Source organism: Paenibacillus sp. Y859 (assembly GCF_056786405.1).
Genome location: NZ_JBXCIZ010000020.1, coordinates 1 through 48,309 on the forward strand (window position 1 = coordinate 1; position 48,309 = coordinate 48,309).

Below are 48,309 nucleotides of genomic sequence, written 5' to 3' on the forward strand. Positions count from 1 at the left end.
GACCGTTAAGCCCTCCAGCGCCGATGGTACTTGGACCGCAGGGTCCTGGGAGAGTAGGACGTCGCCAAGCATAAGAACCACTGTTGATTTCGATCAACGGTGGTTTTTCTTTTGTGTTTGAAGCTGTATAAGTATTAAGGAGTTCTATCCACCACTTCACCCAGCGTACTTTAACCACCAACCACCAACTTCCCATTTGTCCCGCGCACCATCCAGTACCACTCACCAACTCCAATCATCAGTACCTCCTGATGCAGTAGTTGCACATAGTACAGTTAAATTCAGCTAAATTGCTTCTGACGCCAATCTAGTTGCAAATCTGCACTTAATTACTTGAAAATCACCACTTACCCGCAAATCGCAACATTTAACTGTACTTTCTGCAACTAAAACTCACTATAGCTACTTTTCCTTCAAACTAACTGCCCTTTCTACAACTAATTATTTATTTACTTTTCTACAGCGGCTCAAGGCTTCATTTTTCTGCGCTTCGACCACTGCTACCCAACAACTGCACCTCAGCTCACAATACATCAACTTGCCCCAACCGCTAGACTTCTTTCTCAACCCATCAACTCGCCCCAACGACTGACCTCAGCCCACAATCCATCAACTCGCTCCAACCACTAGACTTCATTCCCAACACTTCTCCTCACTCACCATGCAATTGCACAAACTACAACTAAATTTGGCTAAATTGCTTTAGGTACTGATCTAGTTGCAAAACTGCACTTAATTACTTGAAAATCACCGTATATCCGCGGATCGCAACATTTAAATGTCCTTACTGCAACTAATCACTTCTCTGGATTACTGGTAAAAGTCGGTTATTGCTGGGATATAGGGGGAAACTGTACTGATCTTCTTGACAGTCCTAACCCCCTTTGCTAAGATGGCAATAATATATTTTCAGAAAATGAGTTTTCAGCTTTAATTATAGTAGTTTATTTAGTGGTTTGAAGAAAAAAGGGAGGCTTACACAAGGTGCGTGAAGATAAGTTTGGTAAAGAGGGATTAACATTTGATGATGTGCTACTAGTACCCCGAAAGTCAGAAGTGTTACCGAAGGAAGTGGATGTGTCCACAAGATTAAGTAAGCATGTGAAATTAAATATTCCATTGATTAGTGCTGGTATGGACACGGTGACAGAAGCTGCCATGGCTATTGCTATTGCTAGAGAAGGTGGAATAGGTATCATCCACAAGAATATGTCGGTAGAACAACAGGCTGAGGAAGTGGATCGTGTTAAACGGTCTGAGAGTGGGGTAATTACAAATCCCTTTTCACTAACACCTGATCATTTAGTATCTGATGCTGAGGAGATTATGGGTAAATTCCGTATTTCTGGTGTACCGATTGTGAATGAGGATAATAAATTAGTGGGGATTTTGACGAATCGCGATTTGCGGTTTATACATGATTACACGATTAAGATTAGTGATGTGATGACCAAAGAGAATTTGGTTACTGCTCCAGTGGGAACGACGCTTCAGCAAGCAGAAGTGCTATTGCAACAACATAAGATTGAGAAGCTACCCTTAGTTGATTCCAATAATATTCTTAAAGGTCTTATTACAATTAAGGACATTGAGAAGGTCATTCAGTTCCCTAACGCTGCTAAGGATGCACAAGGTCGCCTTTTGGTTGGTGCAGCAATTGGTATATCTAAAGATACATTAGAACGTACAGAGGCTTTGGTTAAGGCTGGTGTAGATGTCATTACGATTGATTCTGCTCATGGACACCACATTAATATTATTGATGCTGTTCGCGATTTGCGTGAACGTTATCCAGAGCTCACCATCATTGCCGGTAATGTGGCAACAGGTGATGCAACGCGTGATTTGATTAAAGCTGGTGCATCCGTCGTTAAAGTGGGAATTGGGCCTGGTTCAATCTGTACGACACGAGTGATTGCTGGTATTGGGGTTCCACAAGTTACAGCGATTTATGATTGTGCGCTTGTTGCAGCGGAATATGGTATTCCAATTATCGCAGATGGTGGTATTAAGTATTCTGGCGAAATCGGCAAGGCTATTGCTGCCGGAGCACATGCAGTGATGTTAGGAAGTTTATTTGCGGGAACAGAAGAAAGTCCGGGTGAATCAGAAATTTATCAAGGACGTAAATATAAAGTGTATCGTGGAATGGGATCGATCAGTGCAATGAAACAAGGAAGTAAAGATAGATATTTCCAAGATGATGATAAGAAGCTTGTACCTGAAGGTATTGAAGGGCGCGTGGCATTTAAAGGTCCTATATCAGATACGATTCTGCAACTGATTGGCGGGTTACGCTCTGGAATGGGGTATTGTGGTACTCAAACGTTGGACGAGCTTCGTAATGATACGCAATTCATCAGAATAACGGGTGCTGGACTTCGCGAAAGCCATCCACATGATGTACAAATTACTAAGGAAGCACCCAATTATTCGGTATAATATTTGAATTTTCAACAATAATGACAATCTTCACACATAGACAGGGCGAATTTCGCTCTGTCTGTCTTTTTTTGATCAATACGCTGTGTTAGAATAGAACAAGTAAGCTATTTTTATAGATAGAGAGGAGTTCATATTCATTGAAGCATAAGAAAGTGAAACCAAGTAAACGTCAATGGGTTCAAAAGAGTATAGCTTCCGTTATACTATTAAATATGTTATTTATGTCATCAGTACCTCTTGTAGTGTTGGCTGAAGGGGAGCCAGCAACGACAGAGGCTACAACGACCAAGGTCGCAGCTAAAGAGGGCAAGATACCTGATGTAGCGAATTTAGGGTTACAAGTGGATTCAGCGGTACTGATCGAACCTACAACAGGTGAGGTATTGTTATCTGTGAACAGTGATGTTGCACTTCCGCCTGCAAGCATGACTAAGATGATGACGGAGTATATCGTAGCAGAACAAGTGAAACAGGGAAAGCTCACATGGGATGAAGTCGTTACGGTGGGGAAGAACGCTGCCAATACGATCGGCTCACGAATCTACTTGGCAGCAGGAGATCAGCATACTATTAGGGAATTATACATAGCTATGGCTGTTGGATCTGCGAATGATGCTACAGTGACTTTAGCTGAACGGGTAGCTGGTTCTGAAGCAGCTTTTGTCCAAATGATGAACGAAACAGCAGAGCGAATGGGAATGAAGACCGCATTCTTTATCAACTCTACGGGTCTAAGTCGTGCAGATATGCCAGAGGAATTTAGACCGAGTGCGGATCGGGAGACGGTTATGTCAGCGATGGATGTAGCCATTCTTGCCAAGTACATCATTCAGGATCATCCGGATTTCGCAGAGTTTACAGCGATTCAATCACATAAATTCCGCGCACGGGATAAAGACCCAATTATCAACTTAAATTGGATGTTAGAAGCGAATAAAGATATAACAAACTTTAAGGCTTATGCTTATCCTGGGTTAGATGGATTGAAGACAGGTCACACGAGTGCTGCGGGTTACTGTTTCGCGGGTACTGCAGAAATAGATGGTATGCGATTTATTAGTGTCGTTATGGGTGCAGATTCTAATAAAGCACGCTTCGTGGAGACGAAGAAAGTTCTTGATTACGGGTTTAATAATTTTGAAATCAAGCAAGTGATTGCACCCAAGACGACGGTAGAAGGTACTGAAACAGTATCTATCAAGAAGGGTGTGAAGACCACTGTTGCAGTGGTGACAGATTTAGACGTTAAGTTCATAGTCGCTAAAGGAACGCAAAATCCGACAGTTACTCCTGAAGTAACTCTTATGAGTCCAGATGAGCTTGTTGCTCCACTGGCCAAAGGAACTAAGGTGGGGACCATTACTTATACTTATAAGATAGACGGTATGAGTGATGCTCAAGAGAAGACGGTTAACCTGGTTACAGCTGATGAAGTAGAGAAAGGCGGCTGGTTCCGCTTGTTATTCCGAGGTATTAAAGATTTATTCGCCGATTTGTTTGACGGAATCAAGAATCTTTTTTAATATCAGTATAGAAGTGTACGTATAGTTCATGGAGTTACCATCCATTCATCATGCGAAATAGGTACTATGGATGGATTGAGCATATATATTTCAGGAGGCGTATAAATGGAGACGGGAACATCACGTGTAAAAAGAGGTATGGCGGAAATGCAAAAGGGCGGCGTCATTATGGACGTTATGAATGCTGAGCAAGCAAAAATTGCAGAAGCAGCAGGGGCAACAGCTGTTATGGCTTTGGAACGAGTTCCTTCTGATATTCGTGCAGCAGGTGGAGTCGCTCGGATGTCCGACCCTACCATTGTGGAGGAAATTATAAAGGTCGTATCTATTCCAGTTATGGCTAAAGCTCGTATTGGTCATTTTGTAGAAGCAAAGGTTTTGGAATCGCTTGGTGTGGATTACCTTGACGAGAGTGAAGTATTGACTCCAGCCGATGAAGTATATCATATTGATAAATGGGATTTCACAGTTCCTTTCGTATGTGGAGCCAAAGATCTTGGTGAAGCTTTACGTCGTATTGGCGAAGGTGCTTCCATGATCCGTACCAAAGGTGAGCCTGGAACAGGAAATATTGTCGAAGCTGTACGTCATATGCGTCAAATTAATGGTCAAATTCGTAGAGTTCAGAATATGTCGAAAGATGAGTTATATGCTGAAGCTAAAAATTTAGGTGTTTCCCATGACCTACTGGTTGAGGTTCAAAAATTAGGTAAATTGCCTGTCGTGAACTTTGCCGCAGGTGGTGTTGCAACACCTTCTGATGCGGCTTTGATGATGCATCTAGGTGCGGATGGCGTATTCGTAGGATCTGGTATTTTCAAATCGGAGAACCCAGAGAAATTCGCACGTGCTATCGTAGAAGCTACAACTCATTTCAACGACTATAAATTAATTGCTGAAGTATCTAAAAACTTAGGTGCAGCAATGAAAGGTATCGAAATTTCATCTTTAACGCCGTCACAGCGTATGTCTGATCGTGGCTGGTAAGAAAGAGGGATAGAGACAGATGAAGGTAGGCATATTAGCATTACAGGGTGCTGTCACAGAACATATCCGGAGCATTGAACTTGCAGGTGCACAAGGGGTGGCAGTGAAAAGAATAGAGGAGCTTGACGGCGTTCAGGGACTTATTATTCCTGGTGGGGAAAGTACAACGATCGGTAAACTGATGCGTAAATATGGGTTTATTGAAGCGATTCGGGAATTCTCAGCCGCAGGCAAACCGATATTTGGAACATGTGCTGGCCTGATTGTGCTCGCTGCAAGAATTGAGGGTCAGGATGAAGCTCATTTGGAGTTGATGGACATGACCGTTGCCCGCAATGCATTCGGTCGTCAACGCGAAAGCTTCGAGACAGACTTAGACATTAAAGGAATCGATGAGCGTGTTAGGGCGGTATTCATACGTGCTCCACTCATTCGTGATGTCGGTCCTCAGGTCGAGATTCTGGCTACTCATCAGGATGAGATCGTTACCGCTAGACAAGGGAATCTGTTAGTATCTTCGTTTCATCCAGAATTGACGGATGACTATCGTCTTCATCAGTTCTTTGTGAATATGGTCGAAGATAGCCAAGCATGATGGAGTTAAACTTACAAAGTGAAATAAGAACACCTTGACCTTATAAGGGTTGAGGTTGTTTTTCTTGAGGAGGATATTCCGATGTTAGATGTAAAAATATTGCGTGGCGACTATGCAAGGGTGGAAGAAGCATTGAAGAGCCGAGGTAAAACACTCGATCTCATTGCAGACTTTCCTAGATTAGATGGACGTCGCAGAGAACTGCTACAAGAAAGTGAAAATCTAAAGAGTCGCAGAAATAACGTATCGGGTGAAGTGGCTAAGCGCAAGAAGAATGGTGAAGATGCACAATCATTAATTGAAGAAATGCGCGAAGTGTCAGATCAGATCAAATCTTTGGACGAGGAAGTTCGAGAGCTGGAAGTAAGTATTGCCGACTTGACGATGTCGATTCCTAATATTCCTCATGAATCTGTGCCACTCGGGAAGTCTGAGGCTGATAATGTTGAAGTACGCCGCATTTCTGAACCTAGGGAGTTTCAATTCACTCCTAAAGCACATTGGGATATCGCGCAAGATCTAGGTATTCTTGATTTCGAGGCAGCTGCTAAGGTAACGGGTTCACGCTTTACTTTCTATAAGGGGTTAGGGGCGCGTCTAGAGCGGGCACTGATCAACTTTATGATGGATCTACACAGTGATGCTGGGTATGAAGAGATACTTCCACCGTACATCGTGAATGGGGATAGTCTGCGCGGTACAGGACAGCTTCCGAAATTCGAAGAAGATCTGTTTAAACTTAAAGATACGGATTATTATTTGATTCCAACAGCTGAAGTACCCGTAACGAATTATTACCGTGATGAGATTATGACTGCGGAAGATTTGCCGAAGTATTTCGTGGCATATAGTTCGTGTTTCCGTTCAGAGGCTGGTTCTGCAGGGAGAGATACGCGTGGACTCATTCGTCAACACCAATTCAACAAGGTAGAGCTGGTGAAGGTAGTACATCCAGATTCCTCCTATGAAGAATTAGAGAAGATGACAGCGAGCGCAGAGAAGGTTCTTCAGCTTCTGAAATTACCGTACCGTGTACTTGCGCTGAGTACTGGCGATATGGGTTTCTCAGCTTCGAAGACATATGACCTAGAAGTGTGGCTACCTGAGAGTGGTATGTATCGTGAGATATCCTCATGCTCGAATACGGGGGACTTTCAAGCTCGTCGTGCCAATATTCGATTCCGACCAGAAACCAAGGGGAAACCGGAATTCGTTCATACTTTGAATGGTTCTGCATTGGCAGTTGGACGTACTTTCGCTGCTATTCTAGAGAATTATCAGCAAGAAGATGGCAGTGTTATCGTTCCTGATGTGCTTCAGCCTTATATGGGAAATATAAAAATAATTTCTTTCAAGTAGAAACGGCTATACCGTCTTTTTTAAAGAGGTTATGCTTCCGATGCTAGCGATACTTCGTATCGCTTTAAGGTACCCGTTTCAGCGGAAATATAAGGAATAGAGTATCAAGAATCAATTTCATAATTACGCAACCCGATTTAGCTGCATCGGCAATTATGAGATTGATTCAAGTGAAACTTATACTTTCTTATATTTTTAAAAATAAGCTTGACCTTTGATGTTCAGTTGTGATAAGATAGTTTTTGTTGTTAAAGATTAATTATCTGTCGTTTGAAACAACTGAATATCATTTTGGAGAGGTACCGAAGCGGTCATAACGGGGCGGTCTTGAAAACCGTTAGGGGGCAACTCCACGTGGGTTCGAATCCCACCCTCTCCGCCATTATCTTAAATTACTAACCATTCTCACTTGATGAGAATGGTTTTTTTGTATAAAAATCATTCTGTATTCACACCTTATAGGGAAGAGGAGGTGCTCTTTATGAATCAAGACTTCGAGCTAAATCAAGGTCAACTTGTAGATGCCTGGCAGTCTAAACTGCCTGCGATTCTTAATCCATCGGATCAGAGCCAAGTATTCGCTGATGCGAGCGTTCCGTGGACGAACATACCCATGTTATTCAGGAACTGGCAGGAGATTATACACGGCATATCCATGAATGTGCCCAATCGCTACATGACGTAACGAATCCATCTTGATGATGTGTAAATGATATGAATGGGGTGAACATCATGAGTAAACCAAAAACGATACCTGTTCCTGAAGCGCAGGAGAATCAAGGTCAACACCGACGTAAGGATGACTCTCACGCGATGCAAGAGCCACTCTCTGGATCCAAAAAGGTAAAGAACCGCAATCATGTCAGCCACTTGAACAAAGAGGGCTAGAAAGCGTATCAGAGAAAGGTTAGGATTATTGTGTGAAGCTTTACTTATAGGAGAGACTGTTCTTATTAGGCTTATCTACTAAGAACAGTCTCTTTTTATGTCTAATCATAAATGAAATAGGAAAAAATCATCGTTTTATAGAATAATTATCCAAAAGGGGTTTCGCATTGAGCCAATTTAGTTTATGATTGAAAAAGTGACTATATTGATAGAAAAAGAGGGGGAGAGAGCTGAATGAAGAAAAAGTTGTCTATTATGGTGCTTACATTGCTCTTAACAATGACAGTTGTATTAACGGGTTGTGGAAGTAAGCAAGGTCCGAAAGAAGCGTTACAAAGTGCTGCAGGAAACACCGCAATGATGACATCATACGAAATGAAAAGTAAGCTCATCATTGAAGATCTTAAATTTAATGCTCCAGAGTTAGTGGATGATGCAAGTGTTGGTATGGTTATGACCATGCTCAAAAATGCTGAATTGACGGTTGATGGTTATTATCAAGCGGATCCAATGCAAACAGAGCTAACGGTAGGTTTAAACCTTAAAGGTGATATGGCGATGAGTTTTACAATTCCAATGGTTATGACCAAAGAAAAGATATTTATTAAGATACCGAGTATTCCAATGCTTCCATTGCCAGAGAGTATCGTCAATAAGTATTTAGAATTAGATCTGAAGGAACTTGCTGAACAAAGCGGAACAGAGTTTAATCTAGATACTCTAGATACTGATAAATCTCAAAAGTTTGCGAGCGAGATTTCGGATGTTGTCTTCAAGGAGTATGAAGAGGCAAAGTATTTCAAGGATATCGCAGTGAAGGATGCCAATCTTCCAGAAGGCATCGAAGCTAAACAAGTGGTACAATTCCAAGTTACGAATGATAATGTAGAAGAAGCGATTAAGATTCTCGTTAATAAAGCGCTGCCGAATATGATCAGCGTTATTGATAAAGATGAGTACCGTGAATTGCTGGGGTTGAAGCCAGAAGACGTGAAAGAATTGAAGGATGAATTGGCTACTTTAGATGAAACTGAATTCAATCAAGGTCTTGAAGAAATGAAGAAGTATTTGAAGATCAACACATTTAATCTAAACACAGCAATTAATAAAAAGGACTTTACTAGCTATCAGGATTTCGTGATGGATATTGAAGTGAATGATCCTGAAACAAGTCAAGAAATGAAGATTGCTCTAAAGGGATCTAGTCAATACCTTAATATCAATGAAAAGCAAACGTTCAAGATAGGTATCCCTTCCGGGGATGATGTTATTACTATGGAACAATTTGAGGAAGAGTTCGGCGGCGGTTTCTAAAAATATAAGAATAATATACAAAGTACAAAGAAATGGCAGGCCAAGGAACATCTTGGTCTGCCATTGTGTGTTCTTATCTATTGCGTAATTTGCGGAAGAACTGAGTTAACAATTGGGAACACTCTTCTTGCAATACATTCGGAATGACCTCTGTTCTGTGGTTAAAGCGTGGCTCCTGTAGTAGATTCATTAATGTACCAGCACAGCCAGCCTTAGGGTCTGTAGTTCCGTAGATGACTTGTGGTATGCGGGACTGGACGATCGCTCCTGCGCACATTGGACAAGGCTCGAGCGTTACATATAGTCTGCATTCTAGAAGGCGCCAGGTATCAAGTTGTTGGCTAGCATCACGGATAGCGATCATTTCTGCATGTGCGGTAGGATCCATCGTCTGCTCTCTTAGATTATATCCTCGTCCGAGCACGTCATCGCCCCTGACAATAATAGCTCCAATAGGGACTTCACCGAGTTTCTCAGCTTCCTGGGCTAAAAGAATGGCTTGGCGCATCCAATACTCATGAATAGAGTGATCTATGGAGAATAATGTGGATTCATTTTGTGGACAACTCACTTTTTAATGCCCTCCTTAGATAAATAGTGCTTATTCAACGAACAAATATTCGGTTGTTAACATGTTGTGCACAAACATGTGCATAAGTATTGAAATATCAACAGAGTTATACACATAAAATAATATTGATCTGTTAGTATGTGTATAAGTGTAGTCATTTCCCCTTTATTGAAATATAAGAAAGTATAAGTTTTACCTGAATCAATTTCATAATCGCCGATGCAGCTAAATCGGGTTGCGTAATTATGAAATTGGTTCTTGATACTCTATTCCTTATATTTCCGCTGAAACGGATACCTTAAAGCGATACGAAGTATCGCTAGCATCGGAAGCATAATCTTTTTGAAAAAGACGGCATAGCCGTTTCTACTTGATTGTAGATAATGACGGGAATAATATCAATGTCTTTTCAAAGGTATTGGAAAATGTGGTATCCTTATCGGATAGTGGGTAGAATAATTAAACATAAACATAGAGGTGAGAAAACAGTCATGCGGATTAATAAATTCATCAGTGAGACAGGCTTCTGCTCCCGTAGAGAGGCAGATAAGAGAGTGGAGAATGGCGAAGTAACGATTAATGGCGTATTAGCTGTACTTGGTAGTCAGGCTGAAGAGGGTGATGACGTACGCGTAAATGGTCAACCACTGCTCTCTAAGAAGAATAATATCTATATTGCGCTGAATAAGCCGATAGGTATAACTTGTACAACAGAGCTGCATATTCAGGGAAATATCATCGACTTTGTAGGCCATTCGGAGCGTATATTCCCGATAGGAAGATTGGATAAGGATTCAGAAGGATTAATTCTTTTGACGAATGATGGGGATATCGTGAATAAAGTATTACGTTCAGAAGGTAAACATGAAAAGGAATACTTAGTAAGTGTGGATCGTCCGGTTACAGATTCCTTTGTCAGGGGAATGTCCTCTGGTGTGAGAATATTAGGTGAAATGACGCGACCTTGCGAAGTGACTATATTATCAGAGCGGAGATTCCGTATCGTTTTGACAGAAGGTAAGAATCGACAGATACGACGTATGTGCCAAGCTTTTGGGTATAAGGTGGAGGCGTTACAACGTATACGAATTATGAATATAGAACTAGGGAACCATAAGGTTGGAACTTGGCGGGACCTAACGACTGAAGAGAAACTGGAGCTTGGAAGCCTGCTTCATTATAATTTAGAATAATCGATGGGTACAATAGCTGCATAGAAATAGAAGAGGGTTCTAAAAGTCAATAAAAATGGCAGGCTGGGGATAATCCCTTGCCTGCCATTTTTAGAATATAAGAAAGTGTTAGTCTTGGACATCTGTGACATTCAGGACTTGATTATTATCTTGGTACTTACGAATAAGTGATACTTCCACGCGGCGATTCTTCGCTCGATTCAGGGCCGTATCATTATCGACTATCGGATGGTACTCACCATAACCGACAGGAGTGAACTTCTTAGGATCAAGCTTGCTATTGGTCAACAATATTTTCAAAAACTGTATAGCTCGATCGGAGCTTAGATCCCAGTTGGAATCATATTCACTGTTGGAGATGGGAATAGTGTCCGTATGTCCTGAAACGACAATATCATAATCAGGGAACTCCTGTAGCATACCTGATATAGCTGTGGCCAATTGTTGAGACTCAGGCTTCACTGTAGCCTTACCAGAAGCGAAGAGTGCAGTGTCGCTAATTGAGATCATTAGCTGTGATTGATTAAGCTTGGTTTCGAGCTGATTGGTAAGCCCGTTCTGCTGGATATATTGATCTATTTGCTGCTTCAATTTCTCTAAATCTATCTGCTCTTGTCTGATAAGCGAAGCCTGTTGACTTTTAGTGACCTTCTTGGCTGGAGTGTCTTCAGCTGCTAGGTCTGAAGTAGTGTTATCTTTGGAAATAGAAGATGTATGGTTCAGAACACCAGTTCCAGTAGAAAAGGCGGCACTGAAGGCCTCACTCATCGCTTCGAATTTTTCTGCATCTGCAGCACTCATTGAATATAAAACAATGAATAGAGCTAGAAGAAGAGTCATAAGGTCAGAGTAAGGGAGAAGCCAAGACTCATCCGTATGTTCCTCTTCCTCATGACGTCTAGTCTTTTTGCTCACCTAAACCACCCTCCCTAGCTTTCATTTGTTCACGTTCAGAAGGGGTTAAGAATACGGAAAGCTTTTGATTAATAGCAATCGTAGACACACCTGATTGAATAGATAGAAGACCTTCAAGCATCATAAGTTTAAGCTCAATCTCAGCTTTTGATATACGTTTAAGCTTATTGGCAGTTGGGTGAAAGATAACATAACCGGTAAATATACCGAGTAGAGTTGCGATGAAAGCCGCACCTATCGCCTTTGCTAGTACAGCCATATCCTCCATATCACCTAGTGCAGCAATAAGACCTATAACGGCACCCAACACTCCAAGTGTAGGTGCGTACATACCCGCTTGAGAGAAAATAAGAGCCCCGCCCTTATGACGATCTTCGGTAGCATTAATATCTTCCATTAAGACATCGCGCACGAAGTCCTGATCATTACCATCAATAATCATTCGCATTCCGCTACGCAAGAACGTATCGTCAATTTCTTCTACTTTGGATTCCAGAGCGAGTAATCCTTCACGTCTAGTAATGGAGGCCCACTCCATAAATAAAGTGATCATTTCTTTCTTATCCATTGACTTCTTCTTAATAAAGACAATCTTGATTAACTTTGGGATCTTCTTGAGCTCTGACATAGGGAATCCCATAAAGATGGTTGCCGCAGTACCTCCAAAAATAATTAAATATGCTGCAGGTACCATAAGGGCACCTAATGGAGCACCTTTGAGAAACATCCCTACTACAACTGAAACTAAACCTAAAATTAATCCAATAATCGTTGAAATTTCCATTGTACACCTCATCCATGAGAAATAGAATTGAATCCTTTCATGCCGCCAAATGAAGATAGAAAAGATGGACTGTCGCACAAGAGACGCATTATAGTATATTATCGACATAAAGGGCTTTTTATTTAAGGTCTATTTTCCTGTATAATGAAATCAATTGTAAAAGTTCTGTTACAAACGAAATGGAGGGCTATAAATTGGGTGTAAAACATGGTCGTGATTACGAAGTTATTTTTCAAGAGTTGACGATTGCTGTAGGTCGAATTACAGATAGTTATTTATTTTTTGAGATGGAAGAAGAAGAATGGAACCAGCTATCGGTGGAGGATAAGGAAGAGGTCATGGAAGCTTTGGCAGAAGATTTATTCTATGGACTGGGGACAAATCCATCTATAGCAGTTGGAAGTGGGGTGGTTATCCACGATCAAGAGAACCATCGAATCAATATACTTATAGGTGATACAGAACTGGCCGTTGTGCCTTTAATTTAATAGAGGTAGTTCAATAAGTTCAGTTTTTTGACCATGGACTATAGAGATTGTTGCATGAAAGGTTATTTGAAAGAATACAATGATATAAGTGGCGGGGTTATCGTAGATAACATTGGTCTGGAAAGGTGGCAGCTTAAAGAGTGACGTATACAAAGGAAGAAGTGGACGTGCATTTGAGTCAGCTTAAGGGCTGGGAGTTAGTTGAGGAGCGCTTTATAGAACGTAGATTCATTTTCTCAAGTTTTATGAAGGGAATTTCATTTGTAGATGAAGTAGCAACCATCTCTGAGGCCTTTAACCATCATCCTCTGATCACCATTGATTATCAGAATGTTATTCTCCGTCTCACTTCTTGGGATGAAGGATATCTAACTGCCATAGATATGAAAGAGGCGAAGCAATATAATGAGGCCTTTGACAAGATGTGTGGAAATAGAAAGTGAAGAGTAGTGGAATTTCACGCAGAACGGGTACCTTCCAAATAAGGAAGGTACCCGTTTTTCTATGTTGTGTTATTTCTTTTGGGCTAACCACTGTGCGACATTAGCAATTTCTTCTTCGGCTAATGTATCTTTGAAGCCAGGCATAATTCCTTTACCTTTACTAACCAATGTGTACATTTCTTCAGCTGACATCGTGCTACCGATAGCTTGTAGGTTCGGACCTACTCCCCCTTGTAGCTGATCACCGTGGCAAGAAATACAACTCGCTTTAACTATTGCTTCAGCAGCCGAAGCATCGAATACAACCTCTGGCATACTAGGTTTTGCTACTTTGTCTACTTCCCCTTGACCAGGAAGAGTAAACATAAGTACGATGGCTAGAATACATGCAGTAAAGAAGAAACCACTCATAATATATTTTTGCATCTTGTTCATCCTTTCTTATGTAGGCTGATAATTTTATTATAACGGATAGGAAACGTACATCATAGCTATTGTGTCAAATAAGTGATGAAAAATCCAGTATATATTATATAAAGGATGTAATTGAGTGCTATTTATCATAGAAATCGTAAGATTTTCTTAAAACCATGCAAAAAAAGGGCTTCATACCATCTGGAGTTAGTCGTTCATAAGTATCCGTAATCTCAAACCCTGCTTTGAGGTATACCTGGATGGCACGTTTGTTCCAGGTTAGAACCTCTAGGTCAATTTCATCATGGGGGCTGCGTCGTACTGCCTCACGAGCAATAGATTGTACAACAATCTTTCCTAATCCCTGTCCACATAAGTCAGGTCGCATGCTGATCCCAAGACGGGTTACACCCTCTAACGGAAAGAACTGTGCAAATCCGTAGAGTTCTCCTTGTACATCCGTAACAGAAGCATACTGTTCTCTACGAATAATCGGATCGCCAAATTCAATGCCTAGCGCTTCCATTTGGTCCCAAGACATCCATCCGTAAATATCGTATGGAATGGGATAAGTCCATTCCGATATAGCGCGAGCATGATCAATCTCCATTGGGATAATGATTAAATCTTGGTGATTCATACACAGATTCCCTTCTGTAAGTAATAGTTCAAACCTGACTTTTTTAAACTTGCATTGTATATAGAGGTGAAAAAACCTGCAGTTGAGATTCAATTGAAATCTCCTCCACAGGCCCGTTAATAAGTATTATTTAATTATCGAGTGCAACAGACTCATATGTATTATCACTCATAATTCTTTTAGCGCCAACGTAACCGTTTTTATAATAGGCTTGGCTAAGTGAGTTAATAATGACACCCCTAGAAGAGGAAGCATGTGCAAAATCTCCATCACCTACATATATTCCAACGTGCGATACAAGACCTTTACTAGTAAAGTTAAAGAAGACAAGATCTCCTTCTCTTAAGTCCTTCTGTGCAATCGCTGTACCCATACTAAATTGGGAACCAGACTGATGTGGTAATTCAATACCTAGCTTATCGAAAATATACATTGTAAATCCTGAGCAATCGAATCCATTGGTGTTTACACCACCACCTACATATGCAGTTCCAATCGTAGGCTCAATAGCCTTGTCCATCTTAGAGTCTGCGAAAGCGCTTCCGGTTCCAATGGACAACAATAATGTCATTCCTAGAGCTACTGATATTAATTTCTTCTTCAACAAGATAACTCCTTCCGGTGCCTGCGAGGTTAGCTTAAGGATTCGGTTGAAGGTTCCCTATGATCCCTCTGAAGCAAGATCAATTCACCCAAGACGGTTCCCCCACTTCCCGTTGTATCGGGAATTCGGCAGATATAGTTAACGTAAATGTTACAAAACTTATTACAAAGTTGTTACTATGTACTTACTTGAACTATTGTAGCAAAGGAATACCGGTTTGGCAATTGTTTTTTGTCATATTTGATGTAAATGATTTAATTTTGTTGAAAAAGGAAGACCTACGCAAGGGATGTCGAGTCCTTCATAGGTCTTCTTAAGGTACTATTTATCGTATTGTTAATTGTAGGCAGCAGCTTGATATTTGGCAGTACTCATGACACGTTTAGCACCAATATAGCGCTTGGCATAGTAACTTTCGTTAAGGGAGCTGATGATGACACCACGTGAAGTAGATGCATGTGCAAATTTACCACTACCGACAAATATGCCAACATGAGAGACACCTTTTCCTGAAGTGTTGAAAAAGACTAGATCTCCAGGTCTCATCTCATTACGGGATACAGCTGTACCTGTTTTGAACTGTGCTGAAGACTGTCGTGGCAAGGTGATGCCTAATTTGGAGAAGACATACCGAGAGAAGCCAGAACAATCAAATCCATTGGTGGTTGTTCCACCGGTCTTATAAGTAACTCCAATAGTACGGTCAATGACCGAATCCATCGTTGAGTCTGCAAATACGCTACCTGTTCCAATGGTTAACGCAAGAGCCATACTTAATACGCTAGCAGTTAACTTCTTGTTCAATTACGTTTTCCCCTTCCAATGCCTGCGAGGTTAGCTTAAGGATTCGGTTGAAGGTTCCCCTATGATCCCTATGTTGCAAGATCAATTCACCCATATAATTGGATCCCCCGCCTCCTGGTGCTTAGGAATTCGGCTGTATGATGCACCAATAAGTGACAATCGTCAATAACTAATAATATGAATAGCTATAAAGGTTACAAAGTTGTTATAAGTGTTATCTTAACAGAGGATTTACACTTTGGCAAATTCCAATAACCCAGTAAAGACAAGAAACCCCCGCCCTTTTTGTTGAAAAGGGCGGGGGTTTCTCGTAACAAGCAATTATAGAGAGAAATAAAGGAGAATGATTACGACTTGTAAAATCTGGAGTGCCATACATGATAATGAGAGGTGATATGCCACATTTTGAATAAACAAGTTATGAGTGGATAGGACTGTTGAAGTATGAGAGCAAGAAGCCCTGACCACACAAGTGAAAGACCGGTAAATAGGCAGAAGAAAAGTAAACTGAGTACACCCAAGATGAGGGATATTCCAATAACAGGAAGTGCACTACGCAAACATACTAGGGCAGAGGAGATGATACCTGTTGATCCTGTTTTTCCAAATTGCATAAAAAGGATGACGTGATGTATGACATATCGATATATGATCCAACCCAGAACATAAGGAATAGCCTGAAGCAGAATAGATGGTGTCATATAACCACTAATAGCTAACGTATAGAGCTTAGGGATTAGCCAGTATGCGGGAAGAAGAACTAATAGTGCCTCACTCCAATAGAACAGCATCACTGGTTTGGCGTACAATGCCATACCTTTGAAAAAGAAAAGTCCTGTCTCACCCTTTTGTTCTTGGTGAAGCCCATAGAATATGCCTGAATGAATCAAAGGAGTGAGAAGCATACGAAAGAGTAACATGCCCAGTAGAATCCACATGTAGTTATGAACGGTTTGGCTATGCATGAGATTCAATTGTCCTTCAACGTAGAATAAGATCTGACTTAATTCAGTGGGAGGTGGGTCTGGGTAGCGCTGAAGTAAAGGAACTACGACTGAATTAACCAAACGGTACAGAAAGTAACTGAAGAGAAGTTGGTACAGAAATAGAATGATAACGACGTAGAATTGATTCTTGACACTGATCCAGCCATTGGCGATATTCGTCCTCACCGTTCTTCACCTCACCAGGACAGACTTCCAAGCCATACTTCAAGCAGCTTGGTCATGCTAATGTTCCAGCGGGAGACCTTCTTGGTATCTAGCTCCGCTGTTAAATAGTTATTGATATATTTGTTCTCAAGTACAAGTGTGTAATCTGGATCAATGAGAGCCGAGGAAAGAGGCGATGTATATTGTAGCTTGAACTGGATCGTATCGCCTGTTCCATTCCATACTCTTTGTAAGGTGTGACCATCTGCAAATGTGAACTGTATTGGGATATTGGAGTAAGTACCGCCTAATCGACTTACAGTTACGTTCGATTCGTATTGTGTCTCAGAGGCAACGTCTATCTTCTGTACTGTGATGCTATCAATAGCAAAGTCGGTCATTTGTTTACCGTAGACATATTGATCGAAAAAGGATTGCCATGATTTATGGGTGACCTGCTCCACAATCATTTGGAAATCACGGGTTGATGGGTGGGAAAAGCGGTACTTTTGAGCATAGGTCGCCATGATCTTATTCATCTTTTGCTGACCGACTTGTCTCTCAATACTTTTTAATACTAATTTTCCACGGTAATAGACATTTTGAGCATAATGTTCCTGAGAGCCATATTTCCATGCTTCCTGTGTGAGTGAAGCGGGTGAAGAGATGATCGTGGCTTGGACAGGAAGATTGGGAATCAGTCCGAATTCCTGCTCCATTAGCTGGTCTTCTGCGTATGAGGTGAACCCCTCATCTAGCCAGGCCTCTTCAAATTCATTACTTGCAATCATCCCATAGAAATATTGATGACCAATCTCATGAATAACCGTTCGCTCCAGTTCGTAACCAGGTGAATCGTCCTTCGCACCGAAGGCTGTAATTAAGGTCGGATACTCCATACCACCTGCGCCATTGCCTGCATTAGGAGGGACAACGATCGACAAGGTGGAATAAGGGTAGGGACCATACCACTTGCTGAAATATTTCAAGGCAACTTCAGCGGCATAGAAATAGCGATCCTTCATATCCTTATGAGCAGGATCTAGATATAGCTTGATTCGTACACCAGGAACTTCAGGAGAAGAGAAGGGCTTCTCTGCTACAATGAAATCAGGAGATGCCGACCAAGCAAAGTCGTGAACATCATCTGCGTAGAACTGGTAGATCTTCTCACCCTTTACGAACTGAGCTGTTTTAATAGGGAAGCCTGTAGAAGCAACAATGTAGTTCTCTGGAACATGAATACGCACATTATAGATACCGAAATCAGAATAGAATTCAGAATTTCCGTGGTATTGATGAAGATTCCAGCCTTCAGAGGTTCTGTTTCTTAAACCAACAGGTTCATAGACGCTGATCTTGGGAAACCATTGTCCCGCCATAACAAATTTGTCTGCGACCCCCATACGGGCGAATATTTGCGGAAGCTTCACTTCAAACTTCATGTTAAGTGTAATACTCTCCCCTCCCTTTACAGGTCGTGGAAGACGTATTTTGACCAAGGTTGTGTCTTTGCTATTACCATCATCGGGCTGTACGTACTGGATACGGTGCATCAGTGAGATGCCATCTTCAGTCTTGAGATCTGTGAGAGTCATGGAACCGAAGCCATCTGAGGGCATGGTATCGTTGCGGAGTCTCCCACCGGATTCTTTCATAAATGTTGTATCCATAGATGAGAACGCATTCGGGTAAAGGTGGAAATAGAGTTCCGTAACGGTGTTCTTACCAGGATGGGTCCAGGTGAGGTTCTGTTCTCCTTTCAGTAAGTTAGCTTCTGGATCAAGAGAAACATCAATGTGGTACTCTACAATTCGTTTACTCAGTACTTCAGCTGTAGGCTGCTGAATGCTTTCCTTTTGAATTTCTGGAGTAGTTGTACTTGTGGGCTTGGCCTGAATGGGCGCATAAACGGTCTTGGATTCGGGTGAATCCTTGAGAAGCATCCACCACCAGGTTCCACTGAGAAGAAATAGGGTAATGATCATAACGGCAATTTTTTTGGAGCGAGCTGGGGTCATACTTGAATACCTCCCGTTGACAAGCATCTACAGCATGTATATGTTTGCAATTCGTCAATTATTAGTTAAAATAATAGGAATCGCCGTAATAAATAACTGGAGGCAGAAATACGGGATTACATTTCTGTTTCATGGTAGGGGGATAATGAATAAATGGATAACAAAGAACCAAGTGGCAAGAAACAGATTGCCCTGAATATTGTAAGTAGCAAGAGAAGTAAACATACCGGTTTTGGAGCGGGTTCGATTGACCTAAACAACGTATCACCGGTCATCATTGACGAGGGTGAAGCTAAGGTGGATGTAGGAGCAATCCATGCTAAGAGTAAAGTGGAGAAGGGCATTAAGTTCTCTGCGAATCGTGAGGATGTACCGAATGGCCGTCTAGTATGGGTAGTGTGGGTCGCGGTGGACCGTACGCCAGAAGGGCAGCTTTATGGAGGCGCTACAGCTTGTGAGATGTGGATCGATACAGAAGCTCGTAGAGGTTACAAAATTCTAGCGGATCACGTTAATAACCTAGATGCCGCTTTGAAGCGCAAAATCATATTGGATAGATTGTCTGATGAGGAAAAGACTGCTCTTAAGGAGTTACTAGTGACTCGTAATGAAGAATGGTGGGAAGCTTCGTCTGAGGAATTGAAAAAGGCGTTAGAAGTGTAATGGAACTATAGTGGAATAGATCTTTATACAGCTATGAAAGACTCGGGAGATCGTTCTCGAGTCTTTGTTGTGAACATAAGGTGTTGAAATCACTTGAATAGCCGATACGACACCGGCCCCAAACCATCCATATTCCATGTAATATCCTAAATTAAGCATGGCATTCAGTGGAATAGACGTAAAGCCGGGTTGTTAGAGTGACGAACAAAGCTTCGCGCTTGAAGGTAGTGAAGGTGCGGCTAGAGTAGATGTAAAAGTACACTTAATAAGCAGGAAAAGTTGAGGTCAAAGGAGATAGTTGCAAAACTACACTTAAAAATGGCGATAACGCTGAAAAGTGGAATTTCTATTAAATTAGATGTAGGTTGTGCAATTAAAATTGGCTGAAGAGGGATATGGCTGAATTTAGATGTACTTAATGCAACTGCGTGCCTAGCAAAGCTAGGTACATCTAACTGAGGAAGGATGGTTCATTCTTTAACGTTATCAATCATCTGGATATATTGTAGATCCCCTAATCCATACTGTGGAAAAAGGCGAAATAAATGTTCTAATAATTGATCCTGTGGTTGATCTATATGTTCGCGGATATAGGCTGTGATACTATTGTCGCCCTGTACATATTCTAGATACAATCGAATGCCCTGATCCATGACAGGCATGAGCTTGGCTGCAGGAAGACGATGATCTAACAATACTTCTCGGTAGATTTCCTGATAGTTATTTGGGTCAATCGCTGTTTCTTCAACATCATAGGTTAGCTCCAGAACCATGTGATAGCAGACAGTCCCTTGAAAACTGATTTGTTCGAGATAAGCCAAAATCGTTAATAAATTCATTTGACAAAACATATCATCGCCAAACCATAGCACAATGCATCTATATTGCTTATTTAGCAAACATGCCAATGGTTTCATCGTTATATCTTCATATTCAGCTAAAGAAACGTGATGTCCTGTAGCTCTCAATCGGTTAAATGCTGGACTGAAAATATCTGCACAAGACTCATTATCGCACATCGCCTCATTGAAGGGGATGTAATCAACAGTCTCCATTAACTGATGTCTTGAAAAATGCTCATACATGGCTTCTCCATTTCTATTAAACTAATAGTAATTATTAGCGTTATATAAGTGTAATGCTAATTTAATCCAATAGGAAGAGTTTGTTAATGAACAAGCTATTTGGAACAACGCAAGTAGTAATGTTGGTAATAAATTTGAAATCATTTCTTTTAAAAGTGAGGTGTCATTATGAATAAGAAGAATAAGGCGATTATCATCTTAAGTCTAGCTATAATCTTAGGAGGTTCATTAACCGTAGGAATTATGAGTAGTAAAGCGGTTGCTGAAGAATCTAAGCCAATTGAATTGACGGAATTGATCACTCCCGACAGTGACAGAGGAAAAGAGTTGATAAATCATGCTCTGACTCAACCTGCTAAAGATATTCATTCAGAACATGGAGATTTTAATTATGTTGAAGTGCCAAGTACGTATCCGAGCAATGAAGTAGCGAATTTAGATCGTGAGGATGAAATAACGTCTGATACAAGACAGGTCATTCTTAGAGGTTATGTTTACGAAAAGGAATAATCCCCAAATACTTATCAAAGATATCGCTTGTGCCTACTCTCAGCAGATTTACTCACCATGTGAAACAGCAACAATAGACGAAAATAGAAAAATGGCAGATCGGGGATAGTTTCCTGAACTGCCATTTTTCTATTTTCTTTCATGAATTTCAATTAAAGCGAGTTTCTAAGCGAGCGTACCACTTTTGATAGAGCTTATAGCGTTCATTCTTCCTTTGTTTAGAGTCTTACTTTGAATTCTTTTCATATTTATATAAAAATAACTCATTGACCGTGGTACCTAAAACCGAAGCCATATCAAAAGCTAATTTTAAAGTTGGATCATATTTATTGTTTTCTATAGCATTGATCGTCTGTCTGGTAACTTGACATAGATTAGCTAAATCCTCTTGGGACAATTTTTTTGCTTTTCGTAATTGTTGAATATTATTTTTCATACATAATCATCCACCGTATCTCTTTTTATTAATTAAAAGTGCTACAAAGTAAACTATAGTAATTGTTACAAGAAAAGTAAACGGATTTAATCCATTTGTTCCTGAACCATTAGTCATAGATGTATACAAGGAAACACCTATTTCTATTATTAATACACCTACTATAACAGCAAATGTTTGGGACATTGCCTTTTGTTTAATGTAATTTTTCCTTTCATCTCCTTGTTTTGATAATGAGTAAAGGAAAAAAGAAATGAGTGTGATGGTTAATAAAAAGATGCCAGCTAACAAAATCAAAATCCAATTCATTTTGATCCCCTCCTGCAAATATGTAAAATACTTTTTACATTTATAATTATAAATGAACCAGTCAAAATGTCAAACTCTTTTTACATTTTGACTGGTTTCCTGAAATCAACTTTTATATGTTTTTTTGGAGTGTCCCTTTTTTATTGGAGATGTGGTGAACGGGGCACAAGGTTGGATCAAAGTCCCATGGGTTGGTCTCAAACTACAGCCAGCTGAACTATTTAAGCTTGTTCTCATCATCTCCCTTTCTGCATTAGTCACTCGGGAGAATAACTTAGAACTCTCTCTTTGGAGGAATGTTGTACCTCTTTCATTATTAACAATCATACCTTTTGGGATCGTTATAGCTCAAAATGATATGGGAAATGCGCTTTGTTACTTTGTTATATTGCTAGGAATCCTATGGATGGGAAACATAAAATACTCACATGCTATCATTCTACTGCTACTAATTTTTGTTTCACTTTACTTAGAGATTAAATCATATATTTCATGATCAGATTTCATCTTATCTAGAGAGTACGAATAGATAGCATTGGTTGAATCGAATCGACCCATGGCTTCTACCTGATCAAGCTAGTAAGGACGCATCTTATCATACCCAAAATGCTCTGATAGCAATCGCGTCCGGAGGAATGTTCGGAGAAGGATACATGAAGGGTCAATCATGATCATTGGAATAATATCGATGTTTTTATATCAGATTTTTGAAAATATCGGAATGTTCCTAGGTTTAATGCCTTTAACAGGAATTACGCTACCATTTATCAGTTTCGGAGGAAGCTCCTTGCTGATTAATATGGTTAGTTTTGGTTTGGTGATGAGCATTCAAGTGCACAAAGATGAATAGATCTTTTGGATAAGTGCGCATTCAAAAGTCACCTCTTGATATATTTCATAATCAAAAGGTGACTTTTTGAACAAGCTCTATGATTTATCTTTACCTAATAGAATCGACATGCCGAGCAGCGTAACGATAATCGTTGCACCCATATCGGATAATATAGCAATCCAGAGGGTGAGCCAGCCCGGAATGGTTAGTAGAAGTGCAATGGCTTTCAGTGTTAGGGAAATTCCTATGTTCCAGCCGATAATCCGATTGACCCGTCGTGCCATATGGATCGCACTTGGTAACTTACCGAGATGATCTTGCATGAGGACAATATCAGCGGTCTCCATGGCGCTGTCGGTTCCTTTACCCATCGCTATTCCTAACTGGGCAGTAGCAATGGCAGGGGCGTCGTTAATACCGTCACCGACCATGGCGACCTTCCAATGAGAGGCAAGGCTCTTAATTTGTTCAACTTTCTGTTCGGGTAGAAGCTTGGCATAATAACTAGAGACGCCTGCCTCTGCGGCAATCATTCGTGCCGATTGCTCATGATCACCCGTAAGCATGACCGTCTGAGTGATGCCAGCTTGATGAAGCTGCGTAATGACGTGTTTCGTCTCCGATCGTATTGTATCCGCAAGTCCAAGTAGGCCAAGCACATGGTTCTCATCTGCCGTAATGATCACTGTGAGACCTTGCTCCTTCAGACGATGTATATCATGTTTCACCTTATCCATATGCTCAGGATCGGCTGCTACGACATGTGCTAATATATCTTCACTACCCATCCAAAAGGTAGCTCCATCCACCTCGCCTTGAATGCCTGACCCTGGTAATGTGGTCAATTGAAGCGGCTCAGGGAAGAGATCAGATTCTCGTTGCCCCTTGATATGGCGAACGACCGCTTTAGCTAAGGGATGGAGAGAAGAGTGTTCCAAGGAACCCGCAACATCGTAGAATTGTTCGGGAGCATAAATCACTTCCTCAATAACAGAGGGCACACCTTGAGTTAGAGTACCGGTTTTGTCGAAGGCGATCACTTCTATTTTACCTAACTGCTCAAGATGAACCCCGCCTTTGATGAGAATGCCGTTACGTGCACTGCGTGTCATACCGCTTACCAATGCAATTGGAGAGGAGAGCACGAGTGAACAAGGACATCCTACAATAAGAATAGCGAGTCCTTGGTATAACCATTTCATCCATGGCTGCCCGAATAGGAGAGGGGGGATAAGAATGAACAAGAGAGCAGCAATCATAATGGCAGGTGTATAATATTTGGCGAATTTATCGATAAATAATTCTGTAGGTGTTTTGCTATCCTGTGCTTCTTGTACTAAATGCATAATTTTAGCTAATGAGGAATCTTCGTAGGCTTTCTCAATCCGAATATCTAGTAATCCATCTGCATTCACACTACCACCATAGACAGCATCGCCTTGTTTCTTAGATACCGGTATGGATTCGCCTGTAATCGCGGCTTCGTTAACTGCGCTATTACCCTCATATATAATGCCATCCGAAGGAATCTTCTCACCTGCTCTAACTCGCACGAGGTCCCCGACACGCAGATCAGAGATAGGAACGTGAATAACCTCTCCATTACGCAGAACCGCAGCTTCCTTAGGAGCATTGGCAAGTAACGCTTCTATCGACTTGCGCGCACGGTTCATACCATAGCCTTCGAGCCATTCATTCACACCGAATAGAATCGCAACGAGTGTCGCTTCTTTCCATTCACCAATCGCAACAGCTCCCGTTAGCGCAACGGTCATTAAAGTATCCATATTGAATTTAAGGCGCATCAGATTGTTCAATCCACGCCAAAAGGTGGAGTAACCACTAAGAACAATAGCTATAATATAGAAGGAAATAAGTAAGGGTTGTGGAAGGACGCTATTTAACACAAACGTGAGCAGATAGAAAATAACAGCTATTCCGAGCAGCCATTTAATTAGTTGATTTCCATCATGACTGTGGCCGTGGTGAGAATCTGACCCATGTTTCTGATCATGTCCGTGCTCGTGATCAGGTCCCTTACTTCGTACAAGACGGGCTCCATCACTTTTGAGAACACGCTCAATGCGCGATATATCTACGCTTGGATGTACCGTTAATTTACGATTAACGAAGCTCAGTCGGGCATCTGACCCATACTCTAATTTCTGAATAGCTTCCTGCATTTCTCGCGCACAGTTAGCACAACTCAAGCCTTCGATAGGGTATTCAACATGAGGTGAATCAGGAATCTTCGGGTTGTTATTATTCGTGCTCATCGTCGATCTTCTCCCTCTGATGTTCTAATGTCATCTGAATAAGCGTTCGGATATGATCATCTTTTAAAGAATAGATGACGTTCTTGCCATCCTTGCGTGACGTAGTAATATGCATATTCTTCAAGGTGCGTAAATGGTGCGAGGTGGTTGCCATGCTACTACCAAGAACGGCGGCTACATCGCATACACATAACTCATGCTCATGATCTAACATGAATGCGATCTTCATGCGTGTTGGATCGGATAGCGCTTTGAATATATCCACTATTCCCAGAATTTCATCTTCTTGTATTACGTTCTGCAGCCGCTGGATTCTATCTAGATTGACGTTAGTTACTTCGCATACATCTTCGGTAGGTGTTTGGGGTATCTTTAATAGGTTCATTGGGCGTAGGTCCCTCCTTCACAATAAGTAAGATTATTATTCATATTCAAATGGACGTTTGATTGTTACTTTAATATACATGTGAATAATACAATAATCAAACCAATGTTTGAATGATGGGGGAAAGGCATAACCATTCAAGTAGAAACGGCTTCGCCGTCCTCTTTTAAGGACGGCGAAGCCGTTTCGGCTTTAAGTGTCGTTTATGCAATTACTCGCCAGCGGTAGATTTCTAACGGAAGTCACAGAGCTTATTCCACGAAAAAACACCAAAAGGGAATTCTAACGGAAATACAGGCCTCTATATGCACATTAACAGCTTAAATCTGAAGAAAAAGACCAAATAAGGTCTCTCATTTCCGTTAGATTTTCAAAAGTGACGATTTGAGCAAAATAGAGGCTGCTAGTTCCGTTAGAGAATGTACGTAGTTCCTCTCCACGATGCTGCCACAGGCGATGTCTCTATTTGGGTTGTTAATATGGTGCATTTAAGCACTTATTTCGTCCCCATGGCTCCCACCTGCTTACTCCATCCACCACCGCTTCAGGTTGGACCACCAGGATTGATCTTGTGTCTGCACCTCTAAAGGTACTGGTTCAGGTTCGCCAGCGCCGTGCAGTGTACAATACTCTGTGGGCTCTGTGCCCTGAATGAACACTTCAAGCGTCTTATTGGGGCAATCCGCTGTAGCTAATCGTCCTGATTCTGGATTAATGTAGACACTAACGACACCATCTGGAATAGGGAAAATTTTCGGTGGAACATTCTCAAGTGCTCTTTCCGTATATTGTGCAAAAATAGGTGCTGCTCGGCGTCCATCCGCATTCTCAATATTGCGTCCTTTGTCGTAACCGACCCATACGGCCGTGGCTAACTCAGGTGTAAACCCTACAAGCCATGCATCTGTATTGGTCGTTCCTGTCTTGCCTGCCACAGGTCTCTTCATGATGGATGATACCCGATTGCCTGTTCCGCCCGCCTCAAAGACACTTTCCATGAGATGCGTTAATACGTAGGCGGCAGCGGCGTCCACAACTTGTTCACCTTGACTTGGGCTTGCTTCGTAAATGATCTCACCTGTGGAATCGGTTATTTTTAACACCGCAACAGGGGGCTTGAGTAGACCCGCGTTACTAATTACCCCGAAGGCGGAAGCCATCTCTAATGGGCTAATCGGAGAAGTCCCTAGTGCAAGTGAAGGTACCGCTTGAAGCGGACTCGCAATCCCCATCTTTCGTGCTGTTTCTAAGACCTTTTCAGATCCAAGAGTCATAATCGTATTTACGGCATAAATATTGTCACTCGCTGCAATAGCTTGTCGCATATCAATCTCACCTAGATATTTATCACCGAAATTGCTGGGTTGGTAGGTTTTACGGTTATTATCGTAATGAAATAATGTTGGTTCGCTTTTGAATGTGCTAAGAGGATTCATTTGTAATGAGGAAAGAGCGCTCAAATACATAATGGGCTTGAAGGCTGATCCTGGTTGGCGGGTCGTAGCCAGCGTATGATTATACTGGTTATTCTGATAATTCGTACCTCCAACCATAGCTTTGATATAACCCGTTCGTGGGTCCAAAGAGATGAGAGCCGTCTCAAGCTCACTACCTGGATCCATTTCTTTGGCTACAGCCTCTTCGGCTACCTGTTGGGCATGAGCATCTAAGGTGGTGTATATATTTAATCCACCATGATCCAACTGTTCCTCCGTAATTCCGAGCTCATCGATGACGAGCTGACGAACATAATCACGGAAATAGGGGGCAATAACGATAGTCTTCTTTTCCCCCTGAGGTAGGAATACTAGCTTCTCGCGTGCTGCAGTATTCGCTTCCTGTTTCGTTATATAACCCGTCTTGACCATCGTGGAGAGCACAATTTTTTGTCGTGACAGTGCGTTGTCCATATGATTGTAAGGGGAGTAATAAGTAGGTCCTTTGGGAATACCAGCAAGCATGGCACTTTCTGCAAGGGTTAGATCACTAGAAGATTTACCGAAATACATACGTGAAGCTGCTTCGATTCCGTAGGCCCCGTGTCCGTAATATATTTCGTTAAGGTACATTTGGAAAATTTCTGTTTTGCTGTACTTCATCTCGAGTTGAATCGTATATAAGGCTTCCTTTATTTTACGTGACCAGGTTTTGGCATGGGATAGATACAAGTTCCGAGCAAGCTGCTGCGTAAGAGTGCTAGCACCCTGTGAACGATCCATTTTCTCTATATTGACCAAGACGGCACGACCCATTCCTTTGATATCAAATCCTGAATGATCATAGAACTTCCGATCCTCTACCGATAGCGTGGCTTCCATAAGAGTGGATGAGATGTGATCTAAAGTCACGGGCTCATAACTACGCCCACTGGTTGAGAAGGTAGCCATAATTCGGTCTTGGCTGTCTAGAATACGGGAATTGCGATCCGTATCCGCTACGGGCAGCCCTGTATTATATAAATATAGTAGCAGAACACCGCCAGTTAGAAGGACGATGAATGTCACGCCGAACAGCAGTTTAACGACGGTGCGTAACCGATTCTTGCGTTTAGGTGGTTTATGGGATGGTCGCGACATGACAGGTTGGCCTCCGTTCTTTCCTTTTCTTCTCATTATGGGAATGGAATGGACTAGATATTCACAATTAACTGAAAGTTTCCTTATATGATGATAGATGTAATTCAGAACGCTCATGTAAATAGGCAACATACCCCGAATGATAGTTGCTTTTTTATGATGATTTTATATAATGTGACTGTTACAATAAGAGGAAATGTGAAATATGTTGATGATCTTATGAAGTAAAGGGGATATATGTAGACGATGAAATTAGATCAAGCTTATTCAGGTAATGTATTTATTTGTAGCTCTGAAGATTACGAAGGTTCAAAAGCTGTCATATACGGAATGCCGATGGATTATACGGTTAGTTACCGTCCGGGTTCACGCTTCGGTCCTTCTCATATACGTCAGGCATCAGTAGGATTAGAGGAATATAGTCCTTATCTTGATAAAAGTATTGAGGAAATGATCTATTTCGATGCTGGTGATCTCCTGTTACCATTCGGTAATGCAGGGCGTAGCCTTGAAGTTATTAGTGAATATGTAGGCAAGTTGCTAGCAGATGATAAATTTCCAATCGGTCTTGGCGGAGAGCATTTAGTTACGTGGCCTGTCATTCAGCAGGTATATGCGAAATATCCTGACCTAATCTTGATCCATATTGATGCGCATGCCGATCTTCGGGAGCATTATGAGGGCGAGCCACTCTCGCATTCTACACCTGTGCGTAAGGCTGCTGCACTTATGGGAGGAAGTAATATTTATCAATTTGGTATCCGTTCCGGATCACGTGAAGAGTTTCAATTCGGTCATAAGAACATTAACTTCTATCCATTTGATGTAGCTGCTCCTCTAAAAGAAGCACTACCGAAGATGGGAAACCGCCCTGTGTATGTCACTATAGACATTGATGTGCTAGATCCTTCAGCAGCCCCGGGAACAGGGACAGCAGAAGCGGGAGGAATCACATCGAAGGAGCTACTTGAAGCAGTGCATCTCATTGCTAACTCTGAAGTCAATGTTGTAGGATGTGATCTGGTAGAAGTTGCACCTATCTACGACCCATCACAACAGACGCAGATTGTAGCTGCTAAGCTCATCCGTGAAATGTTACTAGGTTTTGTGAAATAAAGATTAGACCATCAGTAGACACCGTTAGATAAGCCGCGAGAGCTGACACTTTCGTAAGGCATCTAAAGGTGTCTTTCTTCAAATATAAGAAAGTATAAGTTTCACTTGAATCAATTTCATAATCGCCGATGCAGCTAAATCGGGTTGCGTAATTATGAAATTGATTCTTGATACTCTATTCCTTATATTTCCGCTGAAACGGGTGTCGTCTTGAAAAAGACGGCATAGCCGTTTCTACTTGTTAATTTTATTTGAATTGAATGGGCGAACTGGATATAGTAGTACAATAGGAATGTACAGATTGGAGATTGTTCGATATATGTCACACAAAACACAAGCACTCATAACACTTCAGAGTCGTTATGATGGGGAAGAAGTAGTACAGGAGTTGTCTGCTGAGTTGATCGTGAAGGGTCCAGATTTATATGTGCGTTACGAGGAACCCGAGAAAGGTCCGCAAGGAGGCACCACCAGAACTACCATGAAGATAACAGAGAATGGGATCAAAATTATGCGCCACGGTGAAGTACAATCAGAGCATTCTTTTCAACTTGGAGAAAGACTGCCCGGATTTTATCGTTCACCGTATACCACATTTAATCTTTCGACGGATACGACAAAGATGGATATGAAGCTCGAGGGAATATACGGGCATGTGAGTTGGGCATATGATTTATACGTTTATGAGGATCTTTCAGGACAATTTGAAATTCATTTACATATACAGGAGGAACTAAAATAATGATAATTAACCCCTTAGAGCAGATCAACCAGTTGGTGTCGGAGGCGATTGCTGATGCCGTGGTGTCTGCTGGATTAGTCACTCGTGAAGAGATCCCAACGGTTACGCTTGAAGTTCCGAAGGATAAAGCTCACGGAGATCTAGCTACGAATATTGCAATGCAATTGACGAAGATTGCGAAGAAGAACCCTCGGCAGATTGCGGAGGCGATCATAGATCACTTGGACTTGAAAAAGGCCAATATAGAGAAGGCGGAAATTGCAGGGCCTGGATTTATCAACTTTACCTTGCTGAAGAGCTACCTATATCCAGTATTGCAACAGGTACAGACTCAAGGCAGTGATTATGGTCGGAGTAACATAGGTCAAGGGCAAAGAGTACAGATAGAGTTCGTCAGTGCTAATCCAACGGGAACATTACATTTAGGACATGCCCGTGGAGCAGCAGTAGGAGATGCTTTGTGTAATGTGCTGGATTATGCCGGATACGAAGTGACTCGTGAATATTATATTAATGATGCGGGTAACCAGATCGTTAATCTGTGTAGATCGATCGAGGCTCGATACCTTCAAGAATTGGGGAAACCGGTAGAAATGCCTGAGGATGGTTATCACGGTGCAGATATTAAGGGATTTGCTAAAGAATTGGTAGCAGAGAAAGGCGAAACGTTACTGGCTATGACCGAAGAGGAGCGCACAGCCTTTTTGCGTACTTTTGGTTTAGAGAAAGAATTGGCTAAGATCAAACGTGACCTTTCTCGATTTAGAGTGCATTTTGACGAATGGTTTAGCGAAACGTCACTGTATGAGAATGGACAAGTGGAGGTTGCCCTCTCCGAATTGAAGGCAAGAGGAGAAGTCTATGAATTGGATGAAGCTACTTGGCTCCGTACAACAAATTATGGAGATGACAAGGACCGCGTATTGGTGAAGAATGACGGAACGTATACGTATCTGACGCCAGATATTGCCTACCATCGTAATAAATATAGTAGAGGGTTCGACCAGATGATCAACATTTGGGGTGCAGATCATCATGGGTATATTCCACGTGTGAAGGCTGCTATGGATTCGTTAGGTTATGATTCTGGGAAATTGACCGTATTGATTGCTCAAATGGTGAGCTTATTCCAAGACGGTGAAAAGGTGAAAATGTCTAAGCGCACAGGTAAGGCTGTTACGATGATAGATCTGATGGATGAAGTTGGCGTCGACGCCATTCGCTATTTCTTTACGATGCGTAGCATGGACTCCCACCTAGATTTCGATATGGATCTAGCTATTTCAACGTCTAATGAGAATCCTGTATTCTATGTTCAGTATGCCCATGCTCGTATTTGTAGCATTTTCCGTCAGGCAGAAGAACAGAATATTACATTACTACCTTTAGCAGATCTTGATTTGAATGTGCTGAATACGGAGCGGGAGTATGATCTCCTTCGCAAAATAGGTGAATTACCTGAAGAGATCGCCGCAGCTGCTGAGAACTATGCACCGCACCGTATGGTACGTTATGTATACGAACTCGCTTCCATGCTTCATAGTTATTATAAGGCAGAGCGTGTAATTACTGAGGATGCCATGCAGACACAAGCTCGGCTTGTATTGCTTGACGCTGTTCGTACAGTCATTGGCAATGTACTACAAATGATTGGCGTAACTGCACCGCAAAAAATGTAAAACAACACAAAAAACCTAAGAAGAGGACGGCACAGCCGTCTCTACTTAAAATATAAGAAAGCATAAGTTTCACTTGATACTCTATATCTTATATTTCCGCTGAAACGGATACCGCCTTTGAAAAAAAGGACGGTATAGCCGTCTCTACTTAGGAGTAGCGGTTTTACGTTGCTTGAGGCTGGCTGTTAAAGATTTCGCTCCATTGGGCGCTCCCTTCATTCCTTCACGAAGTAGACGAAGGGCGTTAACTTCACCACCATTACGGTCCAGACGTTGCCCTTTTCTTAAACGTAAAGGTGATGCTGTTCGCTGAAGGAGGAGCTTGATATCTAAGGGCTTCAGGTTGCTGTTCTGTGCAAGTAATAGAGCGATGGCTCCACTGACATGTGACGTAGCCATAGAAGTACCGCTCATTTCATGATATTTACCTTGTGTCCATGAAGATATAATTTTATCCCCAGGAGCATAGATATCAATATACTGTCCTCGATTACTAAATGTGGCAATGCGCTTGTTGTGATCGGTTGCTCCAACAGATATCGTCTGTGCATACCGTGCAGGGTAGTCAATCGTTCGTCGCTTACTGTCGTTTCCGGAAGAAGCGATAATCGGAATACCGGCAAGGTACACTTTATTGACCATTTCTTGTAGAGCACGACTGCGTGTCTTCATTCCGAAACTCATGTTAATGAGATGGACGTGGTTGCGAGCGCACCAATCGATGCCTAGAATAATATCAGACACATAGGCAGATCCATTATGGTCAAATGCTTTGACAGGATAGATGAGGGCTCGAGGAGCAACTCCCATCATACCTTCTGTGCTATTTGCAGCAGCAATTGTACCGGCAATATGGGTACCATGACCATTATCATCAAGGGGTAACATATTTCGATTCAACAGATTAATACCTCTGGCCAATGATTGTCGAAGGTCAGGGTGTTGGTAATCGACACCCGTATCGATGACGCCAATTTTGATACGATGTCCTGTGGAGGTTGACCAAGCTCGGTGAGCATGAATTTGCTTCACTCCATAAGGAATTCCTGGATTGACTTCGGTCTTACTTTGAATAGCGTGAATTTTTAAAGGCATATTCTGTTCGATGATCAGAGAATCCTTAAATTGATTCGTGAATTTGCTTCGACATGTTACAGGAGCGATAATAGATTTAATAAGATGGGATGATTGAATGAAGGGAATCTGGACACCAGTAGCCTTTAACCTGCTTAACTCCCGTTGGCATGCATAGTAGCTTTTAGGATTGAGAAAGGTCAGGATACGTTGTTCCTCGATCGGGGTGCGAGTATCCACTTCTTCAATCAACATCTGTATAAATCGAGAGTAGTCCATGCTGAGTCGTCCCCCTCGTGATCAACCGTGCTGAGATATTCTATGAACGTAGAGCTCAACGGGAGTGGGAACTTGCCCTTATTTACGTAAAAATAGGCACGTATTCGTTGTCAATAATGAAGCCGTGTACATAATATAAAGAGAAGAGACCAGATATCTCTTACACACTCCCGCAAGGAGTTACTTCCGCGAGGGGAAGGATACAGTCAGAAGGCAGAGAAACCTCTGCCTTTTTTAACATTTTATGATGCAAGAAGTGATTGTTAAGGCTAGTCGGACTAGGTGTAACAAACACTTCAATATAAAAACTTGCATTTTAATCCCAAATAGGTTTTACTTGATTGTGTTAACGGTAATCCAGATAAATATTACGTGTATTATGCACATTGCGTGAGAGGAAGTGTTCATAAGTGAGTGCACCGCTCCTATTGAAACTTGATCCAGAAGTAATCAAAGAAATGCCAATGGTAGATTTGGCCTTTGTCATTTTGAAAACTGTAAATACGCCCTTCTATTATCTTGATCTAATGGCAGAGGTAGCGAAACAGCGTGGTTTGAATGAGAAGCAGATGAATGATCTGATTGCACAGTTATATACCGAGATCAATATTGACGGACGGTTTGCTTGTGTTGGAACTAATCTTTGGGGTCTGAAACGGTGGTATCCTGCTGATCGATCTGAAGATCCTATTGCTAATGCCAAGCGTCCGCGCATCATTAATGATGAAGATGATTTGGAAGATGATGACTTCGCCGAAGAAGAAGAGACCGAGGCAGAAGACTTTGACAGAATTGATGAAGATCATGATGACGCTTATGGCGATGATGATTCTGAAGAAGAAGCTGAAGATGAAGATGTTGTAATAGAAGACGAGGATTTGGATGATGCTGACGAGGAATCTGATGAAGAATCTGATGATACCGAAGATGACGACAAATAAATATTCAGTGAATTTATTATTGGTTCAATGCTACAGTTGTGAATAATTTATTCCTCTCTTGACAGAGCACATATGACGGAGTAAACTATTGCATGGGCTTATGATTGAACTTGAATAATATTTGAAATGATAAAAAGTGCCCCCGTACTACGGGTGTCACTTTTTTGTTTTTTTAGATGGGTTTGTGAAGGGTGTATTGCTATATAACATCAGGAGTAAGGAAATGTTTATAGGTCAGGATAAACATCATATGTCGCCTGAATTTCGGGACTTAAAATAGGAGGTTAATTTACAGTGACAAAGTATATTTTTGTAACGGGTGGAGTTGTATCTTCCTTAGGTAAAGGGATTACCGCTGCATCATTAGGGAGACTACTCAAGAATAGAGGTTTAAAAGTAACGATTCAGAAATTTGACCCATATTTGAATATAGATCCTGGAACGATGAGTCCTTACCAGCACGGTGAAGTGTTTGTGACAGATGATGGCGCAGAGACCGATCTGGATCTTGGTCACTATGAAAGATTTATTGATATCAATCTATCTAAGAATAGCAACGTAACTATGGGTAAAATATATTCCTCGGTCATCAGCAAAGAACGTCGAGGTGAGTACTTAGGGGCGACAGTTCAGGTTATCCCTCATATTACGAACGAGATCAAAGAGCGTGTATATCGTGCGGGTCGTGAAGCTGGCTCTGACGTTGTCATTACAGAGATTGGCGGAACCGTAGGCGATATCGAAAGTCTTCCAATTCTAGAGGCTATTCGCCAAATCAAGAGTGAAATTGGTCGCGAGAATGTGATGTATATTCACGTTACCCTCATTCCATATATTAAAGCTGCTGGTGAAGTGAAGACGAAGCCAACTCAACATAGCGTGAAAGAATTACGTAGCATCGGTATTCAACCAAATGTGATTGTTTGTCGTACAGAGCATGAACTTTCTGCAGATATGAAAGCGAAGATTGCGCTATTCTGTGATATTGATGAAGGTGCAGTCGTTGAATGTCGTGATGCAGCTACATTGTATGAAGTACCTCTTAACCTACGTGATGAAGGGCTTGACGAGATTGTTGTCAATTATCTGAAGTTGACTACTCCTAAGGCAGATATGACAGAGTGGGAAAGCCTTGTGGAGCGGGTCCAGAAGCTGGATAAAGTCGTGGAGATTGCGATTGTAGGTAAATACGTAGCCTTGCATGATGCTTATTTGAGCGTTGTAGAATCTCTATCTCATGCAGGCTTTGATGCGAATGCTGAAGTGAAGATCCGTTGGGTTAATGCAGAAGAGATTACAGAAGATAATGTGAATGATATGCTTGGTGGTATAAGTGGTGTTCTCGTACCGGGCGGATTTGGGGATCGTGGTATCGAAGGCAAGATTACGGCTATTCGATATGTTCGTGAGAACAATATTCCTTTCTTTGGTATTTGTCTTGGTATGCAAGTGGGCGTTATTGAGTACGCTCGTTCTGTTATGGGTCTTGAAGGTGCGAACAGCTCAGAGATTAACCCTTCAACCGAGTACCCTGTCATTGATTTGTTGCCAGAACAGAAGGATATTGAAGATCTAGGTGGTACAATGCGCTTAGGATTATATCCTTGTAAATTACAACCTGGTTCATTAGCTATGAGCTGCTATGATGATGAACTGGTCTATGAAAGACATCGTCATCGCTACGAATTCAATAATGAATATCGTGAAGCAATAGAACAAGCAGGACTAGTTGTATCAGGGACTTCTCCTGATGGACGTCTTGTTGAAATTGTTGAACTTCCTGAACACCCTTGGTTCTTGGCAGTACAATTCCATCCGGAATTCATTTCTCGCCCGAACCGTCCTCAACCATTGTTCCGTGAATTTGTTAAAGCATCTGTTAAATATCAAGGTTAATCCATTATATAAGAGCCTCTTGGGACATCATTGCGAGACTTAGATTTTACTAAGTAGCATTTCGCGATGAGGTACCTAAAAGAGGCTTTTTTTGTTAATATTACTGATGTTGCAGGAGTTTTGATAACAAAGAGAGAATAGCACAAATTGGAACTAATTCAGAATAGAGGAAGATAATTAAGAAGCGAATAGAATATATTTTTAGGAGGATATTAATAAATGGACAAGAAGAAGTTATTAATTGTAGATGACCAGAATGGCATTCGTATTCTATTGATGGAGGTATTTAACGGCGAGGGATATAATACTTTTCAAGCAGCGAATGGCAAACTTGCATTAGAGCTTGTTCAGCGTGAATCACCGGATCTAGTGTTACTTGATATGAAAATACCAGGGATGGATGGACTAGAAATTCTGAAATACATCAAAGAGATCAATGCTGATATTAACGTTATCATGATGACAGCATACGGAGAGCTGGATATGATTAAAGAGGCAACTGAATTGGGTGCGTTGATGCATTTTACGAAACCTTTTGATATTGACGAAATGAGAGTAGCGGTAAATACACAATTGAATAAACCACTGGAGAAACACAACTGACTACATCAGCTCGATTACATACGGTAAGTTTAGTAGACGGCTTCAAACCGTCGAGTTCAATATGTTTATAATGCGGAAAATGCATGTTTAGTATTTTGGATGCAATGTGGTATAATATAGCTTGTATGAGATGTCGGCTTAATAAAATAGACAAAACCAACATTTTTAGGAGGATTGAAACCATGCCATTAGTATCTATGACAGACATGTTAAACAAAGCACTAAAAGGGAAGTACGCAGTGGGTCAATACAACATCAATAACCTGGAGTGGACGCAAGCGATTCTTGGTGCCGCAGAAGAAGAGAAGTCACCAGTAATCCTTGGTGTTTCCGAGGGTGCAGCACGTCACATGGGCGGATTTACGACGATTGTTAAGATGGTAGAAGGACTCTTGATCGATATGAAGATCACAGTACCTGTAGCTATTCACCTTGACCACGGTTCAAGCTTCGAGAAATGTAAAGAAGCCATCGACGCTGGATTCCCATCCGTTATGATTGATGGTTCACATAGCCCAATCGATGAGAATATCGCAATGACGAAGAAAGTTGTTGAATATGCTCACTCCAAAGGAGCTTCCGTTGAAGCAGAAGTTGGAATGGTTGGTGGTCAAGAAGACGACGTTATCGGTGATGTAATGTATGCGAAGCTTGAAGATTGCGTACGTATCGTTAATGAGACAGGTATTGATACATTGGCTCCAGCACTAGGTTCAGTTCATGGACCGTACAAGGGTGAACCGAACCTAGGTTTCGAACAAATGGAAGAAATCTGTAATGCAGTTAGCCTTCCACTCGTTCTTCACGGTGGTACAGGTATCCCAACACATGATATTAAAAAGGCGATCTCATTGGGTACTTCCAAGATCAACGTAAACACAGAGAATCAAATCGTATTCGCAAAAGCAGTTCGTGAAACACTTGCTGCGAAGCCAGATGCGTATGATCCTCGTACGTTCATCGTACCGGGTCGTGAAGCGATCAAACAAACGGTTATCGGTAAAATGCGTGAGTTTGGTTCAAGTAACCAAGCGTAATTGTTTTCTATAATGTAGTACAATCAGGACAGATGAAAGAACACTGTCCAGCTGAATAGTTTGATGTGGAGAGTACACCGCTAAGCCGGTGTCTTTCCATTTTCATATGATGGATTGGTAGCAATTGCGTCATGGATTATTCATCCAACATGACCCGAAATCTGACGGCACTTGTTGTTACTGACTGCAAAACACGTAGGAGGACATTTGAGCTTATGGAAAAATTGATGATTACTGGTGGGCGTCCACTGCAGGGCACGGTATCCATTAGTGGTGCCAAGAACAGCGCTATTGCCTTGATTCCTGCTGCTATACTGGCAGAATCTGAAGTTGTTCTGGACAACTTACCTTTTCTTAGTGATGTTGCGGTATTTGCTGATATTCTGGAGGAATTAGGGGCGAAGGTAACACGAGAAGGCGCTCAGATGAGAATTGACCCAACCGAGATTAAATCTATACCTATGCCCAACGGATCAGTTAAGAAATTACGGGCCTCCTATTATATGATGGGAGCACTTCTTGGGAAATTTAAAGAAGCTACGATTGGATTGCCAGGTGGTTGCAACTTTGAGCCACGTCCAATAGATCAACATATTAAAGGGTTTGAAGCTTTAGGTGCGACGGTAACGAATGAACATGGTTCTATTCACTTGTATGCTAAAGAGCTCAGAGGAGCCAAAATTTATTTAGACGTTTCTAGCGTTGGAGCCACGATTAATATTATGTTGGCTGCAGCTCGAGCTATCGGTTCCACTACTATTGAAAATGCGGCTAAAGAGCCTGAGATTATAGATGTAGCAACACTCCTCAATTCCATGGGAGCCGTAATCAAAGGCGCTGGTACGGAAACTATCCGTATCGAGGGTGTCTCTGAACTTCACGGTTGCCGACATTCCATTATTCCCGATCGAATTCAAGCTGGTACTTATATGATCGCAGCGGCCGCCACACGTGGTGATGTCGTTATCGACAATGTGATCCCTAAACATATGGAAGCGATGACTGCTAAATTGTTAGAGATGGGTGTGCGCATTGAAGAACTAGATGAGAGTATTCGCGTTATTGGTCATGCAAATTATGAGCCAGTAGACGTGAAGGCATTGGTGTACCCTGGGTTTCCAACAGATCTACAGTCACCTATGACGAGTCTTCTTACACAGGCTGACGGAGTTAGTGTGCTTAGTGATTTTGTCTACAGTAGCCGATTCAAGCATGTTCCTGAGTTAGTTCGTATGGGAGCGAAGATTCGCGTCGAAGGACGATCTGCTATTATTGAGGGAAGTCGCTTGAATGCTGCGAAGGTTACTGCGACGGATTTGCGTGCAGGAGCTGCGCTTGTTATTGCTGGGCTAACGGTAGAAGAAGGAATTACGGAAGTTAGCGGTGTCGAGTTTATTGATCGTGGATATGACTATTTAGTTGAGAACTTTCGCCGTTTAGGTGCAGAGATTTGGCGCGAAACTGAATAAAGAATAACTTCGAGGGTTCCCAAAAGGGGGTATATTCACGTTGATATTTTTGTGAAAATTGCATATCCCCTTCATTTTTGGGTAAAGATGAATAAGAGATTTTCATAGACTCATAGATTGAATTATAATGAATAATATTTGGACTTATAAAATTGAATAGGTGGTTATTAAATGGATTTGCAAATTTCCGATTTGGAAGAAATGAAGCTAACCGATCTGTATAAACTGGCGAAGCAATACCAGATACCGTATTATGGTCAGTTGAAGAAGAGAGAATTGATATTTGCTATATTGCGTGCACAAGCGGAGCAAAGTGGATTAATGTTTATGGAAGGGATACTGGAGATACTTTCCGAAGGGTATGGATTTCTTAGACCGATTAATTATCTTCCGAGTACACAAGATATATATATTTCCGCTTCGCAAATTCGCAAGTTCGATTTACGGACAGGAGATTTAGTATCTGGTAAATGTAGAACCCCGAAAGAGAATGAACGATATTTTGGATTGCTTCAGGTTAACGCCGTAAATGGAGAGAATCCCCAGACCGCAGCAGAACGACTACATTTTCCAGCATTAACTCCTCTATACCCAGAAAAGAAAATTGTACTTGAAACATCCCCAACTCATTTGTCTACACGTATTATGGATTTACTCGCACCTGTAGGGTTAGGGCAACGGGGACTCATTGTAGCACCTCCAAAGGCAGGAAAAACGCTCCTCTTGAAAGAAATTGCCAACAGCATCTCAACAAACTACCCTGAAATTTCACTTTTTGTACTACTCATTGATGAACGACCTGAAGAAGTGACGGATATGCAACGTTCTGTAAAAGGGGAAGTTATTGCCTCCACATTTGATGAATTACCAGAAAATCATATTAAAGTGGCAGAGTTGGTCTTAGAACGTGCGTTACGGTTAGTTGAACATAAAAAGGATGTTGTCATCCTTATGGATAGTCTCACTCGGTTAGCTCGTGCATATAACTTAGTGGTTCCTCCATCTGGTCGCACACTTAGCGGAGGGATTGATCCTGCAGCATTTCATCGCCCCAAAAGGTTCTTTGGTGCAGCACGAAATGTGGAAGAGGGCGGTAGCTTAACCATCCTTGCAACAGCTTTGGTCGATACGGGTTCGCGGATGGATGATATTATATATGAAGAATTTAAAGGTACGGGGAACATGGAGTTACATCTTGATCGTAAGCTGGCAGAACGTCGTATTTTCCCAGCGATTGATATTCGCCGTTCAGGTACACGTCGTGAGGAAGTCTTATTGGAAAAAGAAGAACTAGATACAATCTGGGCTATTCGTAAAAATATGAATGATTCGATTGAATTTGTTGATGGATTCCTGAAGAAGTTACGTGACTGTAAGACAAATGATGAGTTTATTGCTTCTTTTGATGCTACGTCTACGGCGAAACCAAGCAACAGTGCTGGAAATAGTAGTAGTAATAGCAACAACAGCAACAACAGTAAACCTAGTGCTGCACGTAGAACTCCTCGTACGACCTCAACTTCTGTGACTTCATCGTCATAGGTTTTGACAATCCATTATGAATGAAATTTAATGTGATAAAATATAGTATTATAGTTAAAAAAGGAGAACATCATGTATCTGGTATATGCAGACGAACAAGGAAATGTATTCGATCATCCTACGCTCCATGGGCTTGCCCGAAGCGGAGATATGATCGTTGAAATAATGGAAGATGAGCTTATCCCGTTACCTGAGGGCGCAACATTAGTAGGGCTACCAAGTACCCGTGCTGTGGGAATGGATCCAGTAAGTGGAGAAATGATGTCGTTGCCAAACGACGCCCAAGCCGTTGGAGCACTTCTACCGCAAGGGTATACAAGACTATGTCTTCCAGGCTATGTAAAGGCAGATAAAGAGTATAAATTACCTTTATTCGGTTATTCAGCTGTCGTATGGAAGGACGGTAAGTTCTTCGTTGCAGCCCATTTAACGGATGATCCTGAGAAATGGAATCCTTTAAATTGCGATACAGATGCTCTGAATGTCGGTGTGCAACGGTTAACTGAGAAATACCCAGACAACAGGTTGTATAGCCATTTATCCAATTGCGCTCTAGGGTATGAATGTCTCACGTCGTCCAATACATTTCTTAATCGCTGGGAAGGTGCGGTACCTGTGTCGCACTCTTGTAATGCGGGATGTTTCGGTTGTATTTCTGAGCAACCGGATGACAGTGGCTTTGTGTCACCTCAGACCCGGATGGATTTCCGTCCAAGAGTCGATGAATTAGTAGAAGTCATGCTCGAGCATCTTCAGGCGCCCGATTCCATCGTTAGCTTCGGGCAAGGCTGTGAGGGTGAACCATCGACACAAGCTAAAATTATTATCGATGCAATCCGCGAGGTTAGATCGATTACGGATATGGGTTATATCAATATTAATACGAATGCAGGACTTAGTGATCATATTCGTGGCATCGTGGATGCGGGTCTCGACCTGATGCGTGTCAGTACGATAAGCGCACTAGACGATCATTACAACCCCTACTATAAGCCAAGAGGATATAATTTGGCTAACGTAGAGAAGTCATTGCGCTATGCAACGGATCAAGGTGTCTACACTTCGATTAACTATTTGATCTTCCCTGGTGTAACAGATCGCGAAGAAGAGATCGAAGCGATGGTGGAATTCTGCCGGCGTACAGGATTGAAATTGATTCAAATGCGTAATTTGAACATTGATCCCGAAAGTTATCTGGAAATCATTCCTCCTGCTCAAGGTGAGATATTAGGTATGAAACAGATGATTGATATATTTAAGGCGGAGTTACCAGATGTTGTGATCGGTTCCTTTACGCATGTTCCTCCAGCGGGCATGGCGCGTCCCAAAACAATCGTTATAAATAAATAATATATTGCACATGATAAGGTAACCTGCTAAAATGCTATTATGTGTCCTATAACTCTGTGTCCACATGAGACTCAGGGCGGAAAGAGGTGAAAGTCATGCAAGAATCAATCCAACCGAAATTTCACGTTACTACAGCAACTTGTGCTTGTGGTAATACATTTGAAGCGGGTTCTGTTAAAGAAAACCTTCGTGTAGAAATTTGCTCCAACTGCCATCCATTCTATACTGGGAAACAAAAATTCCTGGATGCTGGTGGTCGCGTTGATAAATTTAAGAAGAAATACGGCATCTAATTTTGACGTATGCTTCTTAGCAGCTTAAGCAACTAAACATGCAAAATCCCCTACTCTTTATAGAGATAGGGGATTTTTTTGAAATATAAGAAAGTATAAGTTTCTACTTGATCGCATGTGTGCCTAGGATCGGTTCCATATCTAGGATGTGTTTTTCCGAGCGATGCAAGTTAAGTAATCGCAACACGATGGTATTCTTCCATGATATGATCGATAATTTGCTGTACAGACAAAATTTCTTTAATCTCATGCACTCTCGACCCGGCAAAAAGCAAACCATTCTGAACCTCACCTCTAAGAGGGGCGAGTAAAGATTCCATAGTGCAAAATCGATACGAACAAACTTTGAGGCAACTATAGCATTTGGCTATTTTTAGTTTGGCATCCCCACGTATCTGATCTGTAAATTCATTTCTGATCGCCCTCGCCTGTAATCCTACCGTGGTCTTAACCAAGACGGTATCTCCTTGCTGAGCTTCCACGTACTTCTGTTTGAATGCCAAAGGGGCATCGCATTCATGACTTGCTACGAAACGGGTACCCATTTGAACACCAGCTGCACCAATTCGGAGTGCTTTGGCAACATCTTCACCTGTCAGAATACCACCTGCAGCAATGACTGGAATAGTAACGGCCTCCACTACTTCTGGAAGAATATCAAACATGGATCTGTCTGTACCCAGATGGCCTCCAGCTTCACAACCTTCTACAACAACAGCTGAAGCGCCTAATTTTTCAGAGAGTCTAGCTAATTTGGCAGATGAAACGATAGAGATTACGGGTGTACCATGCTCTTTTCCCCATGCATACATATCTCTCGAGATTCCAGCCCCAGAAATAATGAAATCCACCTTTTCTTCCAAGGCGGTCTTCATCTTCTCGGAAAAGTCCTTCACTGCAAATAATACGTTTACTCCAATAAATCCAATTCCTTTGGTTAGTTCCCTTGTTCTGCGAATATGCATTCTTAATTCCTCGGTAGAAATGCCTGTACCAGAAATAGTGCCAATTCCACCTGCATTAGCTACAGCAGCGGCAAGTCCACTCAAGGAAATGCCAACACCCATACCTCCTTGAATAATAGGGACTCTCGATTTAATATGCCCGAATTGGATTGTTGGTAAGTTCAATTGCACACCCCTGTTCACTGTTTTTATGAATCTATTATACAACTCGAAAGAGTAATATTTATGAAATGTATCATAGTTAAAAGGTAGAGGATGTGATACAACGCATGTTCGATTGGGTACTTCTGATAAAACTTTGGACTGCACTACTGGGTTGATTTTTGTACACTCATGATATATACTTATTTTCACCGTGCTAGACGGGGAGGTAGCGGTGCCCTGTAACTCGCAATCCGCTGTAGCGAGGTTGAATTCCCGTTAGAGGTTTTGTTGATGTAAGGTCTTGGTCCCTGTGTGCTACGCTGACAGTTGGGTCCTTCGCAATGAGTGCTCGTGAACCTGGTCAGGTCCGGAAGGAAGCAGCCATAAGCAAGTTACTCTTGTGCCGAAGGGAAGCCTAGCTCGAGTAGCTACACAGGGTTGCCGCTTGGATCGCAATTATCAATAACGGGTGCACGGTCTTGTTATTTATATTAGAAATTTACTTGCATCTTTGCCAATTGGTGAAGGTGCTTTTTAATTTATTGAAGCATAAGTTGAAGTTCAAAAAGTTAGCTTTTCAGCACTAAAGCATTTGCTTTCGATGTCGAATATACTTCTTGCTATACTTCGTGATCAAAAGATGACTTTTTGAACATCCATTATAAGAATGTGAAATGAAGTTTTGCAGATGCCGGGAATATAGTATACTAATGAAGCGACTAAGCGTCATGAAGTGGAAGTTGAAAGAGGGTAAGCAAAGTGGAACATATAGCGCTGTATCGTGCTTGGCGGCCGCAGTCTTTTCGAGACATGGTAGGACAACAGCATATTATTCAAACGCTGCAGAACGCAATACGTGAACAGCGGGTTTCTCATGCCTACCTGTTCAATGGGCCACGGGGAACTGGGAAGACGAGTGCAGCCAAAATTTTAGCGAAAGCGGTAAACTGCGAGCGAGGGTCTGAGCCTGAACCTTGCAATGAGTGTGAATCCTGTCGTCGGATAACGGCTGGAGCGGTCATGGATGTTCAAGAGATTGATGCCGCATCCAATCGGGGTGTGGATGAAATCCGCGATTTGCGCGAGAAGGTTAAATATGCGCCTACGGAAGTCAGGAAAAAGGTTTATATTATTGACGAAGTGCATATGCTGACGACGGAAGCCTTTAATGCTTTGTTGAAGACATTAGAGGAGCCACCTCCGCATGTGATGTTTATTCTGGCGACAACGGAGCCGCATAAGCTACCAGCTACAATTATTTCGCGGTGTCAGCGTTTTGACTTCCGTAGAGTATCTCTTGATGAACAGACAGAGAGATTACGTCGTATTTGCAAAGAAGAAGGTATTAAGGCGGAAGAAGATGCGCTCCAATACATTGCCCGATTGTCGGATGGTGGGATGCGGGATGCACTTAGTATTCTAGATCAAATTGCATCTTTTACAGAGGATGTTGTATCCTATCAGCAGGTTCTGAATATGACGGGTGGCATCGCCTCTGAACAGTTCGGACTATTGGCCCAAGGACTAATGAATGGAGACATCGGTGTAGTGTTACAGATGGTAGAGGATTTCATGCAGGAGGGAAAGAGTGCTGATAAGTGCATGGAGAACCTGCTGTTCTATTTCCGAGATCTACTGATGATTAAGATGGTTCCTCATGCGGATAAGTTGACGGACAGGGTGTTGAATCCGCAAGAGTATAAAGGTATGGCAGAGACATTCTCTCGGGAGCAATTATTCCAAATGATTGATGTTTTGAATCACTATCAAAGTGAGATGAAATATGCCTCACAGCCGCAAATGCTGTTTGAAGTGGCACTTCTCAAGTTGTGCAACATACCGCAGGGTGCTCAAGAGTTGGTTAAGATGGAGTTCTCCAATGAAAGACCGCAGGTTTCCTTGCCCGCGGATTCAGGGGAGATAGCCCTCCTGAAACAGCAGGTGGTCGCACTTGAGAAGAAACTTGAACGCTTTATGAAATCAGGAGGAACGCCATCTAGTAATGGCCGTGATTCCGGTGCAAGTTCGAGATCATCTGGAAGTGGGATGCCTCCACCTCGATTATCCTCAACCACGAAGCTTCCTCAACATTTGGATCAATACTTGGTTCATTTGAATAGTGATCCGTTTATTGCCATTCAAAAACAGTGGGGTCATATTCTTCAAGGCGTTAAAGAGGAGAAGGTTACCGTTCATGCTTGGTTTATGGATGGCGAACCTGTATCCATGTTGGATGATGCTATTCTGGTGGCTTTTAAGAATACGATCCACCGAGAGACAACTGAGAAGCCGGCGAACAGGCAGGTTATTGAGCATGTGATAGAGTCGAAGCTTGGGAAGCCTTATCGCTTGGTTACGATTATGCAGCGAGACTGGATGAAAGAGATCGAGGGATCTACTCAGAAGGCCAAAGAAGAACTCAAGTTAGAGCATGAGCATGAAGATGGTGAAACGAAAACAGAGCCATGGATTGACGAGGCTCTTCAATTATTTGGAGAAGACCTTGTAGTCATAAAAGAATAGCGCAGAGATGTGCATCCAAAAAGGAGAGATTACTCATGAATAATATGAATCAAATGATGAAACAAGTGAAGAAAATGCAAGAGCAAATGCTGAAAGCGCAAGAAGGACTCGCTACGAAGATGGTGGAAGGTAGTTCTGGTGGCGGTGTAGTCACCGTAGAAGTGAATGGACATAAGAAATTGATATCTATTACAATTAAGCCGGAAGCAGTTGATCCGGAAGATGTTGAAATGCTGCAGGATCTGGTGATGACAGCGGTGAATGATGCCCTGACTAAAGCGGATGAGCTTGCCAATGATGATATGGGTAAATTCACAGGCGGAATGAAAATCCCTGGCCTGTTCTAATTTCACAGCAGAAGGAGATTTTTAGTTTTGTATTATCCCGAACCTATTGCAAGGCTGATCGAATCCTTTACGCGACTACCCGGTATTGGTCCAAAGACAGCAAGTCGGTTGGCATTTCATGTCATTACGATGAAGGAAGACGATGTTATTGATTTCGCTAAGGCGCTCGTTAGTGTGAAGAGAAACCTTCACTACTGTTCTATCTGTTGCAACATTACGGATACGGATCCTTGTCGTATATGTCAGGATAAGACACGTGATCGTTCTGTCATCTGTGTCGTACAAGATCACAAGGATGTCGTAGCGATGGAACGGACTAAGGAGTTTAATGGGTATTATCATATTCTTCAAGGTGCGATCTCTCCTATGGAGGGGATCGGTCCAGATGACATTCGCCTAAAGGAACTGTTGAACAGACTCAGTGATGAGCGAGTGACGGAACTTATTTTAGCTACGAATGCTAATATTGAGGGCGAAGCAACATCGATGTATCTTTCTAGGCTGATTCGCCCTTTTGGTATTAAAGTGACCCGTATTGCACACGGATTGCCTGTAGGCGGAGATTTGGAGTACGCGGATGAAGTGACTTTATCTAAGGCGCTGGAAGGTCGGCGCGAGATACACTGATGCTAATGTGAAAGCTGAGGAGTCCTGTGAAGGGCTTCTTTTTTTTGTGTAAGAAAACGTATGTTTCAAGCAATAACTTAAGGATAGCTCCGTTCTAAATAGAATAGAAGACATGCCATTCCAAGGAAAAAAGGTTGAGTGGTGGCGGGGGAACGTAATGGAGAGATGACCTCGTAAACATTCTAACGGAGCCAGCAGACCTTATTCTGCCTGAAACGTCACTTTTGAAATTCTAACGGACCGGGGTGACGTTATTTGATCTTCTTTCTCGGATTTGGGCTGTTTATTTGCATATAGTGGCCAGTGCGCTCCGTTAAAAAAATCACCACTGCAATCTGCTCACAGTTCACCCTCCATCCTGCCCGCCTCTAAAATCTCTTGGCTAAGACAATCGAAATATGGGATAGCACTCGCAAAGGTGAGGTGGAGAGAAATAGATGCTGTTTCATTTTGGTTCTAAGATTGTCCCTTTCTCGATAAGTATGAAGTAGGAGATACGAGAGAGAAGGGGGATTTACATTATGGTAGGGATGAAGAGGTACTGGGCTAGTGTGTTTAAAAAGGATGAGTTCGCTAGGGATGAGGAAAATAGTGAAATCTATAAGGATATTACCGATGCGCTCATTCGTTGGGAAGAGGCGCGTATGTATTTTGAAGAAGCAGTGAGTGAGGATCAGGTGGACTACGCTATATATATGTTGGAAGCGGCTGAGCTTAAATACCAAATACACTTGAAGAAGGCAAAAGCTCTAGGGCTAGATCGTAGATCTCTTTTAGGTGAGAAGCAAACAGTCGGTATCATCGTAGACCATTCTGTACAAGAAGATATGAAGAAAGGAGAATGCAATTAGATGAAATGGATCGTGATGGGTGTTCTCGCCGTGTCTTTATGCGCTCTAACGTATATTGTTTTTAAGAAGAAACTAGGTTTCGGCTGGTTAACTGTATTTGGTACACATATGATATTAGCTTCCCTTGGAATATATCTAGTTAACTTCTCAGGATTGATGACGGCTGTATATATTCCATTAAACCCGGTTACTATAGGAACTGTTGCGATATTAGGCCTTCCTGGGGTGGCTCTTTTGTATGGTTTAAAAATATTTATCATGAACAGTTGACGTCTACTGTGCTGATGTGTTACATTATAAATCGCCCCTTTGAAAGGCAGACAAGCTTGCTGAAAGGCAAAAATAATCGATTGAAAATATCGAAAAATAAAGCTTGACGAAATGCCGGGCAGCATGATATATTATAGAAGTTGTCGCCGAGAACAATCGGAGACAAACGAAAGAGAAATTGATCTTTGAAAACTGAACAACGAGTGAGTGGTTTTCACGAAAGTGAGAACGAAACAAATGAGAAATCATTTGGATTGAGAATGTAATATTCTCGTCAGTTTGTTTCAAAATGAGCATAATCGCTCTTTTCAATACTAATTGGAGAGTTTGATCCTGGCTCAGGACGAACG

Annotated in this window: 47 protein-coding genes, 1 tRNA gene, 1 other RNA gene, 1 pseudogene and 2 riboswitches; of the genes and pseudogenes, 32 read left to right on the top strand and 18 right to left on the bottom strand. The window is 41.9% G+C overall.

Annotated features, from left to right (window positions below):
• The coding region (locus AC1TO8_RS22550) for a hypothetical protein (protein WP_482057839.1) at window positions 1-235 on the bottom strand (235 nt) is incomplete at its 3' end.
• A 749-nt stretch (window positions 236-984) separates the two neighbouring features.
• Here AC1TO8_RS22550 and guaB point away from each other — a divergent pair.
• The 9 genes from guaB to AC1TO8_RS22595 all read left to right on the top strand — a co-directional run bounded on the left by guaB (window position 985) and on the right by AC1TO8_RS22595 (window position 9,111).
• A complete protein-coding gene (guaB, locus tag AC1TO8_RS22555) occupies window positions 985-2,442 on the top strand; it encodes an IMP dehydrogenase (RefSeq protein ID WP_482057840.1) in 1,458 nt (485 codons plus the stop codon).
• A gap of 140 nt (window positions 2,443-2,582) precedes the next feature.
• On the top strand, window positions 2,583-3,968 hold the full coding sequence (locus AC1TO8_RS22560) for a D-alanyl-D-alanine carboxypeptidase family protein (RefSeq protein WP_482057841.1): 1,386 nt from the start codon (window positions 2,583-2,585) through the stop codon (window positions 3,966-3,968).
• Between the two features lie 105 nt (window positions 3,969-4,073).
• On the top strand, window positions 4,074-4,955 hold the full coding sequence (gene pdxS, locus AC1TO8_RS22565) for a pyridoxal 5'-phosphate synthase lyase subunit PdxS (protein WP_482057842.1): 882 nt from the start codon (window positions 4,074-4,076) through the stop codon (window positions 4,953-4,955).
• A 19-nt stretch (window positions 4,956-4,974) separates the two neighbouring features.
• On the top strand, window positions 4,975-5,550 hold the full coding sequence (gene pdxT / locus AC1TO8_RS22570) for a pyridoxal 5'-phosphate synthase glutaminase subunit PdxT (protein ID WP_482057843.1): 576 nt from the start codon (window positions 4,975-4,977) through the stop codon (window positions 5,548-5,550).
• An 81-nt stretch (window positions 5,551-5,631) separates the two neighbouring features.
• Window positions 5,632-6,909, top strand: a complete 1,278-nt coding sequence (gene serS / locus AC1TO8_RS22575; RefSeq protein WP_482057844.1) for a serine--tRNA ligase — start codon at window positions 5,632-5,634, stop codon at window positions 6,907-6,909.
• A gap of 293 nt (window positions 6,910-7,202) precedes the next feature.
• Window positions 7,203-7,291: transfer RNA gene (locus AC1TO8_RS22580), tRNA-Ser, on the top strand.
• Between the two features lie 99 nt (window positions 7,292-7,390).
• Complete coding sequence (locus tag AC1TO8_RS22585; RefSeq protein WP_482057845.1) at window positions 7,391-7,594, top strand: hypothetical protein; 204 nt, start codon at window positions 7,391-7,393, stop codon at window positions 7,592-7,594.
• Window positions 7,595-7,641: 47 nt separating this feature from the next.
• Complete coding sequence (locus tag AC1TO8_RS22590) at window positions 7,642-7,797, top strand: small acid-soluble spore protein P (RefSeq protein ID WP_482057846.1); 156 nt, start codon at window positions 7,642-7,644, stop codon at window positions 7,795-7,797.
• 234 nt (window positions 7,798-8,031) lie between these two features.
• Window positions 8,032-9,111 carry a hypothetical protein gene (locus AC1TO8_RS22595; protein ID WP_482057847.1) on the top strand — a complete coding sequence of 360 codons (1,080 nt, stop codon included), beginning with the start codon at window positions 8,032-8,034 and terminating at the stop codon, window positions 9,109-9,111.
• Window positions 9,112-9,184: 73 nt separating this feature from the next.
• On the opposite strand, the gene tadA is transcribed toward AC1TO8_RS22595, so the two are convergent.
• On the bottom strand, window positions 9,185-9,682 hold the full coding sequence (gene tadA, locus AC1TO8_RS22600; RefSeq protein ID WP_482057848.1) for a tRNA adenosine(34) deaminase TadA: 498 nt from the start codon (window positions 9,680-9,682) through the stop codon (window positions 9,185-9,187).
• Between the two features lie 491 nt (window positions 9,683-10,173).
• On the opposite strand from tadA, the gene AC1TO8_RS22605 reads away from it, so the two are divergent.
• Window positions 10,174-10,875: a pseudouridine synthase gene (locus AC1TO8_RS22605; protein WP_482057849.1), complete on the top strand. Its 702-nt coding sequence runs from the start codon at window positions 10,174-10,176 to the stop codon at window positions 10,873-10,875.
• Window positions 10,876-10,983: 108 nt separating this feature from the next.
• Here AC1TO8_RS22605 and AC1TO8_RS22610 read toward each other — a convergent pair whose 3' ends face one another.
• The gene (locus tag AC1TO8_RS22610; RefSeq protein WP_482057850.1) at window positions 10,984-11,790 is read right to left on the bottom strand and encodes a flagellar motor protein MotB; all 807 of its coding nucleotides are present in this window, start codon (window positions 11,788-11,790) and stop codon (window positions 10,984-10,986) included.
• On the bottom strand, window positions 11,774-12,574 hold the full coding sequence (gene motA / locus AC1TO8_RS22615) for a flagellar motor stator protein MotA (RefSeq protein ID WP_482057851.1): 801 nt from the start codon (window positions 12,572-12,574) through the stop codon (window positions 11,774-11,776). Before motA ends, AC1TO8_RS22610 begins: the two co-directional genes overlap by 17 nt.
• A 194-nt stretch (window positions 12,575-12,768) precedes the next feature.
• Here motA and AC1TO8_RS22620 point away from each other — a divergent pair, with 194 nt between their 5' ends.
• Together AC1TO8_RS22620 and AC1TO8_RS22625 are read left to right on the top strand one after the other, a co-directional pair.
• Window positions 12,769-13,062: a hypothetical protein gene (locus tag AC1TO8_RS22620; protein ID WP_482057852.1), complete on the top strand. Its 294-nt coding sequence runs from the start codon at window positions 12,769-12,771 to the stop codon at window positions 13,060-13,062.
• Between the two features lie 140 nt (window positions 13,063-13,202).
• A complete protein-coding gene (locus AC1TO8_RS22625; RefSeq protein WP_482057853.1) occupies window positions 13,203-13,505 on the top strand; it encodes a 4a-hydroxytetrahydrobiopterin dehydratase in 303 nt (100 codons plus the stop codon).
• A 69-nt stretch (window positions 13,506-13,574) separates the two neighbouring features.
• On the opposite strand, the gene AC1TO8_RS22630 is transcribed toward AC1TO8_RS22625, so the two are convergent.
• The 6 genes from AC1TO8_RS22630 to AC1TO8_RS22655 all read right to left on the bottom strand — a co-directional run bounded on the left by AC1TO8_RS22630 (window position 13,575) and on the right by AC1TO8_RS22655 (window position 19,139).
• Window positions 13,575-13,931, bottom strand: a complete 357-nt coding sequence (locus AC1TO8_RS22630; RefSeq protein ID WP_482057854.1) for a c-type cytochrome — start codon at window positions 13,929-13,931, stop codon at window positions 13,575-13,577.
• Between the two features lie 127 nt (window positions 13,932-14,058).
• A complete protein-coding gene (locus AC1TO8_RS22635) occupies window positions 14,059-14,559 on the bottom strand; it encodes a GNAT family N-acetyltransferase (protein WP_482057855.1) in 501 nt (166 codons plus the stop codon).
• 130 nt (window positions 14,560-14,689) lie between these two features.
• Entirely contained in the window at window positions 14,690-15,163 is a 474-nt protein-coding gene (locus tag AC1TO8_RS22640) for a C40 family peptidase (RefSeq protein ID WP_482057856.1), read from the bottom strand.
• A 3-nt stretch (window positions 15,164-15,166) separates the two neighbouring features.
• Window positions 15,167-15,304: riboswitch (cyclic di-AMP (ydaO/yuaA leader) on the bottom strand.
• A gap of 195 nt (window positions 15,305-15,499) precedes the next feature.
• On the bottom strand, window positions 15,500-15,967 hold the full coding sequence (locus AC1TO8_RS22645; protein WP_482057857.1) for a C40 family peptidase: 468 nt from the start codon (window positions 15,965-15,967) through the stop codon (window positions 15,500-15,502).
• 4 nt (window positions 15,968-15,971) lie between these two features.
• Window positions 15,972-16,112: riboswitch (cyclic di-AMP (ydaO/yuaA leader) on the bottom strand.
• 202 nt (window positions 16,113-16,314) lie between these two features.
• Window positions 16,315-17,139: a hypothetical protein gene (locus AC1TO8_RS22650; protein ID WP_482057858.1), complete on the bottom strand. Its 825-nt coding sequence runs from the start codon at window positions 17,137-17,139 to the stop codon at window positions 16,315-16,317.
• 11 nt (window positions 17,140-17,150) lie between these two features.
• Entirely contained in the window at window positions 17,151-19,139 is a 1,989-nt protein-coding gene (locus tag AC1TO8_RS22655; RefSeq protein WP_482057859.1) for a M1 family metallopeptidase, read from the bottom strand.
• Between the two features lie 153 nt (window positions 19,140-19,292).
• On the opposite strand from AC1TO8_RS22655, the gene AC1TO8_RS22660 reads away from it, so the two are divergent.
• Window positions 19,293-19,802 carry a YwhD family protein gene (locus tag AC1TO8_RS22660; RefSeq protein ID WP_482057860.1) on the top strand — a complete coding sequence of 170 codons (510 nt, stop codon included), beginning with the start codon at window positions 19,293-19,295 and terminating at the stop codon, window positions 19,800-19,802.
• A gap of 470 nt (window positions 19,803-20,272) precedes the next feature.
• On the opposite strand, the gene AC1TO8_RS22665 is transcribed toward AC1TO8_RS22660, so the two are convergent.
• Window positions 20,273-20,887, bottom strand: a complete 615-nt coding sequence (locus tag AC1TO8_RS22665) for an AraC family transcriptional regulator (RefSeq protein ID WP_482057861.1) — start codon at window positions 20,885-20,887, stop codon at window positions 20,273-20,275.
• Between the two features lie 168 nt (window positions 20,888-21,055).
• On the opposite strand from AC1TO8_RS22665, the gene AC1TO8_RS22670 reads away from it, so the two are divergent.
• Window positions 21,056-21,397, top strand: coding sequence for a hypothetical protein (locus tag AC1TO8_RS22670; protein ID WP_482057862.1), 342 nt, complete (start codon window positions 21,056-21,058; stop codon window positions 21,395-21,397).
• Window positions 21,398-21,623: 226 nt separating this feature from the next.
• On the opposite strand, the gene AC1TO8_RS22675 is transcribed toward AC1TO8_RS22670, so the two are convergent.
• Together AC1TO8_RS22675 and AC1TO8_RS22680 are read right to left on the bottom strand one after the other, a co-directional pair.
• The gene (locus AC1TO8_RS22675) at window positions 21,624-21,833 is read right to left on the bottom strand and encodes a helix-turn-helix transcriptional regulator (protein WP_482057863.1); all 210 of its coding nucleotides are present in this window, start codon (window positions 21,831-21,833) and stop codon (window positions 21,624-21,626) included.
• Between the two features lie 6 nt (window positions 21,834-21,839).
• Entirely contained in the window at window positions 21,840-22,142 is a 303-nt protein-coding gene (locus AC1TO8_RS22680) for a hypothetical protein (protein ID WP_482057864.1), read from the bottom strand.
• 139 nt (window positions 22,143-22,281) lie between these two features.
• Here AC1TO8_RS22680 and AC1TO8_RS22685 point away from each other — a divergent pair.
• A pseudogene (locus AC1TO8_RS22685) lies at window positions 22,282-22,992 on the top strand (FtsW/RodA/SpoVE family cell cycle protein); the annotation flags it as partial.
• A 77-nt stretch (window positions 22,993-23,069) separates the two neighbouring features.
• Here AC1TO8_RS22685 and AC1TO8_RS22690 read toward each other — a convergent pair.
• The 3 genes from AC1TO8_RS22690 to AC1TO8_RS22700 form a co-directional block, all read right to left on the bottom strand.
• A complete protein-coding gene (locus AC1TO8_RS22690; protein WP_482057865.1) occupies window positions 23,070-25,250 on the bottom strand; it encodes a heavy metal translocating P-type ATPase in 2,181 nt (726 codons plus the stop codon).
• Complete coding sequence (locus AC1TO8_RS22695) at window positions 25,237-25,635, bottom strand: ArsR/SmtB family transcription factor (protein ID WP_482057866.1); 399 nt, start codon at window positions 25,633-25,635, stop codon at window positions 25,237-25,239. The genes AC1TO8_RS22690 and AC1TO8_RS22695 overlap by 14 nt, the downstream gene beginning before the upstream one ends.
• A 524-nt stretch (window positions 25,636-26,159) precedes the next feature.
• A complete protein-coding gene (locus AC1TO8_RS22700; RefSeq protein ID WP_482057867.1) occupies window positions 26,160-28,211 on the bottom strand; it encodes a transglycosylase domain-containing protein in 2,052 nt (683 codons plus the stop codon).
• A 246-nt stretch (window positions 28,212-28,457) separates the two neighbouring features.
• Between AC1TO8_RS22700 and speB the strand changes: the two genes are divergently transcribed.
• The 3 genes from speB (at window position 28,458) to argS (ending at window position 31,748) form a co-directional block, all read left to right on the top strand.
• Window positions 28,458-29,327: an agmatinase gene (gene speB, locus AC1TO8_RS22705; RefSeq protein WP_482057868.1), complete on the top strand. Its 870-nt coding sequence runs from the start codon at window positions 28,458-28,460 to the stop codon at window positions 29,325-29,327.
• A 319-nt stretch (window positions 29,328-29,646) separates the two neighbouring features.
• On the top strand, window positions 29,647-30,069 hold the full coding sequence (locus AC1TO8_RS22710) for a YwiB family protein (RefSeq protein WP_482057869.1): 423 nt from the start codon (window positions 29,647-29,649) through the stop codon (window positions 30,067-30,069).
• A complete protein-coding gene (gene argS / locus AC1TO8_RS22715) occupies window positions 30,069-31,748 on the top strand; it encodes an arginine--tRNA ligase (protein ID WP_482057870.1) in 1,680 nt (559 codons plus the stop codon). Before AC1TO8_RS22710 ends, argS begins: the two co-directional genes overlap by 1 nt.
• A gap of 144 nt (window positions 31,749-31,892) precedes the next feature.
• Here the strand turns inward: argS and AC1TO8_RS22720 are convergent, their stop codons facing one another.
• Window positions 31,893-33,101 carry a S8 family peptidase gene (locus AC1TO8_RS22720; RefSeq protein ID WP_482057871.1) on the bottom strand — a complete coding sequence of 403 codons (1,209 nt, stop codon included), beginning with the start codon at window positions 33,099-33,101 and terminating at the stop codon, window positions 31,893-31,895.
• A gap of 410 nt (window positions 33,102-33,511) precedes the next feature.
• On the opposite strand from AC1TO8_RS22720, the gene rpoE reads away from it, so the two are divergent.
• From rpoE to rpmE, 8 genes are all read left to right on the top strand, one after another.
• On the top strand, window positions 33,512-34,042 hold the full coding sequence (rpoE, locus tag AC1TO8_RS22725) for a DNA-directed RNA polymerase subunit delta (protein WP_482057872.1): 531 nt from the start codon (window positions 33,512-33,514) through the stop codon (window positions 34,040-34,042).
• A gap of 294 nt (window positions 34,043-34,336) precedes the next feature.
• Complete coding sequence (locus tag AC1TO8_RS22730) at window positions 34,337-35,938, top strand: CTP synthase (protein WP_482057873.1); 1,602 nt, start codon at window positions 34,337-34,339, stop codon at window positions 35,936-35,938.
• A gap of 219 nt (window positions 35,939-36,157) precedes the next feature.
• On the top strand, window positions 36,158-36,541 hold the full coding sequence (locus AC1TO8_RS22735; RefSeq protein WP_482057874.1) for a response regulator: 384 nt from the start codon (window positions 36,158-36,160) through the stop codon (window positions 36,539-36,541).
• A gap of 182 nt (window positions 36,542-36,723) precedes the next feature.
• Window positions 36,724-37,578 (top strand): class II fructose-1,6-bisphosphate aldolase, encoded by an 855-nt coding sequence (fba, locus tag AC1TO8_RS22740; protein ID WP_482057875.1) that lies wholly within the window; start codon window positions 36,724-36,726, stop codon window positions 37,576-37,578.
• Window positions 37,579-37,793: 215 nt separating this feature from the next.
• On the top strand, window positions 37,794-39,047 hold the full coding sequence (locus AC1TO8_RS22745) for a UDP-N-acetylglucosamine 1-carboxyvinyltransferase (RefSeq protein WP_482057876.1): 1,254 nt from the start codon (window positions 37,794-37,796) through the stop codon (window positions 39,045-39,047).
• Between the two features lie 171 nt (window positions 39,048-39,218).
• Window positions 39,219-40,589, top strand: a complete 1,371-nt coding sequence (gene rho, locus AC1TO8_RS22750) for a transcription termination factor Rho (protein ID WP_482057877.1) — start codon at window positions 39,219-39,221, stop codon at window positions 40,587-40,589.
• Window positions 40,590-40,661: 72 nt separating this feature from the next.
• Window positions 40,662-41,939, top strand: a complete 1,278-nt coding sequence (locus AC1TO8_RS22755; protein ID WP_482057878.1) for a radical SAM family protein — start codon at window positions 40,662-40,664, stop codon at window positions 41,937-41,939.
• A gap of 95 nt (window positions 41,940-42,034) precedes the next feature.
• Complete coding sequence (gene rpmE, locus AC1TO8_RS22760) at window positions 42,035-42,232, top strand: 50S ribosomal protein L31 (protein ID WP_438348243.1); 198 nt, start codon at window positions 42,035-42,037, stop codon at window positions 42,230-42,232.
• Between the two features lie 170 nt (window positions 42,233-42,402).
• On the opposite strand, the gene AC1TO8_RS22765 is transcribed toward rpmE, so the two are convergent.
• Complete coding sequence (locus AC1TO8_RS22765; protein WP_482057879.1) at window positions 42,403-43,362, bottom strand: NAD(P)H-dependent flavin oxidoreductase; 960 nt, start codon at window positions 43,360-43,362, stop codon at window positions 42,403-42,405.
• A gap of 188 nt (window positions 43,363-43,550) precedes the next feature.
• Here AC1TO8_RS22765 and ffs point away from each other — a divergent pair.
• The 6 genes from ffs (at window position 43,551) to AC1TO8_RS22795 (ending at window position 47,959) form a co-directional block, all read left to right on the top strand.
• Window positions 43,551-43,818: signal recognition particle sRNA large type (gene ffs, locus AC1TO8_RS22770), an RNA gene on the top strand.
• A gap of 282 nt (window positions 43,819-44,100) precedes the next feature.
• Entirely contained in the window at window positions 44,101-45,864 is a 1,764-nt protein-coding gene (gene dnaX / locus AC1TO8_RS22775; protein ID WP_482057880.1) for a DNA polymerase III subunit gamma/tau, read from the top strand.
• A gap of 35 nt (window positions 45,865-45,899) precedes the next feature.
• Complete coding sequence (locus AC1TO8_RS22780; protein ID WP_482057881.1) at window positions 45,900-46,211, top strand: YbaB/EbfC family nucleoid-associated protein; 312 nt, start codon at window positions 45,900-45,902, stop codon at window positions 46,209-46,211.
• 27 nt (window positions 46,212-46,238) lie between these two features.
• Window positions 46,239-46,838: a recombination mediator RecR gene (gene recR / locus AC1TO8_RS22785; protein WP_482057882.1), complete on the top strand. Its 600-nt coding sequence runs from the start codon at window positions 46,239-46,241 to the stop codon at window positions 46,836-46,838.
• A gap of 530 nt (window positions 46,839-47,368) precedes the next feature.
• Window positions 47,369-47,689, top strand: a complete 321-nt coding sequence (locus AC1TO8_RS22790) for a hypothetical protein (protein ID WP_482057883.1) — start codon at window positions 47,369-47,371, stop codon at window positions 47,687-47,689.
• A complete protein-coding gene (locus tag AC1TO8_RS22795; RefSeq protein ID WP_482057884.1) occupies window positions 47,690-47,959 on the top strand; it encodes a pro-sigmaK processing inhibitor BofA family protein in 270 nt (89 codons plus the stop codon).
• Window positions 47,960-48,309 lie beyond the last annotated feature (350 nt).

Bases quoted from the DNA above. Each gene is read 5' to 3' on its own strand.
- AC1TO8_RS22660 (WP_482057860.1), top strand. From the start codon at position 19,293: ATGGATAACAAAGAACCAAGTGGCAAGAAACAGATTGCCCTGAATATT.
- AC1TO8_RS22695 (WP_482057866.1), bottom strand. From the start codon at position 25,635: ATGAACCTATTAAAGATACCCCAAACACCTACCGAAGATGTATGCGAA.
- pdxT (WP_482057843.1), top strand. From the start codon at position 4,975: ATGAAGGTAGGCATATTAGCATTACAGGGTGCTGTCACAGAACATATC.
- speB (WP_482057868.1), top strand. From the start codon at position 28,458: ATGAAATTAGATCAAGCTTATTCAGGTAATGTATTTATTTGTAGCTCT.
- AC1TO8_RS22710 (WP_482057869.1), top strand. From the start codon at position 29,647: ATGTCACACAAAACACAAGCACTCATAACACTTCAGAGTCGTTATGAT.
- argS (WP_482057870.1), top strand. From the start codon at position 30,069: ATGATAATTAACCCCTTAGAGCAGATCAACCAGTTGGTGTCGGAGGCG.
- AC1TO8_RS22795 (WP_482057884.1), top strand. From the start codon at position 47,690: ATGAAATGGATCGTGATGGGTGTTCTCGCCGTGTCTTTATGCGCTCTA.
- AC1TO8_RS22670 (WP_482057862.1), top strand. From the start codon at position 21,056: ATGAATAAGAAGAATAAGGCGATTATCATCTTAAGTCTAGCTATAATC.
- AC1TO8_RS22745 (WP_482057876.1), top strand. From the start codon at position 37,794: ATGGAAAAATTGATGATTACTGGTGGGCGTCCACTGCAGGGCACGGTA.
- AC1TO8_RS22755 (WP_482057878.1), top strand. From the start codon at position 40,662: ATGTATCTGGTATATGCAGACGAACAAGGAAATGTATTCGATCATCCT.
- rho (WP_482057877.1), top strand. From the start codon at position 39,219: ATGGATTTGCAAATTTCCGATTTGGAAGAAATGAAGCTAACCGATCTG.
- AC1TO8_RS22720 (WP_482057871.1), bottom strand. From the start codon at position 33,101: ATGGACTACTCTCGATTTATACAGATGTTGATTGAAGAAGTGGATACT.
- AC1TO8_RS22690 (WP_482057865.1), bottom strand. From the start codon at position 25,250: ATGAGCACGAATAATAACAACCCGAAGATTCCTGATTCACCTCATGTT.
- AC1TO8_RS22590 (WP_482057846.1), top strand. From the start codon at position 7,642: ATGAGTAAACCAAAAACGATACCTGTTCCTGAAGCGCAGGAGAATCAA.
- AC1TO8_RS22665 (WP_482057861.1), bottom strand. From the start codon at position 20,887: ATGTATGAGCATTTTTCAAGACATCAGTTAATGGAGACTGTTGATTAC.
- AC1TO8_RS22630 (WP_482057854.1), bottom strand. From the start codon at position 13,931: ATGCAAAAATATATTATGAGTGGTTTCTTCTTTACTGCATGTATTCTA.
- AC1TO8_RS22675 (WP_482057863.1), bottom strand. From the start codon at position 21,833: ATGAAAAATAATATTCAACAATTACGAAAAGCAAAAAAATTGTCCCAA.
- AC1TO8_RS22780 (WP_482057881.1), top strand. From the start codon at position 45,900: ATGAATAATATGAATCAAATGATGAAACAAGTGAAGAAAATGCAAGAG.
- serS (WP_482057844.1), top strand. From the start codon at position 5,632: ATGTTAGATGTAAAAATATTGCGTGGCGACTATGCAAGGGTGGAAGAA.
- AC1TO8_RS22585 (WP_482057845.1), top strand. From the start codon at position 7,391: ATGAATCAAGACTTCGAGCTAAATCAAGGTCAACTTGTAGATGCCTGG.
- AC1TO8_RS22595 (WP_482057847.1), top strand. From the start codon at position 8,032: ATGAAGAAAAAGTTGTCTATTATGGTGCTTACATTGCTCTTAACAATG.
- pdxS (WP_482057842.1), top strand. From the start codon at position 4,074: ATGGAGACGGGAACATCACGTGTAAAAAGAGGTATGGCGGAAATGCAA.
- rpmE (WP_438348243.1), top strand. From the start codon at position 42,035: ATGCAAGAATCAATCCAACCGAAATTTCACGTTACTACAGCAACTTGT.
- AC1TO8_RS22790 (WP_482057883.1), top strand. From the start codon at position 47,369: ATGAAGAGGTACTGGGCTAGTGTGTTTAAAAAGGATGAGTTCGCTAGG.
- AC1TO8_RS22635 (WP_482057855.1), bottom strand. From the start codon at position 14,559: ATGAATCACCAAGATTTAATCATTATCCCAATGGAGATTGATCATGCT.
- AC1TO8_RS22700 (WP_482057867.1), bottom strand. From the start codon at position 28,211: ATGTCGCGACCATCCCATAAACCACCTAAACGCAAGAATCGGTTACGC.
- AC1TO8_RS22735 (WP_482057874.1), top strand. From the start codon at position 36,158: ATGGACAAGAAGAAGTTATTAATTGTAGATGACCAGAATGGCATTCGT.
- AC1TO8_RS22655 (WP_482057859.1), bottom strand. From the start codon at position 19,139: ATGACCCCAGCTCGCTCCAAAAAAATTGCCGTTATGATCATTACCCTA.
- motA (WP_482057851.1), bottom strand. From the start codon at position 12,574: ATGGAAATTTCAACGATTATTGGATTAATTTTAGGTTTAGTTTCAGTT.
- AC1TO8_RS22605 (WP_482057849.1), top strand. From the start codon at position 10,174: ATGCGGATTAATAAATTCATCAGTGAGACAGGCTTCTGCTCCCGTAGA.
- AC1TO8_RS22680 (WP_482057864.1), bottom strand. From the start codon at position 22,142: ATGAATTGGATTTTGATTTTGTTAGCTGGCATCTTTTTATTAACCATC.
- fba (WP_482057875.1), top strand. From the start codon at position 36,724: ATGCCATTAGTATCTATGACAGACATGTTAAACAAAGCACTAAAAGGG.